Below are 55,780 nucleotides of genomic sequence, written 5' to 3' on the forward strand. Positions count from 1 at the left end.
TCGTGGCGATCTTCCAGTTCATCAGCTTGAGCACCTCGGTTCCCGCGTGCACCCGGGCGAGGTGCTGCTGAACCCACTCCTGGTCGAGGACCCGCCGCCCGTCGGCCAGCCGGGTCCGCGCGGCCCAGTCGCGCACCTCGGTGAGCGCCAGCTGCAGCGGGGCGGCCGAGGTCAGCGCGACCCGTTCGTGGTTGAGCTGGTTGGTGATCAGCGGCCAGCCCTCGTTCTCGGCGCCCACCAGCTCGGAGACGGGCACCCGCACGTCGGAGTAGTAGGTCGCGCTGGTGGTCGGACCGGCCACGGTGCGCACCGGGGTCCAGGAGAAGCCCTCGGCGCCGGTGGGCACCACCAGGACGCTCAGGCCCTCGTGCTTCTTGGCGGCGGGATCGGTGCGGCAGGCCAGCCAGACGTAGTCGGCGTACTGGATCAGGCTGGTCCACATCTTCTGCCCGTTGATCACGTAGTGCTCGCCGTCGCGGACCGCGGTGGTGCGCAGCGAGGCCAGGTCGGTGCCCGCCTCGGGCTCGGAGTAGCCGATGGAGAAGTGGATCTCGCCCGCGGCGATCCTGGGCAGGTAGTGCGCCTTCTGCTCGGGGGTGCCGTAGCGCATGATCGTGGGCGCGATGCTGTTGAGCGTCAGGAACGGCACCGGGGCGCCCGCGATGGCCGCTTCGTCGGTGAAGATCAGCTGATCGAGCATCGAGCGGTTCTGCCCGCCGAACTCCTCCGGCCAGCCCAGCGCGAGCCAACCGTCGGCGCCCATCTGCCGAACCACCTGCTCGTAGGCCTGGCCGTCGCCGTAGTCGCCGCCGGTGGTCAGCTCCGCGCGCAGCTCGGGGGTGATCAGGTCGGCGAAGTAGGCGCGCAACTCCTGCCGCAGCTCCTCCTGCTCGGGCGTGTAGGCGATGCGCATGCGGCCTCCTGGAAGCTGCGCGTGTGAAACACGTTTCTAAAACCTTAGACCGCGACCGCTGGTGTGGTCGAGACTGCGCGGTAGCGGCGATGTGGCATATTCTAGAACGTGTTCTAACAATGTCCAGGCGTTGCCCGAACGGAGTAGTGACCCGGACGGGGAGGGGTCGTTGAGGGGGCGAGCGCGACGACCGGACGAGATGGGCGGGCGTTGCCGAAGCGTCCGCCCATCTAGAACAAGTTTTACACACCGTGCCCATCTTTGTGCCGGTGAACGTTCCTGGTCGATGCGGAATTTCGAGTCGCCTATTGATACTCGATGAGAACTCATTCTACTGTCTGTGGCTAACGTCACGCAGTACAACGCCATCGTCACCTTCGACAGAGGTGAGGCTCAGTGTCGAGTTTGGATGGAAAGGTCGCGATCGTCACCGGCGCCGGAGCTGGTTTGGGGCGCGCGGAAGCCCTCGAACTGGCCCGCAACGGAGCCGACGTGGTGGTCAACGACGTCAGCGAGACCGCGCACGAGGTCGTCGCCGAGATCGAGCGGATCGGCACCAAGGCCGCCGCGGTGGTCGGCGACGTCTCGTCCCGCGAAATCGCCGACGAGATGGTCGAAACCGCCGTGAGCCGGTTCGGCGGCCTGCACGTGCTGGTCAACAACGCGGGCCTGCTGCGCGACCGGATGCTGTTCAAGATGTCCGACGCCGAGTGGGACGAGGTCCTCGCGGTGCACCTGCGCGGGCACTTCCTGCTCTCCCGCAACGCCACCGCGCACTGGCGCGCCCAGCACAAGGAAACCGGCGCGACCTACGGCAGCATCATCAACACCGCCTCCGAGGCGTTCCTGCTCGGCTCGGCAGGCCAACCCAACTACGCCGCCGCCAAGGGCGGCATCGCCGCGCTGACCGTGTCCACCGCGCGCGCGGCGGCGCGAATGGGCGTGCGCGCCAACGCGATCTGCCCGCGCGCCCGCACCGGCATGACCGCCGAGACCTTCGGCGAAGCCCCCACCGGCGGCGTCGACCCGCTGTCGGTCGAGCACGTCGCACCCCTGGTCGCCTACCTGGCCGCGCCCGGGGCGCAGGCCATCAGCGGGCAGATCTTCGTCGTGCACAGCGGAGTCGTCGCGCTGCTCGCACCGCCCACGGTCGAGCAGCGCTTCGAAACCGCAGGTCCGCTGTGGACCCAACAGGAGCTGGAAGAGGGCCTCGGCGGCTACTTCGCCGACCGCGACCCGGACCGCACGTTCGCCGCCACCGACGTGCTGTCGATCCCCTGAACCACCGGGAGGAACCATGAGGCTGGGCACCACGACCGCAGCGGCACCGCGATGACCGCGCCCGCCACCGGTGTCGTGGCCGCCTTCGGCCACGTGGGCAGGATGGCCACCCTGGCGTGGGAGGTGCTGCGCAACCTCCCGCGCAGGCCCTTCGCGGTGCGCGAGTGGATCCAGCAGGCCTGGTTCTTCGCCAGCGTCACCATCCTGCCCACCGCCATGGTCGCCATCCCCTTCGGCGCCGTGATCGCCATGCAGCTGGGGTCGCTGACCCAGCAGATCGGAGCCCAGTCGTTCACCGGCGCGGCCAGCGCCCTGGCCATCCTGCAGCAGGCCAGCCCTCTGATCACCGCGCTGCTGGTCGCCGGAGCCGGCGGATCGGCCGTGTGCGCCGACATCGGCGCGCGCACCATCCGCGAGGAGATCGACGCCCTCGAAGTGCTCGGCGTCTCGCCGATCCACCGGCTCATCGTGCCCCGCGTGTGCGGCGCCGTGCTGATCTCGCTGCTGCTCAACGGACTGGTCAGCGTCGTCGGCGTGCTCGGCGGCTACTTCTTCAACGTCGTCCTGCAAGGCGGCACCCCCGGCGCCTACCTGGCCAGCTTCAACGCGCTGGCCAGCCTGCCCGACATCTGGATCAGCGAGCTCAAGGCCGCCGTCTACGGCTTCGTCGCCGGCGTGGTGGCCGCCTACCGCGGACTCAACCCCTCCGGCGGCCCCAAGGGCGTCGGCGACGCCGTCAACCAGGCCGTGGTCATCACCTTCCTGCTGCTGTTCCTGATCAACCTGCTGCTCACCGGGATCTACCTGCAGCTCGTCCCGCCGAAGGGGTTGTGATGGCCGTCCTGGACACCACCGGCTCGCCGTCGCCGACCACGGCGCAGCGCGAGCTGCTCAAGGCCGCCCGATTACCCGGCAACGCGCTGGAGAACCTCGGCTGGCAGCTGTGGTTCTACCTGCGCGCCCTGCTGCTCATCCCGGTCACCCTGCGCAAGTACCGCAAGGAAACCCTGCGGCTGCTCACCGAAGTCGTCTTCGGCAGCGGAGCGCTGGCCATCATCGGCGGCACCCTCGGCGTCATGGTCGGCATGACCATGGCCACCGGCGCCGTCGTCGGCCTGCAGGGCTACTCCTCCCTCGACCAGCTCGGCACCTCGGCGCTGACCGGGTTCATCGCCGCCTACTTCGACACCCGCGAAGTCGCGCCGCTGTCGGCCGGGCTGGCCCTGTCGGCCACCGTGGGCTGCGGGTTCACCGCGCAACTGGGCTCCATGCGCATCTCCGACGAGATCGACGCCCTGGAGGTCATGGGCGTGCGCAGCGTGCCCTACCTGGTCACCAGCCGAGTGCTGGCCGGAGTGGCCGCGGTCGTCCCGCTGTACGTGGTCGGCCTGCTGGGCTCCTACCTCGCCTCGCGGCAGATCACCGTGTGGGTCTACGGCCAGTCCGCGGGCACCTACGACCACTACTTCCACCTGTTCCTGCCGCCCGAGGACGTGCTGTGGTCCTTCGGCAAGGTCATCGTGTTCAGCGTCGCGGTGATCCTGACCCACTGCTACTACGGCTTCACCGCCCGCGGCGGGCCCGCCGGCGTCGGCATCGCCGTCGGCCGCGCGGTGCGCACCTCGATCGTGCTCGTCACCGTGCTCGACTTCTTCTGCAGCCTGGCGATCTGGGGCTCGACCACGACAGTTCGGATCGCGGGATGAACCGGGCACCGGGCAGGCGGACCTACCAGGCGATGGGCGTGGCCTTCCTCGCCGTCGTCGCGCTGTTCCTCGCGGGCACCATCGGCGCCTACAACAAGGTGTTCACCCGAACCGTGCCGGTCACGCTGGAAACCGACACCGCGGGCAACCAGATGCAGGCGGGCGCCGACGTCAAGGTGCGCGGCGTGGTCGTCGGCGAGGTCGCCGAGATCGACTCCGGGCGCGGGGGAGCGCGACTGCAACTGGCGCTGCAACCGGACAAGGCCGAGATGATCCCGGCCGACGCCCGCGCCCGGCTGCTGCCCAAAACCCTCTTCGGCGAGCGCTACGTGTCCCTGGACATCCCCGACGACGCCTCGGCAGCCACTCTGGCCGCCGGCGACGTGATCCCCCAGGACCGCAGCGAATCGGCCATGGAGGTCGAGAAGGTCCTCGGCGATCTCATGCCCGTGCTGCAAGCCGTGCAGCCCCAGCAGGTCGCCACCACGCTCGACGCGGTCGCCCAGGCGCTGCGCGGCAGGGGAGACCAGCTCGGCGACACCCTCGTGCAGCTGGACGCCTACCTGCGCGAGTTCCACCCGTCGCTGCCCGAGCTGGAATCGGTGATCGGCCGCATCGACGACGTCTCGCGCACCTACGCCGACGCCGCGCCCGACCTGCTGCGCGCCGTGCGGGACCTGTCGGCCACCAGCCGCACCGTCGTCGAGCAGCGCACCCAGCTGCGCCACCTCACCTCGACGCTGACCTCCGCGAGCACCGACGTGGACCGCTTCCTGGAAGCCAACGGCGACAACTTCATCCGCCTGACCGCCACCTCGCGCTCCACCCTGGAGCTGCTCGCCGAGTACTCGCCGCAATACCCCTGCATGCTGCGGCAGTTCGAAGCCGGCTTCGAGAACGCCGAGCGCTCCTTCGGCAAGGGAACCGACACGCCCAACATCGGCCGGTTCACCCTCGAAATCACCGCCAGCCGCGGCAAGTACCTGCCCGGCCGGGACGACCCCGCCAACCTCGACTCCCGCGGACCCCGCTGCTACCCGTTCGTGGAACCCCCCGACACCTTCCCGCAGTACCCGCCGGGCGGGCCCATCCAGGACGGATCCTTCCACCCCGAACCGCCCCGCCCGCGCGACGAGGTCTTCCCGTGGGAGGACGACACCTCCGAACCCGCGGCCACCACCCCGCAATCGGCCACCGCGGGCTCGGTGGCCAACTCCCCGGCCGAGCGCGACCTGATCGACGTGCTGCTGTCCGGGCAGCTCAAGACCCGCCCCGAAGCCGTGCCCAGCTGGAGCTCGCTGCTGGTCGGACCCGTCTACCGCGGCACGGAGGTGACGCTTCGATGAGATCGGCCAGGTCGATCACCGCACCGCTGCTCAAACTCACCGCGTTCGTGACCGTCACCATCGCGCTCACCGGCGTGCTGGTCACCACCATCGCCGCCGACAACGGCGGCGACTCGCAGGCCTACTCCGCGAAGTTCGCCGACGCCTCCGGTCTCGGGGTCGGCGACGACGTGCGCATGGCCGGCGTGCGGGTCGGGCGGATCACCGGGCTGGAAGTCGTCGACGGCAAGCACGCGCTGGTGCGCTTCGACCTCGCCGCCGACCGGAAGCTGCCCCGCGACGTCGAAGCCACCGTGAAGTTCCGCAACATCGCCGGCCAGCGCTACCTCGACCTGGACGCCCCGCTGCGCGACCCGCGCCACGCCCTCGAACCCGGCGCGCAGATCCCGCTGCAGCGCACCCACCCGGCGCTGAACCTCACCGCCCTGTTCAACGGCTTCCAACCGCTGTTCAAGGCGCTCTCGCCCGAGGACGTCAACGAGCTCGCCGGAGAACTCGTCCAGGTGCTGCAGGGCGAAGGGGCCACCGTGGACAGCCTGCTGCAGCACACCGCCTCGCTGACCAGCACGCTGGCCAAGAAGGACCAGGTCATCGGCCAGGTCATCGACAACCTCAACGCCGTGCTGGGCACCGTCAACGCCCGCGGGCCCCAGCTCGAAGAACTCATCGACGCGCTGCAGCAGCTCACCACCGGACTGGCCGAGCAGCGAAAACCCGTCGGCGAAGCCATCGGAGCGCTCGACGAGCTCACCAACACCACCGCCGCGCTCGTGCGCGACGCCCGGCAACCGCTGCAGGACAGCATCACCGCGCTGCGCGACGTCACCGGAATCCTCAACGAGGACCTGCCGATGCTCGAACACACCCTGCAGACCATGCCCAACCGGCTCGACCGGCTGACCCGCACCGTCAGCTACGGCGGCTGGTTCAACTACTACGCCTGCCGCGTCACCGGCCAGGTCCGCGTGGACCAGCTCGGCATCGACGTGCCGATCGTGCCGCCGCCCACCACCGAGATGCCCGAGAGGTGCCGTTGAAACCCCTGCGGCAACGAAACCAGGCCACCGTCGGCGTGCTCACCGTCGTGCTGCTGGTGGCCGGAACCATCGCGGCCTTCTCGGCCAAGGACCTCCCGCTGATCGGCACCGGAACCGGCCACCACGCCTACTTCGCCGAATCCGCCGGGCTCGACTCCGGCGACGAGGTCCAGATCGCCGGGATCAAGGTCGGCGAGGTCGACTCCGTCTCGCTGGCCGGCAACAAGGTCCTCGTCGACTTCACGGTGGACGGACACCGGCTGGGAAACCGCACCAGCGCGGCGATCCAGATCAAGACCCTGCTCGGGGAGAAGTTCGTCGAGCTGCAGCCCGACGGCGCGGGCGAACTCGACGCACCCATCCCGGTGGAGCGCACCACCGCCCCCTACGACATCCCGGAAACCATCGACCAGCTCACCGCCACCACCGGCCGGCTCGACGAGCGCAAGCTCGCCGCGAGCTTCCAGACCATGTCCGAGACCATGCGCGGCGCCCCGCAGCACATGAGCCAAGCCGTCGACGGGTTGGCCAAGCTCTCCGAAGCCGTCGCCGAGCGCGACCAGCAGCTCGCCGAACTCGTGCGCAACGCCAGCGACGTCTCCGGCATCGTGGCCGCCCGCGACCAGCAGGTCGACCAGCTCATCCGGGACGGCAACCTGCTGCTGTCCGAAGTGCAAGCCCGCGAGCAGGCCATCAGCGGACTGCTGGAGGGAACCCGGAAGGTCTCCCAGCAGCTGCGCGGCATGGTCGCCGACAACCAGCAGCAGATCGGGCCCGCGCTGCGCCAGCTCGACGAGCTCACCGCGATGCTGCAGCGCAACCAGGACAGCCTCGACGACGCCATCGGCGCGCTGGCGCCCTACGTGCGCGGGTTCAACAACACCATCGGCAACGGACGCTGGTTCGAAGGCTACTTCTGCGGCCTGTTCCCGCCGCCGATCAACGCCGGCCCCGTGCACACCAACAGCCCCGAATGCTCCCTTCCCGCACCCGCCGGAGGTGCCCGATGAGCAGGCGAACCCGCGTGCTCGCGCTGTGCAGCGCCCTGGTGCTGGTCACCGCGGGCGCCCTGTGGTGGATGTTCAGCCACACCGGAACCCGCATCACCGCCCACTTCGACCGCGCCGTGGGCCTCTACGCCGGATCCAGCGTGCGCGTGCTCGGCGTCGAGGTCGGCCGGATCGAAGCCGTGCGCCCCGAAGGACCCACCGTGCGCGTCGACATGCGCATCGACGACGAGGTGCGCATCCCCGCCAACGCGGGAGCCCTGGTGGTCGCCCCCAGCCTGGTCAGCGACCGCTACGTGCAGCTCACCCCCGCCTACACCGGCGGGCCCGAACTGCCCACCGGAGCCGTGCTCGAACGCGACCGCACCGCCACCCCCGCCGAACTCGACGAGCTGGTCGCCAACGTCAACGCCCTGTCCCAAGCCCTCGGGCCGGACGGCGCCAACCGCCACGGCGCGCTCAGCGACCTGATCAACACCTCCGCGGCGACCATGCGAGGCAACGGCCAAGACCTCAACACCACCATCAAGCGCCTCGGCGAGCTCTCCGCGGTGCTCTCGGACAACCGCGGCGATCTGTTCGCCACCGTCGACCACCTCAACGAGTTCACCGCCACGCTGGCGCGCAGCGACCAGCAGATCCAGGAGTTCCACGGCCGCATGGCCGACACCACCACGTTCCTGGCGGGCGAGCGCGAGCAGCTCGGCGCCTCGCTGCACGAGCTGGCCGGCGCGCTCGGCGAGGTGCAGCGGTTCGTGCACGACAACCGCGAACACGTCTCGTCCAACGTCGAGCAGCTCACCGGCATCACCCAGGCGCTGGTCGATCAGCGCGAGGCGCTGGCCGAGGTCCTCGACCTGATGCCGCTGGCCACCACCAACTTCATCAACGCCTACGACGCGGCCTCCGGATCGGTGACCTCCCGGTGGCAGCCCAACGAGCTCACCGAACCCCCGGTGCTGATGCTGTGCAAGCTCATCGCCAACGTCACCCCCGCACCGCCCGAGGAGGTCCCGCAGGCGCTGCGCGACACCTGCGGCGAGCTCAACGACCTCGTGCAGGGCACCGCACCGCTGCCCTCGGTCGGCGAGGTGCTCGGCAACCTGCAGGTCGGGGCCGGCGAGGTCCCCGACCGGCTGGAGCGCGGCCCCAACCCGATCCCGCTGCCCCTGGTCGACGCGCTGCGGAAGGGGGCGGGGCAGCCGTGAAGCGCATCGCCTGCGCGCTGGCCGCGCTGACGCTGCTGCTGTCCGGGTGCGGCGCGGCCGGCTTCAACGGGCTCTACAACGCGCCGCTGCCCGGCGGCGCCGAACTCGGCGACCGCCCGTATCGGGTCACCGCGCGCTTCGCCGACGTGCTCGACCTCGTGCCGCAGGCCAGCGTGAAGGTCAACGACGTCGCCGTCGGACGCGTCGACCGCATCTCGCTGAGCGCCGACAACACCACCGCGATCGTGACCATGCGGGTCAACGGAGACGTGCGGCTGCCCGCCAACTCCTACGCGCGGCTGCGCCAGTCCAGCCTGCTGGGGGAGAAGTTCGTCGAACTCACCCCGCCCGCCGAGGACCCCGCCGGGCGGCTGCGCGACGGCGCGGTCATCCCGCTGGAGCGCACCAACCGCAACCCGCAGGTCGAAGAGGTGCTCGGCGCGGTCTCGCTGCTGCTCAACGGCGGCGGCATCGACCAGCTGCACACCATCGTCGGGGAGCTCAACAAGGCCATGTCGGGCAACGAGGCCGAGATCCGCTCGCTGCTGGGCAACGTCAACGACCTGGTGACCCGGCTGGACGCCCAGCGCGGGCAGATCACCGAAGCCATCGACGGGCTCAACCACCTCTCGGCCACGCTGCGCGCCCAGACCGGCGACATCCGCACCGGGCTCGACGACCTGTCCCCGGGCCTGCGCGAGCTCGAAGCGCAGCGCGGGCAGCTGGTGGGCATGCTGCAGTCGCTGGACCGGCTGTCCAACACCGCCACGCACACCGTGGAGCGAAGCCGCGAAGACCTGCTGGCCGACCTCAACTCGATGGCACCGATCCTGCGGCAGCTGGCCAACACCGGCCAGCAGCTGCCCCGAGCGCTGTCGTTCCTGTCGACCTACCCGTTCCCGGAGTACGCGATGCGCCCGCTCAAGGGCGACTTCTTCAACGCCGACGTCTACGTCGACCTCAACCTCTCCGGGCTCTACGAGAACTTCACCCGCTCCTCGGGGCCCCCGATCCCGATCCCGGGCGTCTCCGACAGCGGGGAGTCCGGTGCCGACGTGCCCGCCCCGCCCGGCGGCCCGCAGTTGCCACCGCTGCCCATCCCAGCGCCGGGCGGACTGCTCGGAGGTGGCTCGTGACCAGCCGCAAGACGAAGATCCAGCTGGTGCTGTTCCTGGTGATCGCGGTGCTGGGCACCGGCTACGTCGGCGGCCGCTACGCCGGGCTGGACCGCATGTTCGGTTCCAACGGCTACCCGGTCACCGTGGAGATGGCCTCCTCCGGAGGGCTGTTCACCAACTCCGAGGTCACCTACCGCGGCGTGGCGGTCGGCCGGGTCACCGGGATGCGGCTGACCCGCGACGGCATCGCCGTGCGGCTGCACATCAACGACTCCGCACCACCGATCCCGGCCTCGACCCGCGCGGTGGTGGCCAACCGCTCGGCCGTCGGCGAGCAGTACCTCGACCTGCAGCCCCGACACCGCGGCGGGCCGCACCTCACCGAGGGCTCGGTCATCCCCGCCGAGCGCGCCGAAACCCCACCGCCGCCGGAATCGCTGCTGGTCAACGTCGACCGGCTGGTCTCGGACGTGCCCACCGACTCGCTGCGCACCGTGGTCACCGAGGTCGGCACCGCCTTCGACGGCGCAGGCCCGCACCTGCAGCGCCTGCTCGACACCGCGGGCGAATTCACCGCCACCGCCCAGGGGCACCTGCCGCAGACCCGCCAGCTGCTGGACAACTCCGACACCGTGCTGCGCACCCAGCAGGAGCAGGCCCAGCAGCTCACCGAGTTCTCCGGCGGCCTGCGCCAGATCGCCGGGCAGCTGCGCACCTCGGACCCCGACCTGCGGGCGGTGATCGATCGGGCGCCGGGAGCGGCCACCGAGGTCCAGCAGCTCACCCGCGGCGTCGGCGACGACTTCGGCGTGGTGCTGGCCAACCTGCTGACCACGATGCGGCTGACCAGCGTGCGCGGCGACGCCATGGAGCAGACCCTGGTGGCGCTGCCGATGATCTCGGCGTTCACCCACTCGTTGGCACCTGACGGCACCGGGCACCTCGGGCTGGTGCTCAACGTGTTCAACCCGCCCACCTGCACCACGGGGTACGAGGACACCCCGCGCCGCAACGGCAGCGACACCTCCGAGGCGCCCGCCAACACCGACATCGCCTGCGAGGAACCGCCCGGCAGCCCGACCGGGGTGCGCGGCTCGCAGAACGCGGTGCGCTACCCGGTCCCCGACGCGGTCGCGCCGCCGTTGCCGCTGGGCAGGTGAGTTGGACGCGCTGCGGGCTGCTTCCCATACTGGCGGTGAGGCTCGCAGGACCTGCGCAGTCGGCTCGGAGAGGAGCTAGCGATGGGACGCGCGGTCGGCATCGATCTCGGCACGACCAACTCAGTGGTGGCGGTGCTGGAAGGGGGTGAGCCGACGGTCATCGCGAACTCGGAGGGCTCGCGCACCACGCCCTCGGCGGTGGCCTTCGCCAAGAACGGCGAACTGCTGGTCGGCCAGCCCGCCAAGAACCAGGCGGTCACCAACGTCGATCGCACCATCCGGTCGGTCAAGCGCCACATGGGCACCGACTGGACGGTGAGCATCGACGACAAGAACTACACGCCGCAGGAGATCTCCGCGCGCGTGCTGCAGAAGCTCAAGCGCGACGCCGAGGCCTACCTGAGCGAGGACGTCACCGACGCGGTCGTGACCGTGCCGGCCTACTTCGACGACGCCCAGCGCCAGACGACCAAGGAAGCCGGCCAGATCGCCGGGCTGAACGTGCTGCGCATCATCAACGAGCCGACCGCGGCGGCGCTGGCCTACGGCCTGGAGAAGGGCGAGAAGGAGCAGACCATCCTGGTCTTCGACCTCGGTGGCGGCACCTTCGACGTCTCGTTGCTGGACGTCGGCGAGGGGCTGGTGGAGGTCAAGGCGACCTCCGGTGACACCCAGCTCGGCGGTGACGACTGGGACGAGCGCATCGTCGAGTGGCTGGTCGAGAAGTTCCGGGCCTCGTCGGGCATCGACCTGACCAAGGACCGCATGGCCATGCAGCGGATCAAGGAAGCCGCGGAGAAGGCCAAGATCGAGCTGTCGTCGTCCTCGCATACCAGCATCAACCTGCCCTACATCACCGTGGACGCGGACAAGAACCCGCTGTTCCTCGACGAGACGCTCTCCCGCGCGGAGTTCGAGCGCATCACCTCCGACCTGCTGGAGCGCTGCCGCAAACCGTTCGCCAACGCGGTGCGCGACGCCGGGATCTCGGTGGACAAGATCAACCACGTGGTGCTGGTCGGCGGCTCCACCCGGATGCCCGCGGTCACCGATCTGGTGCGCGAGCTCACCGGCGGCAAGGAGCCGAACAAGGGCGTCAACCCCGACGAGGTCGTCGCCGTCGGCGCGGCCCTGCAGGGCGGTGTGCTGCGCGGTGAGGTCAAGGACGTGCTGCTGCTCGACGTCACGCCGCTGTCGCTGGGCATCGAGACCAAGGGCGGCATCATGACCAAGCTGATCGAGCGCAACACCACGATCCCGACCAAGCGCTCGGAGACCTTCACCACGGCCGACGACAACCAGCCCTCGGTGATGATCCAGGTCTTCCAGGGCGAGCGGGAGATGGCGCTGCACAACAAGAAGCTCGGCATGTTCGAGCTGACCGGCTTGCCGCCGGCCCCGCGCGGGGTGCCGCAGATCGAGGTCACCTTCGACATCGACGCCAACGGCATCGTGCACGTGGCGGCGAAGGACCTGGGGACGGGCCGGGAGCAGTCCATCAAGATCAGCGGTGGATCGGCGCTGCCGAAGGAGGACATCGACCGGATGGTCTCCGACGCCGAGGCGCACGCCGAGGAGGACAAGAAGCGCCGCGAGGAGGCCGAGGTCCGCAACCAGGCCGAGTCGCTGGTCTACCAGACCGAGAAGGTCCTGGCCGACAACGCAGACAAGATCGGGGAGGACACCCGCGCACCGGTGCAGGAGGCCATCTCAGAGGCCAAGGAGGCGCTCAAGGGCGAGGACGTCGACCGCATCCGCTCGGCGGTGGAGGACCTGGCGGCCAAGTCGCAGAGCATCGGCCAAGCGATCTACGGGCAGGGCGCCCAGCCCGGTTCGCCGGGTGCGGCCGGCGGCGACTCGGGTGCTTCCGCGGGAGGCGACGGCGAGGACGTCGTCGATGCGGAAGTGGTCGATGAGGACGACAAGAAGAACTGAGACGCGGGCCCGGGGTGACACCGAATTCGGCGACCCCCGAAATACGTCCACCGAACGAGTGAGTGACTCGATTCGGTTCGGCGCCCGCGACAACTCACCGCGAGTGTTGATCCTTCAGATCATACCAGCGGGCGGTTTTGTGTAGCTCGATGTGGTGATGATCGGCGCGTCGCGCTGGTCAATGCGGCACGACCGCCCGCTCGTCGCTGCTTGATCGTGTTGATAACCCCGTGCACGGGCCGGACAGTTACTGCCTACGACGGAACAGCGCTGGTGGCTGGGAGGCCGTTATGCGGGGGGTAGCAGCATGTCAATTGCTCGTCGTCAGTCTGGTCGCGATCGCGGTGACCTCGTGCACCGCGCAACAGGAGGAACCCTCCGCGGCGTCGGTGAACTCCTCGGTCCCCAACGCCGCGCAGCACCAGGCGCCCGGTGAACCGCTGGTGCTCACCGCCCAGAAGGGTCGGCTCACCTCGGTGTCGGTGACCGCCAACGGCAAACCCGTGGCCGGCAAGCTCGACCCCAGCGGGGAGAAGTGGCAGACCACCGACCCGCTGGCCTTCGGCACCGAGTACCAGGTGCAGGCAGCGGCCCGGGACGCCGAAGGCCGCACCTCCAAACCGCTGAACTCGACCTTCAAGACCGCCGTGCCCACCGACACGCTCGCGGTCGAGCGCACCTGGCCCAGCAACGGCGAGACCGTCGGCGTGGCCATGCCGATCTCCATCTACTTCGACAAACCCGTCCAGGACCGCGCCGCGGTCGAGCGCAACCTGTCGGTCGAGGCATCCGTGCCCACCGAAGGCTCCTTCCACTGGATGAGCGACGAACGCGTCAACTGGCGACCCAAGGAGTACTGGAAGTCCGGCACCGAGGTGACCGTCAAGGCCAACCTCTACGGCGTGGACACCGGCGGCGGCGTGATGGCCGACCGCAACTTCGAAAGCCACTTCACCATCGGCCGCGACCAGCGCTCGGTCGGCGACGTCAACGCCCACACCCTGACCGTCTACCAGGACGGCAAGGAGATCCGGACCCTGCCGGCCTCCTACGGGCGCCCCGTCTACCCGACCCAGTACGGCATCCACGTGGCCTCCGAGAAGGCCGAATCCGTGCGGATGCGCTCGGACTCCTGGGGCGGACCCGCCGAGGGCCAGGCCGGCTTCTACGACGAAGTCCTGCACAACAACGTGCGCATCTCCAACAACGGCGAGTACATCCACTCCAACCCCGGTTCGGTGTGGGCCCAGGGCTCGTCCAACGTCTCGCACGGCTGCGTGAACCTCTCCACCGCCGACGGCAACTGGTTCATGAACTTCACGCAGATCGGCGACCCGGTCGACATCCGGGGCTCGTCGCGGCCGCTCACCCCGGCCGACGGCGACATCTCGGACTGGACCATCCCGTGGGAGGAGTACGTGAAGGGCAGCGCCCTCTACGAGAAGCCCTGACGAGCAACACGCGCCAGGTGCTCCGAAACGCGGGGCGCGAAGACCGGGGCCGGGTCTTCGCGCCCCGCCTCACGTGCTTGGATCGCGGTGTGGACCTGCTCCGACACCTGCGATTCTTCGCGGCGGTCGCCGACGAAGGGCACTTCGGGCACGCCGCCGACCGGCTGGGCATGAGCCAGCCGCCCCTCTCCCAAGGACTGCGCAGGCTCGAAGACCAGCTCGGCGTCACCCTGCTCACCCGCGGCTCCCGCGGGGTCCGGCTGACCACCGCAGGAGCCGACCTGCTGCCCAGGGCTCGCGCGCTGCTCGACGGTAGCGAGCAGTTCCTCGAAGCCGCGCGCAGGCAGCGGGAGAACCGCGGAGCCGTGCGCATCGGGGTCATCGCCGCGCTCAGCGACAGTCACCTCGCGGCCCTGACCGCCGCGGTGCGGGCAGCCGCCCCCGACCCGCGGGCGCGCACGGTGATCACCAGCACCGCCTCCACCGCCGAGCTCGTCGACGAGGTCGCCCGCGGCGGCCTGGACTGCGCCGTGGTGCACCATCCCGCGCTGCTCGGCGACCTGCGCGCCGGGCAGGTGCTCAAGATCCCGCGCACCCTGCTGGTCCCCGAGGACCACCCGGCGGCAGGGGAGCGGACGACGCTGCGCGCGCTGCGCGGGCTGGCCTGCGCGACCGCGCCCCGCGCGCACGGCACTCCCGCCTTCGACCTGCTGGTCGACACGCTGCGCGGCAAGGGCCTGGACCCGGACTTCCTGCCCGCCCCGGGCGACCGCGACGCGCTCGGCGCCGTCGCCGCCGGCCGGGCCTTCGCGCTGACCACCGACCCGCAGCTGCGCTCCCCCGGGGTGCGCACCTCGCCGGCCGGCGAGGAACTGGCGCTGCGCGTGCGGGTGATCTGGGCCGAACCCGGGCCGCCACCGGACGTGCGCTCGGCGATCGAGAACGCGTTGGCGGCCGCGTGAGCGCGCGGGAACGGGTGCGCGAGGTGCTCGCCGACGCCGGCGCGCAGGGCTGGGTGCACGCGATCCGGCTCGGCGGCGACGGCGTCCGCCAGCTCGACGCGGGAGCCGACGAGCTCGTCGTCACCGCCTCGGTCTACAAGCTCCCGCTGTTGGTCGCGCTGGGCAGGGCCTTCGACACCGGCGCGCTCGACCCGCGCGAGCGCGTCCTGGTCGACCCGACCTCCTGCACGCCCGGACCGACCGGGGTGTCGACCTTCCAGGACCCCGTGCAGATGTCCTGGCGCGACCTGGCCGCTTCGATGATGGCGGTCTCGGACAACGCGGCCGCCGACGTCATCCTCGGCGCCGTCGGGCTGGAAGCCGTCGCCGACGCGCTCGACGCCGCCGGCCTGCACCGAACCCGCGTGATCGGGGGCACCGCCGACGCGCACGCCGCCCTCGTCGAGGAGATGGGCGCCAGCAACGCCGCCGAGGCGTTCGCGCTGCTGGCCGACAACGACGAAGCCCGCACCGTGCGCGCGTACGACCCGTCGTTCTCCTCGGCGACCACTCCCCGCGAGATGACCCGGCTGATGGAGCTGATCTGGGCCGACGAAGTCGCCTCGCCGGAGCAGTGCGCGTTCATCCGGCGGCTGCTGGGCCAGCAGGCCTGGATGCACCGCGTGCGCGCGGGCTTCCCGTTCCGCGGCGTCGCCGTCGCGGGCAAGACGGGCACGATCGGCGCGATCCGGAACGAGGTCTCGGTCGTCGAGTTCGACGGCGAGGCACCCGTGGCGGTCGCGGTGTTCACCCTGGCCGCGCGCGCCGACCCCGAGCTGCCGCGGGTGGACGCCGCCATCGCCGAGTGCGCCCGGATCGCCGTCACCGACCTGCGCTCGGGGCGGCTGTAGAAAAAACTTCCGCACCGCCCGCGGCGCGCCGCACCCGCCCGAGGCTGGGGTCATATCGAAGCGCTATCGCGCAGCGGGCGTCGACTTATTGGCGCTATCGGGTCGACGGGTGGTCGACTTGCCCCGACAGGAGATTCGGAAGGGGAAGTCTTTGCCGCACAACATCTCTCGTCGATCCGTGCTCGCCGCGCTGCTGGCCGCTCCGGTGACCGCCTGCGCCGCGAAGCCCACGCCCGCGGCCCGATCCGGGCCCGCTGCACCGCAGGCCGAGCTCGATCCCGAACTCGCCGAGCTGGAACGGCGCTACGACGCCCGGCTGGGCCTGCACGCCCGCAACGCGGCCACCGGACGCACCCTGACCAACCGGCCGGACGAACGCTTCGCCATGTGCTCGACCTTCAAGGCCTACGCCGCAGGCGCCCTGCTGCGCTCCCGCGGGCTGGCGGGCGGTTACTTCGACCGCGTCATCCACTACCGGCGCCAGGACCTGGTCGAGTACTCGCCGATCACCGAAACCAGGGTGGACACCGGCATGTCCGTCGCCCAGCTGTGCGCCGCGGCGCTGCAGCACAGCGACAACACCGCGGGCAACCTGATGCTGCGCGAGCTCGGCGGGCCTTCGGCCATCGCGCCGTTCGCCCGCGCGCTGGGCGACGACGAGACCCGGCTCGACCGCTGGGAGACCGAGCTCAACAGCGCCGTCCCCGGCGATCCGCGGGACACCACGACCCCAGCGGCCTTCGCCACCGGGCTGGGAGCGCTGCTGCTCGGCGATGCCCTCGGTGCCCCCGAACGCGCCCGGCTCACCGAGTGGATGCTCGGCAACACCACCGGGGACGAGCGCATCCGCGCCGGCCTGCCACCGGGCTGGCGCACCGCCGACAAGACCGGCGGCGGCAGCGCCTACGGGGTCGCCAACGACGTCGCGGTCACCTGGACACACGCCGGGGTGCCCATCGTGCTGACCGTGTTCTCCCGACGGCCCCGCGCGCACGACGAAGCCGACGACGCCCTGGTGGCCGAGGCCGCCCGCGTCGCCGTCGAACGGCTGACCTGACCGGAGACGTCGTGCGAATCGGGAGCGCCCCGCCGTTGCCCGCGGAGCGCTCCCGATTCGCACGCACGTCCCGATGCCGAGGTCACCCGGCGCGGGCGGCCCGCGCCGCCGCCACGGGTTCGCCGGACGGTCAGCGGTCGAAGCGACCCGTCTTGATCGCCAAGACGAAGCAGCGCCACTGCGTGTGGTCGGTGGTCAGCAGGCCGCCGGAGCGATCCTTGGTGTCGCGCACCGCCGCACCACCCACGACGCGCCCGACCTCGACGCAGTTGGTCTCCTGACTGCTCCGACTCGACTTGCGCCAGCCGACCGGGGACTGCAGCAACGTCACGGTGTTGTCTCCTCTCGGTGGATGGTCTCGGCGATGAGTCGAACCGAGTCGTCGCAGCTCATCGCGAATTGACCCAGGTCCTTCCCGGCCTTGACGAACGCCGTCACGTCGCCGGGATCGCGCAGGAACGCGCTGGACCTGTGATGTTCCAGGTGCACGACCGGGGAGGCCTTGGCGAACTCCAGGAGCACGAAGGGCCCGGCGTGCGCGGGCGTCCATCCCGCGTTCATCGGGATGATGCGTATGTCGACGTTGGCGCGACGGCTGGTCTCGAGCACGTGGCGCAGCTGGTCCAGCAGCACGGCGCGACCGCCGATCGGCTGGTGCAGCACCGACTCCAGCAGGAACGCCGTGTAGCGCACCGGTTCATCGGGTCGGGTGAGCACCTCGCGGCGGCCGCGCCGCACCGCGACCCGGGTGCTGACCTCGTGCTCGGGGATGCCCGTGCCCATGATCGCCCGCGCGTAGGCGGTGGTCTGCAGCAAGCCGGGGATCAGGATGGGGGAGACGTCGGTGATCGCGGTGGCGATCCGCTCGAACTCCAGCAGGGCGGTGAGCTGGTCGGCCTCGCCGACCGAGCCGACCGACACCGAGTTGGGCGGTTCGGCCTGCGCCTCCCGGGTGAGTCGCAGCAGTCGGTCACGAGCGAGGCTGGACAGCCCCAGAACCGCGCAAACCGCTGAAACCGATTCGGTCGAGGGCACGCGCTCACCGCGCTCCCAGCGCACCACCACGGAGTGCGAAACGTCGAGCCTGCCGGCGAGCTGACGCAGCCCGAGACCGGTGCGCGACCGCGCGTCTCGGATTTCCGCACCCAGAACGTAGGCCCGCGGTGCAGGAGTGGTCTCGCTCATGCACCACAGCTTATTAGGTGGGGCGCGCGCCGATTCGGCGGGTCGAACGCAGCGCGATCTTGCAGCTACGCAGCGCGTGGGTTCATCCGAACGGAGTCATGCGAACGGGTACTTGTCGTAGTGGTCCCGAGACCAGCAGCATTGGTCCCGCTCCTGAGCACCGGCCGCGTCGGGTCCAGGGAGGGAACGCGCGCGGCCGCAGGGGAATTCGGTACCGCGCATCCGCGCGGACGAGGCGTTCGGGCGGTCGGCCCGGCCGCCGCCGACGAGGGGGATGAGAATCGATGCATCCGTTCCACTGGGTTCCAGCCGACGGCAAGCGCCACGCCAGCCGGGACAAGCGTCCCTGGGGCAGCGCCTACCCGAGTGGCATGCGGGTGAACACCCTCTGTCGGCAGGAAGTGGTCGCCGAAGCCACCGCGCAGGCCTGGCTGTGGGGCACCTGCCTGGACTGCAACGGCGAAGCGCACAAGCTCGCCGAAACCGCGCGGCAGAAGTCCGCCGGAGTCCGCTAGGAACTGCTGGGCAGTCGGGCCACCCGCGCGCCGGCGCCGCCTCCGCGAGCGGCGGGCAGAGCCCTAAGGATCCCGCTTCGCCCGGCTCGGCGCCACGCGCGTCGGCTCGCCCGGCTGCTTCGGATACACCGGCGGCCACGGAGCGTCCTGCAAACCCGACGCCAGGTCCCGCCGGGAGCGCTCCAGCAGAGGCTCGATCGACTGCGGCTGCCGTCCCGCCCACGGATCACCGCGCTCGGCCAGCCGATCCGGCACCGTGGTCATGGTCAGCTCGGCGGGATCGATCCCGGGCAACTCGTCCCACGAGATCGGCGCCGACACCCGCGCGTCCGGTCGGGCGCGCACGCACCAAGCCCCGAAGACCGTCTTGTGCGGAGCGTTCTGGTTGAAATCCACGAACACCCGGCTGCCGCGCTCCTCCTTCCACCACTGCGCCGTGATCAGCTCCGGATGCCTGCGCTCCAGCTCCCGCGCCAGCGCGACCGCCGCCGCGCGCACCTGGTAGCTGTCCCACTCCGGCAGCAGCAGCGCGTAAAGGTGCAAGCCGCGCGAACCCGAGGTCTTGACCCGCACGTCGATGCCGTGCTCGTCGAGCAGCTCCCGGCTGCGCAGCGCCGCCTCGCGCAGCTGGTCGAAGCTCACCCCCGGTGACGGGTCCAGGTCGATGCGCAGCTCATCGGCCGCCCGCGGATCGTCGGCCTGATACGGCCAGACGTGGAAGCCCAGGCAACCCAGGTTCACCGCCCACAGCAGATGCGCCAAGTCCGCGGCCACCAGCGCCGCGCTCGTCGTGCCGTTGGGCGTGGCCACCACCGTGGTCCGCAGCCACTCCGGTGCCGACTTGGGAACCCGCTTCTGGAAGAACGACTTGCCGCCCGCACCGTCGGGATAGCGCTCCATCAGCAGCGGACGACCACCCAACGTGCTCAGCAGCGGGCCCGCGACCGACCGGTAGTAGTCGACCAGGTCGAGCTTCGTCTGCCCGGTGCCCGGGAAGAAGACCTTGTCCGGGTGCGACACCTCGACCTCGGTGCCCCCGACCTCGACCGCGACGGACTCGCTCACCACCCCAGAGTAGGAGCGCACGCCGACAACGGCGAGAGCGCGACCGCGAACCCGCACTGGAGCTCGCGGCCGCCAGCGCTCACCAGCCGCGCTCGTGCCACTCGGGCAGCTTCGGACGCTCAGCGCCCAGCGTGGAGTCATCGCCGTGACCCGGGTAGAACCAGGTCTCGTCCGGCAGCTCGCCGAAGATCCGGTTCTCCACGTCGTCGATCAGCGAACGGAAGTCCGCGGGCGAACCCGTCTTGCCGACCCCGCCGGGGAACAGCGAGTCCCCGGTGAACACGTGCGGGTGACCGCTCGGGTCGTGGTAGACCAGCGCCACCGACCCCGGGGTGTGGCCGCGCAGGTGGATCACCGACAGCTCGCAGTCGCCCACCGCGATCGTGTCGCCGTGCTCGACCAAGCGGTCCGGCGGGACCGGGAGCTGCTCGGCGTCCGCCGGGTGCGCCACCGTGAAGCAGCCGGTCTGACCCGCGACCGCGCCCAGCGCCTGCCAGTGGTCCGGGTGCTGGTGGGTGGTCACGATGGTGCGCAGCCGCGGCCGCTGGTCGTCGTGCCCGAGCAGGTCGGTGAGCCGCTCCGAGTCGTCGGCGGCATCGACCAGCAGCGCATCCCCGGTGTTGCGGCACACCAGCAGGTAGGCGTTGTTGTCCATCGGGCCGACCGAGATCTTGGTGATGGTCAGCGCTTCGAGCACGCGACGTGCCGCGGCCCCGCCCGGCTCGACGTGTCCGGTGTACTCCTCAACAATCTGCACCCCGCGAGCGTATCGCTCCCCGCCGCGACGTGTTCCAGGGTCGCACCGGCTCCGGGGAAGCCGCGCCCGCTCCCGCAACCCCACCGATCATCCGATCGGGTGACGCACCAGGCGCAGCGCGATCAGCGGGAAGATCAGCACGCTGAGCATGCCCGCGCCGACCAGCGCCGAGGCGGTGCTCGCCGGCAGCTGGTGGGTCCGGGTGCCGATCGTGGTGATCACCACGACCATCGGCAGGGCCGACGAGCCCAGCAGGGCCAGCGAGAAACGAGGCCGCACCGGCAGGTCGCGGCGGTGCACCAGCAGCACCGGGAACCCGCGCACCAGCAGGAACAGCACCAGGAACAGCGGAAGCAGCGCCAGCGCGCTCGGCTCGGCCAGCAGCGAGCGCAGGTCGAAGCGCATCCCGCTGACCACGAAGAAGATCGGCACCAGCAGCCCGAAACCGATGGCCTCGATCTTGCTCTCCACCACCTCGCCCTCACCGGGCTCGCCGGCGTCGATGAACAACCGCACCACCAGGCCCGCCACGAACGCGCCGAGCAGCATGTCCAGCCCCAACCCGCTGGCGAGCCACACCAGCAGCACCACCACCAGCACGCACAGCCGCACCGCGAACTGCACGCTGGTGCCCAGCGTGGTGCGGACCAACCGGACGATGCGCTCCGAGCGCCGGTTCGCCGCCGCCCACAAGACCCTGGCCGCGACCACCCCGAACGCGGCGAGGAACAGCACGGTCCGAGCCGGGTTCTGGTCGTTGAGCAGCAGGGCCACCGCCACGATCGGGCCGAACTCGCCCAGCGCACCGACCGCCAGCACCCGCGCCCCCAGCGGGGAACCCAGCAGACCCGCGTCGCGCACCATCGGCAGCGTCGTGCCCAGCGCCGTCGTGGTCAGCGCCAGCCCGATGATCAGCGACGGGAACGACAGCCCGTGCACCGCCGCCCCGAACCCCAGGCCCAGCACCAGCGAGATCAACCAGCCGAGCGCGGCCAGGCGCATCGGTCTGCCGCGCACCTCGTCGAGCTGCAGCTCGTAGCCGGCCAGGAACATCAGCATCGCCAGGCCGAAGTCGGCGAGGAAACCGATGACCTCGTCCTCGTGGGCCAACCCCAGCACCTGCTGGCCGATGAGCACGCCCAGCAGCAGTTCGAAGACGACCGCGGGGATCACGACCCAGCGCCTGAGCCGGTCGGCGAGCATCGGCGCCACCGTCATCGCCACGACGATGAACGCCAAGCTCGCCAGGCTGTGCATCGTCCCCACCCCCGCCGGATGAACCGATCCCGAACCTAAGGGGCCCGGGCGCGGCCCGCAGCTCGGCGGGCGAGAGCTAGGGATTGTTCAGGGATTGCTCTGCTTGGCGGTGCGGGTGGCAGAACCTCCAGCGGCTCCGTGGCTGCGTAGGCCGCTCCTTGCGTAGCGGCCTACGCGGCGTCGTGGCCGTCCTCACCACGAAGCCGCTGGAGAACCTGCGGCGGTGCGGGCTGGGTCCCACACCTGAAACAGCGGCTCCGCCGCATTCCCGAACAGCCCCTAGAGCCACTCCGGCAGGTCCGGCGCGTCGCCGGCGAGCTCCTCGGCGTCGGTGCGGCCCAGCAGCCAGCCCAGCATCGGACCGGGCTCCCCGCTCACGCGGCTGGGGCGTTCGGTGGTGCCGCGCAGCTCCCAGTTGCGTCGGTGCGTGCCGAAGTCGACCTCCAGGCTCAGCGCGGGCACGTCCGGGCGGCCGCCGAAGAACTGCACGACGTCCTCCAGCAGCTGCTCGGCGTGGGCGGCCGGGATGTCGGCGAAGTCCAGGTCGTGGTCCAGGTCGACGGTGTGCACCCACACCTCCAGCAGCCGGATCCGGAGCGCGTGGTGGGCCGGCATCGGGTCGCCGATCGCGTCGTAGATCTCGGCGGCCCACGCCGCGGCGGGCAGCGACCTGGCCGAGGTGGCGAACCGGTCGCAGGCGGCCGCGAGGTCCTCCAGCAGCAGCCGGTGGCCGCGCACCGCGCCCTCCTCGACGGCCTCGTCGCGGTCGTCGCCGCTGGCGTACATCGGGTGCTCGATGCCGGTGCGGGCCCAGATCAGCAGGTTGGTGCAGCCGTCGGCGTTGCGGGCCAGGTGCGTGATCACGTGCGCGCGGCTCCACCCGGCGAGCAGGCTGGGCTGCCGGATGGAGAGGTCGTCGAGGTTCTCGACGGTGGTCAGCATCGCCTCGGTGGCGTGCTCGATCGCGGCCAGCTGTCGCGTGACCTCCTGGTCCAGGGCGGCGATGTCGGTGGCTCGCCGGGGGCCGAGAGCGGTGTCGGACATGGCGCTACCTCGCGCGGTCGGGAGGCGGTGAGCTTAGAGAGTAATTGCGCAGGCCACACCGACAACAGTGCTGAAGGCCAGCGGATTTGCGTATCGTCGGGAGAGCAGCGGGCGCACTCGGCCCAAACTCGTTCGTTCGGGTGACGGGCGGGGGCTCGTGCCCGGCGGCGGACGCCGTCCGTCCGAGCCTGTCGGTGGCCGGGAATACCATGGACCCCGCAACGTCGCGACCCGATCCGCTCGCGGTAGGCGCCCCGCTCCGGTGCGCTCGCAGCCGGCCGCGCGTCCACGCAACGCCAGAACATTTTCGAAGGGATCACCGTGGCTGACCGCCTCGTCGTTCGCGGCGCCCGTGAACACAACCTGCGCGGGATCGACCTCGACCTGCCCCGCAACAGCCTCATCGTGTTCACCGGGCTGTCCGGCTCCGGCAAGTCCAGCCTGGCCTTCGACACCATCTTCGCGGAGGGGCAGCGCCGCTACGTCGAGTCGCTGTCCGCCTACGCCCGGCAGTTCCTCGGACAGATGGACAAGCCGGATGTGGACTTCATCGAGGGACTGTCCCCGGCGGTGTCGATCGACCAGAAATCCACCAGCCGCAACCCGCGGTCCACCGTGGGCACCATCACCGAGGTCTACGACTACCTGCGGCTGCTGTTCGCCCGCGCGGGCAAACCGCACTGCCCGACCTGCGGCGAGGCCATCGAGAAGCAGACCCCGCAGCAGATCGTCGACCAGGTCCTGGAGATGCCCGAGCGGGCCAAGTTCCAGGTGCTGGCCCCGGTCGTGCGCGGACGCAAGGGCGAATACCTCGACCTCTTCGAACAGCTGCGCTCCACCGGCTACGCGCGCGCCCGCGTCGACGGCGAGGTCTACCCGCTCGACGAGCCGCCCAAGCTCAAGAAGCAGGAGAAGCACGACATCGCGGTGGTCGTGGACCGGCTCACCGTCAAGGCCGGTGCCAAGCAGCGGCTCACCGACTCCGTGGAGACCGCCCTGCGGCTGGCCGACGGGCTCGTGCTCGTCGAGTTCATCGAGCTCGACGAGAAGGACCCGAACCGGGAGCGCAAGTTCTCCGAGAACCTGGCCTGCCCGAACGGGCACGCGCTCGGCGTAGACGAGCTCGAACCGCGCTCGTTCTCGTTCAACTCGCCCTACGGCGCCTGCCCCGAGTGCGCCGGCCTCGGCATCCGCAAGGAGGTCGACCCCGAGCTAGTCGTGCCCGACGAGGACCTCTCGCTCGGTGAGGGCGCCATCGCGCCCTGGGCCGGCGGGCACACCGCCGAGTACTTCACCCGCCTGCTCACCTCGCTGTCCGAAGCCATCGGCTTCCGGATGGACACCCCCTGGCGGCAGCTGCCCACCAAGGTCAAGAAGGCGGTGCTGCACGGCACCAGCGACCAGGTGCACGTGCGCTACCGCAACCGCTACGGCCGCACCCGCTCCTACTACGCCTCCTACGAAGGCGTCATCCCGTTCCTGGAACGGCGCCTGGAGCAGACCGAGTCGGACTACGCGCGCGAGAAGTACGAGGGGTACATGCGCGACGTGCCCTGCCCGGCCTGCGACGGCACCCGGCTCAAGCCCGAGATCCTCGCTGTGACCATGGCCAACGAGGAGTTCGGCGAGCTGTCCATCGCCGAGACCAGCGCGCTCAGCGTCAGCGAGTGCGCCGAGTTCCTCGACGGGCTCGTGCTCGGATCGCGCGAGCAGATGATCGCCGGGCGGGTGCTCAAGGAGGTGCAGGCGCGGCTGGGCTTCCTGCTCGACGTCGGCCTGGACTACCTGTCGCTGGACCGCGCCGCGGGCACCCTCTCCGGCGGGGAAGCGCAGCGCATCCGACTGGCCACGCAGATCGGCTCCGGGTTGGTCGGCGTGCTCTACGTGCTCGACGAGCCCTCCATCGGGCTGCACCAGCGCGACAACCACCGGCTGCTCGAGACCCTCAGCAGGCTGCGCGACCTCGGCAACACCCTCATCGTGGTCGAGCACGACGAGGACACCGTGCGCAGCGCCGACTGGGTCGTCGACATCGGGCCCGGTGCCGGCGAGCACGGCGGCGAGGTGGTGCACAGCGGGCCCTACGAGGAACTCGAGCAGAACCCGGACTCGCTGACCGGCGCCTACCTGGCCCGGCGCAAGGAGATCCCGGTCCCCGCCGAGCGCCGGCTGCCCGACCGCAAGCGCCAGCTCACCGTCGTCGGCGCGCGCGAGCACAACCTGCGCGGCATCGACGTCTCGTTCCCGCTGGGCACCCTGCTGGCGGTCACCGGCGTGTCCGGCTCCGGCAAGTCCACCCTGGTCAACGACATCCTCGCCTCGGTGCTGGCGAACAAGCTCAACGGCGCGCGGCAGGTGCCCGGCAGGCACACCCGGGTCAAGGGACTCGATCACGTCGACAAGCTCGTGCAGGTCGACCAGTCGCCGATCGGCCGGACCCCGCGGTCCAACCCGGCCACCTACACCGGCGTGTTCGACCACATCCGCAAGCTGTTCGCCGCCACCACCGAGGCCAAGGTGCGCGGCTACCAGCCCGGTCGGTTCTCGTTCAACATCAAGGGCGGCCGCTGCGAGGCGTGCGCGGGCGACGGCACGCTCAAGATCGAGATGAACTTCCTGCCCGACGTCTACGTGCCCTGCGAGGTGTGCAAGGGCGCCCGGTACAACCGGGAAACCCTCGAAGTGCACTACAAGGGCAAGACCATCGCCGAGGTCCTCGACATGCCCATCGAGGAGGCGGCGGAGTTCTTCGAGCCGATCAAGGCCATCCACCGGCACCTCAAGACGCTCGTCGACGTCGGCCTGGGCTACGTGCGGCTCGGCCAGCCCGCGCCCACCCTCTCCGGTGGTGAGGCGCAGCGCGTCAAGCTGGCCAGCGAGCTGCAGAAGCGCTCCACCGGCAAGACCGTCTACATCCTCGACGAGCCCACCACGGGACTGCACTTCGAGGACATCCGCAAGCTGCTCGGCGTGATCAACGGTCTGGTCGACAAGGGCAACACGGTGATCGTCATCGAGCACAACCTCGACGTCATCAAGACCGCCGACTGGATCCTGGACATGGGGCCCGAGGGCGGCAACGGCGGCGGCCAGCTGATCGCCGAGGGAACCCCGGAGGACCTCGCCGAAATCGAGGAGAGTCACACCGGCAGGTTCTTGACGGAGGTCCTGAAGTGACATTTCGGGAGCGCAGCCACGCCTGAGCACCTACCCGTCGGTAGCCAGCTGCAACGGGCTTTGTAGCCTGTCGTTCGCGACGCGGGTCGCCACCGGAACACGGTGGCGACCCGCTGTCTACGACAGCGAGCGGTGAACGTCGCAGGCGCCCGACCCGAGCGCCGGGCGACACCTGATTCCCGCACCACCCGATGCGGAAAGGAACGCCTGTGGAAGCGCTCAACGACGCGATCGTCGCGCTGAACGACACGTTCTGGCTCTACCTGATCATCCCCGTGCTGGCCCTGCTGAGCGTGTACTTCACGATCCGCTCCAAGGCCGTGCAGATCCGGATGATCCCGGAGATGGTGCGCGCCATCACCGGCTCGGCCGAGACGGCCGAGGACGGCGGCAAAGCGGTCTCGTCGTTCCAGGCGTTCGCCATCTCGGCGGCTGCCCGCATCGGCACCGGCAACATCGCCGGCGTCGCCACCGCGGTCGCCCTGGGCGGCCCCGGTGCGGTGTTCTGGATGTGGGTGATGGGCCTGGTCGTCGGCTCGGCGAGCTTCGTGGAGTCGACCCTGGCGCAGCTGTACAAGGTGCGCGACCGGACCGGCTTCCGCGGCGGCCCCGCCTACTACATGCTGCACGGTCTGCGGGCCCGCTGGATGGGCGTGCTGTTCGCCGTGGTCATCACCGTGACCTTCGGGCTGGTGTTCACCGCCGTGCAGAGCAACACCATCGTCGACGCCATCGTCACCTCCGCCGACACCGCCGGGATCAACGCCGACGGCTGGCTGCCGCCGGTGCTGGGCCTGGCCATCGTCGCGCTGACCGCGACCATCATCTTCGGCGGCGTCCGCCGGATCGCGCACACCGCGCAGCTGCTGGTGCCGTTCATGGCTTGCCTGTACATGGTGCTCGGCCTGATCATCGTGGTGCTCAACATCTCCGCGGTCCCCGGCGTCATCGCCGAGATCTTCAGCCACGCCTTCGGCTTCGAAGCCATCGCGGGCGGCGGCCTCGGCGCCGCGATCGTGCAGGGCGTGCGGCGCGGCATGTTCTCCAACGAGGCCGGCCTGGGCTCGGCGCCGAACGCCGGCGCGACCGCTTCGGTGAGCCACCCGGTCAAGCAGGGCCTGGTGCAGACCCTCGGGGTCTACGTCGACACCCTGCTGGTGTGCTCGACCACCGCGTTCATCGTGTTGCTGTCCAACCCGACCTACGGCGAGGACGCCGGCGCGAGCATGACCCAGAACGCGATGATGGCCAACCTCGGTGGCTGGTCGCTGCACCTGCTCACGCTGATCATCATGCTGGTCGCGTTCACCTCGGTGCTCGGCAACTACTACTACGGCGAGTCCAACGTCGGATTCCTGACCCAGAACCGGGGTGTGCTCACCGGCTACAAGTGGGCCGTGCTGGTCGTGACCTTCCTCGGCGCGGTCGGTTCCTCGGACCTGGTCTGGAACTTGGCCGACACCACGATGGGCGTGATGGCCGTGGTCAACCTGCTGGCCATCGCTCCGCTGAGCACGATCGCCTTCAAGCTGCTGCGCGACTACAACGCGCAGCGCAAGCAGGGCCTCGACCCGGTGTTCACCAGGGACCGGCTGCCCGAGCTCACCGGTGTGGAGTGCTGGGAGCCGACGCAGCGGGCCACGCGCTGACGCGCGACACCAGGACGATGCGGGCGCCCGCCGGAGAGGGCGCCCGCGTCGTCGTTTCTCGGGCCGTCGTTTTCCGAACGTGATCTCGTTCCGCTAGCTTCGCGGGCATGGCGCAGGAGGAGTCCTCGGTTTCGCACAGCGTGCTGGTCGGTGCTTCCCCGCAGGAGGTGTTCGATCTGCTGGCCGACCCCCGCAAGCACCCGATCATCGACGGTTCCGGCACCGTGCGGGGCGAGCTCCGCGCGCCGGACCGGTTGTCGGAGGGCGCGAAGTTCGGGATGCGGATGAAGCGCGGTGTCCCGTACCGGATCACCAACCGGGTCGTGGAGTGGGAAGAGAACCGCCGGATCGCCTGGCGCAACCTCCTGCCGCACCGCTGGCGCTACGAGCTGGAGCCGGAAGGCGCCGGCACCCTGGTCATCGAGACCTACGACTACAGCCGCGTGCTGCCCGGCGTGCTCTCCCGCACCCGGGTGCCGACCGAGAACCTGAACTCGATCAAGGCGACCTTGCATCGGCTGAAGGCCCACTTCGAGCGGGGTTGAGCAGGGGGCACCGACCCACCGGCCTCCCGGACGGCGAGGCCGGTCGGTGCCCTAGGTGCTTCCTCCTTCGACGGCCTGCGGATCGCGCGGTGGTGGTATCGGCCCGGCCTGCGCGCGCACCAGCTCGCGCAGGCAGTCGCGGTACACCAGGTGCTCGCCCCGCCGTCCTGGTCGCGGCACCTGATCCGGGTCGATCCGCACCGGTGGGATGAACACCGGCCGCCCGTCGCGGATCCGCACCTCCCAGCCGTCGTGGTGCACCTGCCGGTGGTGCCTGCCGCAGAGCATGACCAGGTTGTCGCGGTCTGTGGCGCCGCCGTCGACCCAGTGCACCACGTGGTGCGCGTGCGAGGTCCCTGGCGGCTGCTCGCAGCTGGGGAACGCGCACGCGCCGTCGCGGCGCTCCAGCGCCACGCGCAGGTGCGCGGGCGCGGACCGCTCGGTGCGCCCGAGGTCCAGCGGCAGACCGTCGCTGCCGAGCACCAGCGGAATGATCCCCGCGTCGCAGGAGAGTCGCCGCACCGTCTCGGGTGTGACGGTTTCACCGGTCCGGCGCAGCACCCCGGAGCGCAGCGCGTTGGCGAGCGGTTCGTAGTCCACCGCGATCTGCAGCTGCGGCCGCTGGCCGCCGGTGATCGGCAGCCCGTCGGATTCCAGCGCGATGTCCACCAGCGTCTCGAGCGCGTCGGCGTGCCGCTGCGCGGCGGTGCGCGGGTCGAGCTGCCCGTCGTCGGCGGGCTGCGGTCTGGCCAGCGGGTCGAGCGCGGTCATCAGCTTGGCACCGGCTTCCTTGCCCAGCAGGGCTTTGACGACCAGCATGCCGTCCCGGTTGGTGCTGCAGCGCAGCGCGCGGGCTGCGTGCTGCTCGTGCTCGTCCAGCGCTGCGCGCTGCTGGTCGAGTTCGGCGACCAGGTGCGCGGCCAGCTTGCGCACTCCGCTCGGGGAGGTGCGCCTGGCTTCGCGGGCCAGCCGGGTTTCGAAGTCGGCGATGTAGGCGGGGGTGGCGCACGAGGCCGGGAGCTTGCGCACCCACGAGGTGATGACGTCGGCGTGGTCGACGTTGATCGCCCCGTCGGCGAGGGCTCGTCTGGTCGTGCTCAGCGGGTCGTCGCCGTCGGCGGACAGCGCGCGGGCGACTTGGACGCGTCCGTTGGCTTCGCCGGGGTCCAGCCGGCACAGCTCCTGCAGCCAGGTCTGGGTGCGGCGCGCTCCTTGCTGCTGGGCGAGTTCGCGCCGGTCGGCGGTGGCGATGCACTCGCTCTGCAGCGCGTGGGCGGTGGCGACGTGCGCTTGGAGGTCGGCGATGGCCGCGGTGATGGTGGCGTCGTCGGCCGAGTCCGGCGGGGTCGCGGCCGCGAGCGCCGCCTGCGCGACCGCGACGGCCTCGGTGAGCGGCAACGGTTCGAAGGCCCAGCCGTTCCCGGTGTCTCGCGCGGTGGGGGCTGCGTGCATCGGTGTCGCTTTCGGCTCGCCGGGTGCTTCGCGAACCGCGGCGCGGCTCGCCTGGTGATGAGTACCAGGTTCGCGGCCGGGAGCACTCGTCGACTCACCACCGGTGTGTTGGCCCGGAATCCGTGCACCCGGCTCGCGAGCCGCGGAAATCGGCTGTGCGGGCGGGTTTCGGTTCAGCCGGTCGTGGTGCTGGGTCAGGCGCCGGGGCGGCATCCCGTCTCGCACATCCAGACCACGTCCGGTTCATCGCTGCCTCCGGTCAGTCGCAGGACGGAGATGGCCTTGTCCTGCGGGACCTGACCGGAACGACCGGTGTAGCTGATGTTGCCGGTGATTCCGGGAACGGGCGTGTAGCCGCTGCTGGCGATGCCGTGCCACACCGCCAGCCCGCTGAGCGGGACCGGGTTCTGGCCGTCGGTGGCGACCCTCCCACCGGTCACGTTCATCACCGCGTAGCGCAGGACCTCCACGGCGTCGCTGGCCAGGGTGGCGCGCCCGCGCAGGTCGGATTCGGGTTCGGTGTGCCCGTAGAACGAGGTGTACTCGAGCGTCACACCGGTGGGCAGCTCGCGGTCGAGCATGAACTTGTTGACGTCGTCGCCCGCCATCAGCAGTGGCGGTTCCTGATCGCGGGACCTGCAGGCTCCCGCGACGTCGTTGAGGAACTTGCCCAGCCGGTCGGCGCGGCCGGCGAAGAACAGCAGGTCGTCGCGGCCGCACGGGATGTCCTGGTCCCAGGAGTTCAGGTCGTTGGGGTCCAGCTGCGCGGGGAGAAGCTCGTCGAGGTCGTGCGCGAGGTTCTTGCTGTAGAGGTCGTTCTCGGCGTAGAAGATCTTGATCTTGGGCAGCGGTTGGTGGCGGGCGCGCAGGTACTGGGCCACCACGTCGGCCTGCCGCTGGTTGTTCGGCGCGACCTGGTGGTACAGCGGGGTGGCCTCGACCAGGCCGTCGGCCGATGTCGTGGTGCCGATCGAGGGCAGTCCGGCCGTGCCCAGTTCGGCGATGGCGGTCTTGGTGCTCGACCAGCTGCCGCCGAGGCCGACCACGCCGACCACGGGTGCGTCGGAGTCGGCGCGGCGCTGGGCGAGCGCGTCGATGCGTTCGGCCACCTCGGGTGCGTGCGCCATCTCGTTGCCGCCGTTGGCGAACACCACGCGCAGCAGCACCGGGCTGTCCCGCCAGGCCTTCTCCTGCGCATGCCGGATGCCGCGGAGCTCTTCCAGCGCGGCGTTGAGCGTCGAGGAGTTCGGGTCGGGCGCGGTCAGCGTGCCGAAGTACACCACGGTCACGTACGGCCGCGATCGCACGCGTCGGTGGTCGGCTGCGATGTCCTCGTTGAGCGCGACGATGTCGGTCTGGACTTGCTGCAGCTGGTCGCGCAGGGCGCGGGTTTCGTGCGCGTCGGAGGCCGGGATGTCCGGGGCGAAGCTGAAGCCGCCGTCGGAGATCCCCACGCATTCGCCGCCTTCGGCCCACACCTCGGTGTCCGAGCCCCACGGTCCGATCTGGTGCACGGGTTGCAGCTGCCCGCACGGGCCGAAGTACTGGTGGAGGTACAACCCGCCCGCGGCCAGCAGCGCCAGGACGGCCGCGGTGGCCGGAACTCGGCGCCACGCGAGCGAGTGGTGCAGCGGCAGCTCGCGTCCCATGGGAGGCAACCCGTCCTCGCCGTCGGGAGCGCCGGTGACCGCGGCCGGGCGGTACCAGGCGGTGGGGGAGCGCTGCCTGCGCGCCGTCTGCAGGTGCACGGGCCACTCCTCGAGCGTCCCGCCGTCGGGTTCCGGCTCGTGCGGCAGCTGGCGGGTGCCGCTGCCGACGACGAGCAGCGGGTCGCGGATGACGGTCTCGTTGCGCACGTCGTTGACCAGTCGTACCAGCGTCTCGCCGATGGTGCCCGGTTCGAGGCCGCGCAGCAGCAGCACGGGATAGGAGTCCTTCGGGATCCACCGCCACCGGGGGCCGCGGGCGTAGGCGTCGGCCAGGTCGGCGAGGAAGGCGTGCACCAGGAGTTTGCGCACTTGCTCGGCGTTCTCGCGCTTCGACGGGGTGGTGATGAGTCGTTGTGCGAATGCCGGGAAGTCCTCGGAGTCGCCGGGGGAGAGGTAGCGCTGCCGCATGAACCAGCGCGGGATCGCGCCGAAGCGGATGCGCCACGCGTAGTAGAGCGGGTAGGTCAGCAGCGCGCCGATGAACAGGTACCAGGGCAGCTGCTGCTCGGCGGCTGCCCACGCGGAGGACTCGGACTGCTCGGGCTGCTTCTTGCGCGGACCGAAGTAGTCCTTGAGCAGTCGCCGGGTTTGCGGGTTGGGGCGGTTGGCCAGCTCGTCGTTGGGTTGCACGTTCTGGTTGAGCAGCCAGCTCAGCAGGGCGTAGCGGCGGAACCGGAGCCGTCCGATGCGCTTGGCCGAGCTGTGGTCGAGGTAGGTCCGGGCCGCTTCGTCGAGGTTCTCGCGAATGCGGCGCGATAACAGGCGTTCCGGTTCCTCCGGGCCCCGGCCGTTGCCCGCGGGGCGGGTGACCGGGGACCGTTCGGCGACGTCCAGCACGGCGTTGGGCACGACCTGGTGCAGGTGACCGGCCAGTTCGTCGATGAGGCGGTCGGGCTCGGCGTCCGGCAGCAGGTGCACGATCGGTTGGTCGGGAATCCGCCGCCACCGGCGCTTGCGGATCCACCAGCGCTGCAGCAGCTCGTGCACTTTGCTGCGGGGATAGCCCTGCACGATCGGCTCCGACACGAACACCCCCAGTGTGCTGGATCACCCGACGTTACCGAAGCGGACACCGCGGGTGCACGGGTTTTGCGTCAATTCGCCGAAGCGATTGCGCGAACTGGCCGCAGCGATCACGCCGCGAAAGCCGACAGCAGCGCGGCCATCGCGAAGGCCACCACCGAGAGGATCGTCTCCAGCACCATCCAGCTCTTGAGCATCTCGGCGACCGGGATCCCGAAGTACCGCGAGATGATCCAGAAGCCGCCGTCGTTGACGTGCGAGGCGATGATCGAGCCGGCCGCGATGGCCACCGCGATCAGCGCCAGCTGCGCCTGCGAGTGCTCGCCGGAGGCCAGCAGCGGCGCCACGATCCCACCGGTGGTCACGATCGCCACCGTCGCCGAGCCCTGCGCGATGCGCAGCCCGCTGCTGATCACGTACGCCGAAACCAGCATCGGCAATCCAGTGGCCTGCAACGACCCTGCCAGGGCGTCACCCACCCCGGTCTCGGCCAGCACCTTGCCGAAGAACCCGCCGGCGCCCACGACCAGCAGCAGCATGCCCAGCGGCCGCAGCGCTCCTGCGGTCAGCTCGGACAGCTGCGCGCCGGTCATCCCGCGCCGGGTTCCCAGCGCCCAGAACGCCAGCAGCACCGCGATGGTCAGCGCCACCGTCGGGTTGCCCAGGAACGTCAGCGCGCTCAGCAATCGGCCCTCGGGCAGCGCGATGCTGCCGAACGTGCCGCCGAGGATGAGCACCATCGGCAGCCCGATGATCACCGCCACCGCACCCAGCCCCGGGGTCGGGCGGTCGTTCTCGGCGCGCTCGCGCGCCATCTCGTCGGCGGTGGCCAGCATCTCCTCGGGCACCGGCAGGTGGATCCGGTTGCCGATCCACACCGGGTACAGCAGCCCGGCGACGACGAACGCGGGCAGACCGCAGGCCAGGCCCATCAGGATGATCCAGCCCAGGTCCACCCCCAGCAGTCCCGCGGCCACCACCGGGCCGGGGTGCGGTGGCAGGAACGCGTGCGTCATCGACAGCCCGGCCACGAGCGGGAGGCAGTACCGCAGGATCGAGCGCCCGCCCTGCCGCGCCACCACGTGCACCAGCGGGGCCAGCACGAAGATGCCGATGTCGAAGAACACCGGGACGCCGAAGACCAGCCCGGCCAGCCCCATCGCCAGCGGCGCGCGGCGTTCCCCGACCGCGGCCAGCAGCCTGCTGGTCAGCAGCTGCGCGCCGCCGGAGGCCTCCAGCATCGCGCCGAGGATCGCGCCCAACCCGATGATCGCGGTGATGTGCCCCAGGATCGAGGCGAAGCCGTCCTCCAGCAGCGACTCCCCGCTGGACTGCGCGGTCCCGACGATCTCGGCGGGGGACAGGCCCGCGGCCAGCGCGATCAGCAGCCCGGTCACCAGCAGCGCGATGAACGGTTCGACCCGGAACCTGATGATCATCACCAGCAGCGCCGCGATGCCCGCCGCGCACAGGACCAGCAATCCGGACGTCTCGTGCTGCAACCAGTGCAGTAACGCGGCCAAGCGTGGCTCCTAGCTGTTGGCGCGCAGCGCGCGGCCGGGCAGGGCGTCGGTTCGGCGACCGTCCTCGATCACGGCCGCGCCGTTGACGAACACGTGCGGGATCCCGGCGGCCTGCTGCCGGGGGTTCTCGAAAGTCGCGGTGTCGGACACGGTTTCCGGATCGAACAGCACCAGATCGGCCGCGTTGCCCTCGCGGATCCGGCCCCGGTCGGCCAGCCCGAGGCGGTCGGCGGGGCGCGAGGTCAGGTGCGCCACGCACTCCTCGAGCCCCAGCACGCCGGTCTCGCGCGCGTAGTGCCCCAGGTAGCGCGGGAAGGTGCCCCAGGCGCGCGGGTGCGGTCGCGCGCCCACCAGCAGCCCGTCGCTGCCCCCGGTGTGCACCCGGTGCCGCATGATCGCGCGCACGTTGTCCTCGTGGCCCACGTGCATCAGGCAGGACGCGCCCAGCCGTTCGGAGACCAGCACGTCCAAGTAGAACTCGGTCGGCTGGGTGCCGACCGCCCGCGCGGCCTCGGCGACGCTGCGCCCCACCAGGTGCTCGTTGCCGGCCTCGCGCACCCCGCTGACCACGATGGTCTCCCACTCCACCGGAACGCCGTGGCAGCCGTCCGAACCGGTCACCTCCAGCTCGTGGCGAATCCGGCCGCGCAGCACCGGATCCCGCAGGCGCTCCAAGGTGGGCTGCATCCCGCCCGCCATCGACCAGCTCGGCAGCAGCGCGTGCAGCGAGGTGCTGCCCGGCAGGTATGGGTAGCTGTCCAGGGTGACGTCGCAGCCCTCGTCCAGCGCCCGATCCAGCATGGCCAGCAGCTCGCCGGCACGACCCCGGTTCACCCGGAAGTTCATCGTCGCGTGCGCCAGGTGCAGCGGACATGCCGAACGCCTGCTGACCTCGAGCATCTCCGCGTAGGCGGCCAGCGCGCCCGCGCCGTAGCTGCGGTGGTGGGTGCTGTGGAAACCTCCGTGCGCGGCCACCACCTCGCACAGCGCGGTCAGCTCGGCGGTGTCGGCGTACATCCCCGGCGTGTAGGTCAGCCCCGAGGACAGCCCGAACGCGCCCTGCCGCAGCGACTCGGCCAGCACCGCGCGCATCCGGTCGAGCTCGTCCGCTGTCACCGGCCGGTCCTCGTAGCCCGCGCACAGCAACCGCAGTGTGCCGTGCGGGACGAGGTAGGCGGCGTTGGTGGCGATGCCCCGGTCGAGCCGGTCGAGGTATTCGGCGACGGTGCGCCAGTCCCAGTCGAAACCCGGCGGATCGTCGTTCCAGCCGGCGATCTGCCCGCGCAGCGTCTCCAGCGCGGCGTCGTCGACCGGGGCGTAGGAGAGCCCGTCCTGGCCGATGACTTCCAGGGTCACGCCCTGCGAGACCTTCGCGGTGTGGTCGGGCTCGGCCAGCAGCTGCAGGTCGGAGTGCGCGTGCATGTCCACGAAACCCGGTGCCAGCACCAGCCCGTCGGCGTCGATGCTGCGCCTGCCGCTGAGCTGCCCGCCGATCGCGGCGATGCGCCCCTCGGCGAGGCCGACGTCGGCCCGGTAGCGCGGACCGCCGTCGCCGTCGACGACCTGCGCGCCGCGGATGATGAGATCCACCGTCGTCCTTCCGAACCCGGATTGGTCTGCACCAGACCGGGCGATCGTAGGTACGATCGACCGCGAAAAGCAATGGCGCGCCCGCGGTGTCCGAAACCGCCGGGTTCCGCGGGAGCGGCGCCGAGAACCGCCGGGAGGAATTCGCTCGATGAGCAGGACCGTGGTCAGCACCGACAACGCCCCCGCGCCGCCTGCGCACATCCCGCTGTCGCAGGGCGTGCGCAAGGGCAACATCCTGCAGGTCTCCGGGCAGACCGCGGTCGATCCCGCGACCGGGAAGCTGGTCGAAGGCGGCGTGGCCGACCAGACCGAGCAGTGCCTGCGCAACGTCATCGCCGTCGTCGAGGCCGCCGGCGGTTCCCTCGCCGACGTGCTGATGCTGCGCGTCTACCTGACCGACACCGCGCAGTTCGCCGAGATGAACGAGACCTACGCGCGCGTGGTGGGCGAGCCGTTCCCGGCCCGCACCACCGTCTACGTCGGACTGCCCGAGGGCATGCTCTGCGAGATCGACGCGCTGGCCGTCCTGGACTGAGCCCGCGCCGGCGCTCCCGGGGAGCTGCTGCGCTCCCCGGGAGGGTCGCCTCAGAAGAAGGTGCGGACCAGCTCGGTGACCTCGTCGCCGTCGGTGACCGGGATGAGGTTCCACTTGTCGAAGACCGTGCACGGGTGCGACAAGCCGAAGCCGATCCAGTCGCCCACCTGCGGATCCGCCCCTGTGAGCTCCAGGAACGCGTGCTGGTCGGCCAGGCCTCGAACGCGGCACGAGCCGGCGGGAAGGGGTTGCTGGTCGCCGCCTGCGGGGCGCAGCACCTGCGGCTCCGGCAGGCCCTGGTCGAACGAGACGTCGCGGCGGCCCATGGTCAGCAGCGCCAGGTCCGGTTCGGGGCGCGAGACGACCTGCGCCCAGATGCGCATCGCCGGGCGGAACGGCGGCTCCTGCCCGGCCAGCCGGTGCTCGCGGCCGAACGGGGAGCGGATCCGGTAGAAGCCGTCGTCGTGCAGCAGGTAACCACCGCTGCGCAGCACCGGAACCACCGGCAGGCCGTCCGGCCAGGGTTGGGTGAGCGCCTCGGCGACCTGGTCGAAGAAGGCGCTGCCGCCGGCGCTGACGATCACCTCGTCCAGTCCGGCGAAGTGCCCGGCCTCGGCCAGTTCGCCCACCAGCGACCGCAGCTCGCGCAGGTAGCCGTCCACGGCGGCCAGCGAGGACGCCGCGACGTCGTGCGCGACCTCGCCCTCGTAGCCGGCCACGCCCACCAGCCGCAGCCTCGGCTGCGCGCGCACCGCCTCGGCGAGCTCGCGCGCCTGCGCGGCCGTGCGCGCACCCGTGCGCCCGCCCTCGTTGCCGAGCTCGACGAGCACGTCCACCGGGCGCGTGCCGCCGTGCTCGGTCAGCGCGGCGGCCATCAGCTCCACCCCGCGCGGTGAGTCCGCGTAGCAGCAGAACGCGAAGTCGGCGTCGGCGTCGAGCTCGTCGGCCAGCCAGGCCAGGCCGCAGGGGTCGACCAGCTCGTTGGCGAACAGGATCCGGCGCACCCCGAAGGCCCGGTAGACCCGCAGCTGGCTGACGTTGGCCGCGGTGATGCCCCAGGCCCCGTGCGCCAACTGCCGTTCGAACAGCCGTGGCGCCATCGTGGTCTTGCCGTGCGGGGCGAGCTCGAGGCCGTGCGCGGCGCACCAGCCGGCCATCGTGGTGAGGTTGTGCTCCAGCGCAGCTGCGTCGAGCGCGAGCAGCGGTCCGACGAATCCGGATTCGAACAGCTTCGGGCGGGTGTCGAGGAACTCGCCGACGGTGGATCCGAACGAGTCGGCGGGCATGCCCTTGAACCGCCAGTCGATCCGCTCCTCGCGCAAGGCCCGCACCGCGCCGGCGCCGATTCCCGCTGCGCTGCTCCCGGACACCGACACGACGCCTCCCATTGCGTATCGTGCAACATGCGTTGCACACTCCGGCGAACAGGTATGTACCACTGCGCGCTTCGGCGCGTCAACGCTGATCGGAGGGGCCGGTGAGCCAGAGCCTGGAACGCGGCCTGGCGGTGCTCGGGGCGCTGGCCGACGGTCCGCGCACGTTGGATGAGCTCGCCGAGCGCCTCGGCGTGCACAAGACCACCGCGATGCGGCTCCTGCGCACCCTGGAGGCGGGGCGCTTCGTGCGCCGCGAGGACGTGCACCGCTACCGGATCGGCAGCGCGCTGTTCGACCTCGCCCACCGCGCGCTGGAGGATCTCGACGCCCGCGACGTGGCGCGCCCGCACCTGCGGCGGCTGGGGGAGCGCAGCGGGCACACCGTGCACCTGGCGATGCTCGACGAGGACCAGGTCGTCTACATCGACAAGGTCGACAGCGTCCACCCGGTGCGCATGTACTCCCGGATCGGCCGGCGCGCCCCGGTGCACTGCACCGCGGTCGGCAAGGTCCTGGTCGCCGACCTGCCCGCGACCGGCAGGCAGCGGCTCGCGCAGCGCATCGGCTACCCGAAGCTGACCGATCGCACCATCGACTCGCCGGAGCGCTTCCGCGCCGAGCTGGAGCGGGTCGCGCGGCAGGGCTACGCGGTCGACCGCAGCGAGCACGAGGACTTCACCCACTGCGTGGCCGCGCCCGTCCGCGACCACCGGGGCGAGGCGGTCGCCGCGCTGTCGATGTCGGTGCCGAAGGTGATCCTGCCGCTCGACGGCCTGCTCGGTTGGCTCGACGAGCTCCGCGCGACCGCGGACGCGATCTCGGCCGACCTGGGTCGCCGCGGCTGAGGCCGCGCGCCGCGCAGCTCGGCGGTCGTTCCCGCGTGGCGCCGCCACCAGCGCCGCCGCGCGGGCCGGGTCGAGCTCAGTAGACCGGGCCGGTGTACTTCTCGCCGGGGCCCTGTCCCGGGGCGTCCGGGTGGGCCGAGGCCTCGCGGAAGGCGCGCTGCAGGGTCTGCAGGCCGTCGCGGATCGGGCCCGCGTGCGGCCCGAGGTACTCCACCGATGCGGTCACCAGGCCGGCCAGCGCGGTGATCAGCCTGCGGGCTTCGTCGAGGTCGCGCGCGGGCGCGTCGTCCGGGTCCTCCTCGGCGAGCCCGAGCTTCTCGGCGGCCGAGGACATCAGCATCACCGCGGCCCTGCTGATCACCTCGACGCTGGGAACATCGGAGAGCTCGCGTACGTTGAAATCCCCGTCCGCGTCGTGCGCCTGCTCACCACGGGAATCGGTGGAGGTCGCGGTGTCGGGGGGAGTTGGTTGCGGTTCGCTCACGCCTGCTACCCTGACACGCACGACCAGCCCCCGCCGAGCCGGGGGCGGCAAAGTGGAGCCCCGCTCCCACCCGAGTGGCCGCCGAGGCCGCCGGGTTCCGGTCCTGCCGGACTCCGCGTTGAGTCCGGTGGTGCGAACGGTGTCGTGAGATGCCGGTTCGATCGGTTTGGAGTCGGGTCCCGCGGTTCCGCGCAGGCGGAGTCGGCGGGACTTTTGCATTCCGGGGTGAGCTCTACACGCCGCGGTGCAGTTACAGCAGCCATCGAACCGAGGAGGCCCCATCAGCTCCGAGACGCGCATCAATGACCGCATCCGGGTACCGGAGGTCCGACTGGTCGGACCCAACGGAGAGCAGGTCGGGATCGTCCGCATCGAGGACGCGCTCCGGCTGGCCCAGGAAGCGGATCTGGACCTTGTCGAGGTCGCCCCGCAGGCGCGCCCGCCGGTCTGCAAGCTCATGGACTACGGCAAGTTCAAGTACGAGAGCGCGCAGAAGGCTCGCGAATCGCGTCGCAACCAGCAGCAGACCGTCATCAAGGAGCAGAAGCTCCGGCCGAAGATCGACCCGCACGACTACGAGACGAAGAAGGGCCACGTGTCCCGCTTCCTCGGCCAGGGGCACAAGGTCAAGGTGACGATCATGTTCCGCGGTCGCGAGCAGTCGCGTCCCGAGTTGGGCTTCCGCCTGCTGCAGCGACTGGCCGATGACGTTGCCGACCTCGGGTTCATCGAGTCGAACCCGAAGCAGGACGGTCGCAACATGATCATGGTCCTTGCGCCGCACAAGACGAACAAGACCAAGCCCAAGGCGAACGCGTCGTAAGACGTCCCGCCAGGGCTCGTGATGTGACGCCGGGTCGGACGCGGCTTCCGCGCCCACCCGGCCTCTGTACGAAACGAGGACGAGAGCATGCCGAAGAACAAGACCCACAAGGGCACCGCGAAGCGCTTCAAGGTGACCGGTAAGGGCAAGCTGCGGCGCGAGCAGGCCGGTCGCCGGCACATCCTGGAGAAGAAGTCAAGCCGTGTGACCCGTCGCCTCGAGGGCACCGAAGCGGTGGCCAAGAACGACGTTCAGCGCATCAACAAGCTGCTGGGTCGCTGACGACGCTGCCGTCCCCGACGGACAGCGCCCATCGAAAGCCATCCAGCCACCCGCCAGGGCGGTCACCCCGCCCCCGATGAGATAACAGGACGGACCCCGTGGCACGCGTCAAGCGGGCAGTCAACGCCCAGAAGAAGCGCCGCACGATTCTCGAGTCGACCCGCGGCTACCGTGGTCAGCGCTCCCGGCTGTACCGCAAGGCCAAGGAGCAGATGCTCCACTCCTTCACCTACTCCTACCGGGACCGCCGCGCCCGCAAGGGTGAGTTCCGCAAGCTGTGGATCACCCGCATCAACGCCGCGACCCGGCAGCACGGCATGAGCTACAACAAGTTCGTGCAGGGCCTCAAGGCCGCCGAGGTCGAGGTCGACCGCAAGATCCTGGCGGAGCTCGCCGTCAACGACCCGCAGGCCTTCGAGGCCCTGGTCGACGTGGCGCGCAAGAACCTGCCGGAGAGTGCGGCCTGATCGCCGAGCACACTTCCGATCCGCGACCCGGGACGGCGCTCACCGAGCGGTCGTCCCGGGTCGCGGTCGCTCGTAAGCTCACCCGCCGCGCCGGCCGGGACAAGGCCGGGGCGTTCCTCGCCGAGGGCGCCCAGGCGGTGGGCGAGGCGCTGGCCGCGCACGAGGACGGTGGGCTGCGCGTCCGCGAGGTCTTCGCGACCGACGCGCCCCGGCACGTCGAGCACGCCGAGCGCGCACGCGCGGCCGGGATCCCGGTGCACCAGGTCACCGAGCGGGCCGCGGCATCGCTGTCGGAGACGGTCACCCCGCAGGGCCTGATCGCGGTCTGCGACCTGCCCGGCACCACGCCGGCCGAGGCGCTCGCGCAGCGACCGCGCCTGGTCACCGTGCTGGTCGGCATCTCCGATCCGGGCAACGCGGGAACCGTGGTGCGCGTGTCCGACGCCGCCGGCGCCGGGGCGGTGCTGTTCGCCGGGGACACCGTCGACGCCTACAACGGCAAGGCGGTGCGGGCCTCCACCGGCAGCCTGTTCCACCTTCCGGTCGCCAGGGACCGCGACGTCACCGCCGTGCTCCAGGCCTGCCGCGCCGCGGGCCTGCGCCTGGTGGGTGCCGATGGTCACGCCACCGGCGACCTGGACGCGGCCGACGCCTCCGGCGAGCTGGCCGAGCCCACCGCGTGGGTGTTCGGCAGCGAAGCGCACGGCCTGTCCGAGCAGGTCGTGGACCAGCTGGACAGCACGCTGCGGGTGCCCGTGCACGGCCGCGCGGAGAGTCTCAACCTGGCCACCGCCGCCGCCGTGTGCCTCTACGCCTCGGCCCGGGCGCAGCGCCGCTGAGCCCCGCGGGAGATCTCCGCGTAATGCGCTGGGGACCGTCGCCTAGAATTGAAGGCCGAGCTCGCGGCTTCGAGTCGGACGCCCCCGCGCGAGGTGGGGGCGCGGGCGGCAGTCGTACGCGATCCAAGTCGGACGCAACGCAAGCAGGTTCGGCCGGGCCCGGTCCGCCGGGCGCTGCTGCCTGTGGGATCAACGGGAGTCACGCACTAACGATGTCTGGAGCCAACGACTCGTACGACCCGAAAGAGGTCGCCGCGCTGTCGCCGGAGACGCTGGACCGAGCGGTCGCCGAGGCGACCAAGGCCTTCGCGGAGGCCGCCGACCTGGATGAGCTGGCCGCGGCCAAGCCCGCGCACCTCGGTGAGAAGTCCCCGCTGCTGACCGCCCGCCGCGAGATCGGTGCGCTGCCTCCCAAGGCGCGCTCCGATGCGGGCAAGCGCGTCAACCAGGCCCGCGAGGCCATCCAGGGCGCCTATGACGAGCGCCGCGCGGTGCTGCAGGCCGAGCGTGACGAGAAGGTGCTGCGTGAGGAGACCGTCGACGTGACCCTCCCCTGGGACCGCGTCGCGGCCGGTGCCCGGCACCCGATCACCCAGCTCGCCGAGCAGATCGAGGACACCTTCGTGGCCATGGGCTGGGAGGTCGCCGAGGGCCCCGAGCTGGAAGCGGAGTGGTTCAACTTCGACGCGCTCAACTTCGGCAAGGACCACCCGGCGCGCACCATGCAGGACACCTTCTACGTCGCGCCGGAGAGCTCCGGCCTGGTGCTGCGCACGCACACCTCGCCCTCGCAGGTGCGCGCGCTGCTGGAGCGCGATCTGCCGGTCTACGTGGTCTGCCCGGGTCGCACCTACCGCACCGATGAGCTCGACGCCACGCACACCCCGGTGTTCTCGCAGGTCGAGGGCCTGGCGGTGGACAAGGGTCTGACCATGGCGCACCTGAAGGGCACCCTGGACGCCTTCGCGCGCTCGATGTTCGGCCCGGACTCGACCACGCGGCTGCGCCCGTCGTACTTCCCGTTCACCGAGCCGTCGGCCGAGATGGACATCTGGTTCCCGGAGAAGAAGGGCGGCGCGGGCTGGGTCGAGTGGGGCGGCTGCGGCATGGTCAACCCGAACGTGCTGCGCGCCAGCGGCATCGACCCCGACGTCTACACCGGCTTCGCCTTCGGCATGGGGCTGGAGCGCACCCTGATGTTCCGCAACGGCATCCCGGACATGCGCGACATGGTCGAAGGCGACGTGCGCTTCACCCGCCCGTTCGGCATCTGATGCCGGTCCGAACCACCACCCACCTGAACGAGAGAAGGGCCTGACCAAGTGCGGATTCCGGTTTCCTGGCTGGCCGAGCACCTCGAGCTGCCCGAGGAGACGACTGCGGAGACGCTGGCTGAGGCGTTCATCCGGATCGGGTTGGAGGTCGAGGAGGTCGAGCACCTCGAGCAGGTGCGCGGCCCGCTCGTGGCCGGTCGCGTCGTCGAGATCGAAGAGCTCACCGAATTCAAGAAGCCGATCCGGTTCTGCCAGGTCGAGGTCGGCAAGACCGAGGACGACGAGCCGAAGCTGCAGAGCATCATCTGCGGCGCGAGCAACTTCGCCGAGGGCGACCTGGTCGTGGTCGCGCTGCCCGGCGCGGTGCTGCCCGGTGAGTTCGAGATCACCTCGCGCAAGACCTACGGCCGGATGAGCGAGGGCATGATCTGCTCGGCCAAGGAGCTCGGCCTGGGCGAGGACCACGACGGCATCCTGGTGCTGCCGCCCGGTTCGGCCGACCCCGGTGCCGACGCGGTCGAGCTGGTCGGCCTGGACGACGCGGTCATCGAGCTTGCCGTCACCCCCGACCGCGGCTACTGCTTCTCGGTGCGCGGGCTGGCCCGCGAGCTGTCCAACGCGCTGGAGGTCCCCTTCGGCGATCCGGGCGCCCGCCCGGTTCCCGAGGAGGAGCGCCCGTCCTGGGGCGTGACCCTGCAGGACGAGACGGCTGCCTCCCGGTTCGTGGTGCGCCGGGTGACCGGTGTGGATCCCACGGCGCCGAGCCCGTGGTGGATGCGCCGCCGCCTGGCGCTGGCCGGCATCCGCTCGATCTCGCTGTCGGTGGACATCACCAACTACGTGATGCTCGAGCTGGGCCAGCCGCTGCACGCCTTCGACACCACGAAGGTCACCGGTGACCTGGTGGTGCGTCGCGCCGAGACCGGCGAGAAGCTGACCACCCTCGACGGGCAGGTCCGCGAGCTCGACACCGACGACATCGTGATCGCCGACGACACCGGCGTGGTGTCGCTGGCCGGTGTGATGGGCGGCCAGAGCACCGAGATCGGCCAGGGCACCCACGACGTGCTGCTGGAGGGCGCGAACTGGGACCCGGCGAGCATCGCCCGCGCGATCCGCCGCCACAAGCTGCCCAGCGAGGCGGGCAAGCGCTTCGAGCGCACCGTGGACCCGGCGGTGGCGCCGGTGGCGGTGGAGCTGGCCGCCCAGCTGCTGGTGCGCTACGGCGAGGGCACCATCGCGCCGGGCCGCACCGACGTCGGCGAGCCGAAGTCCCCGGCCCCGGTGACGATGCCGCTGGCGCTGCCGGACAAGGTCGCGGGTGTGGCCTACGAGCGCGGCGTGACCGCGCGGCGGCTCACCCAGGTCGGCTGCAAGATCGACCTGAGCACCTCCGACGACGGCGTCGGTCAGATCACCGCGACCCCGCCGTCCTGGCGGCCGGACCTGACCCAGCCCTTCGACCTGGTCGAGGAGGTTCTGCGGCTGGAGGGCTACCACACGATCCCGTCGGTGCTGCCCGCCGCGCCGCCCGGCCGGGGCCTGACCGGTGCGCAGCGCCGCAAGCGGGACGTCTCCCGCGCCATGGCCGGTGCCGGGTTCGTCGAGGTGCTTCCCTTCCCGTTCACCGGCGCGGACGCCCTGGACGCCTTCGGCCTGGCCGAGGACGACCCGCGCAGGCACACCATGTCGGTGCTCAACGGGTTGGAGGCCGACAAGTCGCAGCTGACCACCACGCTGCTGACCGGGCTGCTGGACACCCTGCAGCGCAACGTCTCCCGCGGCCAGCGGGACCTGTCGCTGTTCCACATCGGGCAGGTCGTGCTGCCGGGCGAAGACCTGCCGGAGGTTCCCGAGGTCGGGGTGGACGGTCGTCCCAGCGACGAGCAGCTGGCCGCGCTGCGCGCCGCGCTGCCGGAGCAGCCGCTGCACGTGGCCGCGGTGCTGGCCGGTCAGCGCGAGCAGGCCGGCTGGTGGGGCAAGGGCCGCTCCGCGGATTGGGCGGACGCGATCCAGGCCGCCCGCGTGGTGGCCGACGCCGCGGACGTGGAGCTGTCGGTGCAGGCCGCCGAGCACGCGCCGTGGCACCCGGGTCGCTGCGCTGCGCTCAAGGTCGGCGAGACCGTCGTGGGCCACGCCGGTGAGCTGCACCCGAAGGTCGTCGAGGCGCTGGGCCTGCCCAAGCGCACCTGCGCGATGGAGCTGGACCTCGACGCGCTGCCGCTGACCGAGAGGCGCACGGCCCCGGACATCTCGGCCTACCCGCCGGTGCTGATGGACGTGGCGCTGGTGGTCGACCGGGGCGTGCCGGCCGCCGAGCTGATCGAGGTCGTCCGGAACGGCGGCGGTGAGCTGCTCGAGGACGTCCGGCTCTTCGACGTCTACGCCGGTGAGCAGCTCGGGGAGGGCAAGAAGTCCGTGGCGCTGGCGCTGCGGTTCCGCGCTCCCGACCGCACGCTCAAGCAGGAGGAGGCCACCGAGGCGCGGGACGAGGCGGTCGAGGCCGCCGCCGAGCGCTTCGGGGCGACGCTGCGCGCCTGACCGCGAAGCACGACGGCCCTGCCCGGGAGTTCTCGGGCGGGGCCGTTCGCGTGTTGGCGGTCAGTCGCGGCGCGGCAGGTGGCGGGTGGTGAACTCGCGCGCGGTGATGCCCATGAGGATCAGCTCGTGCACCCCGTCCGAGAGCGAATCCGGTTCGGTGGCGCGGTCTTCCACGCGGAAGCCGAGCTTGTCGTGCAGCGCGAGCGAGGCGGCGTTGTCGGCGTAGATGCCGACCTGGCACTTGCGGTAGCCGCGCTGGGTGAACATCAGGGCCAGCAGCGTGACTATGGCGTCGTCGGCGTACCCGCACCTGCGGTGCTGGGGTCCGATGCCGACGCCGTATCCGAAGGAGTCGGGTTCGTCGCCTTGGCTGGTGCACATCGAGCCGACGAGCTGCTGGTCGCGGCGGGTTTCGATGGCCAGTTGGAAGTCGTCGGCCGAATCCGGTTGCTGCGCGCGGTGCGCGGCCCAGTGCCGGTAGCCCTCGGCTTGGGCCAGTCCGCGGGTCGAGGACCGGTCGAAGCGGATGAGCGTGCGGCGGTCCGCGGGCTCGATGCCGCGCAACCTGATTCGCCGCCCCACCCAGCTGGACGTGGTGATCGGCGCCGCTGTGTGGCGGGCCCCCAGTTGCGGGTGCGGCGGGATCATCGTCATTGCCACGATGATGCCCGTTGGACTGCTGCGGTTACCAGGGGGGTGGACAACCTGTGATGTTGTCCGAACACTGTGAAACCTTCATTTCCACCGAGTTTCCGCACATCAACGCGATGGGGGTTTTGCGAGGTTCCCGGTGGGGCGGCGCTGAGCTGCGGCTCGCGCGGGTCGGCTAAGACCGGAGTCACACCCGATATCACCCGTTCGAAGACGATCGGTGGGCGCGCGGGCTCTCCGCCGGGATCCGCTGAGGATCACGTCGCGCGCGGCGGCGACGGGCGGCCGCGGGATGGGAGCATTTGACCGAGGCCACTCCAAAATCGTTTGATTGATATTGCATAGCAGTGCATACTTATCCGTATGACGGTTCGTGTGGCTGTGGCCGGCGCCAGTGGATACGCGGGCGGGGAGTTGCTCCGCCTGCTCGTGGCGCACCCGGAAGTGGAGATCGGTGCGTTGACCGCGGGTGGCAACGCGGGCAGCCTGCTCGGGCAGCACCACCCCAACCTGCTGCCGCTGGCCGAGCGCGAGCTCGTCGAGACCACCGCTGATCAGCTGCGCGGGCACGACGTGGTCTTCCTCGCGCTGCCGCACGGCCACTCCGCGGCCATCGCCGCCGAGCTCGGCGAGCAGACCGTGGTCATCGACTGCGGCGCGGACCACCGCCTCGACGACCCCGCCGACTGGGAGCGCTGGTACGGCGGCGAGCACCCGGGCACCTGGCCCTACGGCGTCCCCGAGCTGCCGGGCGCGCGCGAGCGGCTGCGCGGGAGCAACCGGGTCGCGGTGGCCGGCTGCTTCCCGACGGTGTCCTCGCTGGCCCTGGTCCCGGCCGTGGCCTCCGGCCTGGTCGACCCCGAGGTCGTGGTCACCGCGGTCACCGGCACCTCCGGCGCGGGGCGCGCGCTCAAGCCGCACCTGCTGTCGGCCGAGGTCATGGGCTCGGCCAGCGTCTACGGCGTGGGCGGAGCGCACCGGCACACCCCGGAGATGATCCAGAACCTCAGCGCGGCCGCGGGCCAGCCGGTGAAGGTCAACTTCACCCCGGTGCTCGCGCCGATGGCGCGCGGCATCCTGGCCACCTGCTCGGCCCCGCTGCGCAAGGGCACCGACGCCGCGGCGGCCCGGAAGGTCTACCTCGACGCCTACGACGGCGAACCGTTCGTGCACGTGCTGCCCGAGGGAACCTGGCCGCAGACCTCGGCCACCCTCGGCGCCAACACCGTGCACCTGCAGGTCGCCGTCGACGCCGACGCGGGCAGGATGATCGTCGTCGGCGCCGAGGACAACCTCACCAAGGGCACCGCGGGCGGCGCCGTGCAATGCATGAACCTCGCAGCGGGCCTGCCCGAGACCACCGGCCTGCCCACCGCGGGCATCGCCCCGTGACCACCGCGCAGCCAGGAGGAGCAACGATGAGCGTGACCGGTCCAGCCGGTTTCCGGGCGGCCGGGGTGGCCGCGGGCATCAAGGACGCGGGGGCCAAGGACCTCGCGCTGGTGGTCAACGACGGCCCGCGGCAGACCGCCGCCGGGGTGTTCACCACCAACAAGGTCAAGGCCGCGCCGGTGCTGTGGTCCCAGCAGGTGCTGCAGGAGCGCAAGCTGCGCGCCGTGGTGCTCAACTCCGGTTGCGCCAACGCCTGCACCGGGCCCGGCGGCTTCCAGGACACCCACGCCACCGCCGAGAAGGTCGCCGAGGTGCTCGGCGTCGGCGCGATCGAGGTGGCGGTGTGCTCCACCGGCCTGATCGGCGAGCGGCTGCCGATGGACGCGCTGCTGCCCGGCGTCGACGCCGCTGCGGCATCCCTTGAGGCCACCGAGCAGCACGGCCTGGACGCCGCGACCGCGGTGCTGACCACCGACAGCCGGGCCAAGCAGGCCCACCGCGGGCACGACGAGGGCTGGTCGATCGGCGGGTTCGCCAAGGGCGCCGGGATGCTCGCGCCGAACATGGCCACCATGCTCAGCGTGCTGACCACCGACGCCGAGATCAGCGGCGAGGACCTCGACGAGGCGCTGCGCGCCGCGACGAAGGTGACCTTCGACCGGCTCGACGTCGACGGCGGCACGTCCACCAACGACACGGTGCTGGTGCTGGCCTCCGGCGCCTCCGGCGTGCGGGTCGACCCCGCCGAGTTCACCCGGCTGCTCACCGAGACGTGCCAGGACCTGGTGCGCCAGCTGCAGGACGACTCCGAGGGGGCCACCAAGACCATCGACATCACCGTGCGCGGCGCGGTGAGCGAGGCCGACGCGGTGGCCATCGGGCGGATCGTCGCCGAGGACAACCTGGTCAAGACCGCGATGTTCGGCTCCGACCCGAACTGGGGCCGGATCGCCATGGCGCTGGGGCGCGCGCCCGCCGAGATCGACGTGGACGAGGTCGCCATCGCCACCAACGGCGTGACCCTCTACGCCGACGGGGCCACCGCCAGCGACCGCGGCGAGGCCGACCTGTCCGGGCGGCACATCGAGATCGTCATCGATCTCCAGCTCGGCGAGCACGCCGCCACGATCCTCAGCACCGACCTGTCGCACGGGTACGTCGAAGAGAACAGCGCCTATTCCTCATGAGTGACGAAACCGATGACCGGCTGGCCACCGCCGCCGAGAAGGCCAGCGTCCTGGTCGAAGCGCTGCCCTGGCTGCAGCGCTTCAACGGGGCCACCGTGGTGATCAAGTACGGCGGCAACGCCATGATCGACGACGAGCTCAAGCGCGCCTTCGCCGAGGACATGGTGTTCCTGCGGCTGGCGGGCCTGCGCCCGGTCGTGGTGCACGGCGGCGGGCCGCAGATCACCTCGATGCTCGACCGGCTCGGCATGCAGGGCGAGTTCCGCGGCGGTCTGCGCGTGACCACCCCGGAGACCATGGACGTGGTGCGCATGGTGCTGGTCGGCCAGGTCGGGCGCGAGCTCGTCGGGCTGATCAACCAGAACGGTCCCTACGCGGTGGGCATGTCCGGCGAGGACGCGCGGCTGTTCACCGCTGCCCGCCGCACCGCCACGGTCGACGGCGAAGCGGTCGACGTGGGTCTGGTCGGCGACGTCGTGGACGTCAACCCGGAAGCGGTGCAGGACCTGATCAACGCCGGCCGCATCCCGGTGGTCTCCACCGTCGCGCCCGACGAGGACGGCGTGGTGCACAACGTCAACGCCGACACCGCCGCCGGTGCGCTGGCCGAGGCGCTGGGCGCCGAGAAGCTCGTGGTGCTCACCGACGTCGAGGGCCTCTACACCGACTGGCCCGACCGCTCCTCGCTGGTCAGCCGCCTCGACGCCGATCAGCTCGCCGAGCTGCTGCCCCAGCTGGCCTCCGGCATGGTCCCGAAGATGGAGGCCTGCCTGCGCGCGGTGCGCGGCGGGGTTCCCCGCGCGCACGTCATCGACGGGCGCCTGGCGCACTCGGTGCTGCTGGAAGTGTTCACCAAGGCCGGCGTGGGAACCATGGTCTTCCCCGCCGGAACCGACTCGGAGGATGGGCGATGAGCGGCAACCAGGACGCCACCCGGCGCTGGCAGGCGTCGATGATGGACAACTACGGCACGCCGAAGCTGGACTTCGTCAGCGGTTCCGGGGCCGAGCTCACCGACGCCGACGGCAACACCTACCTGGACTTCGTCAGCGGTATCGCGGTCAACGCGCTGGGCCACGCCCACCCGGCCATCGTGCGGGCGGTCTCCGAGCAGGTCGGCAAGCTCGGCCACGTCTCCAACCTCTACGCGCACGAGCTCGGCCTCACCCTGGCCGAGCGGCTGCTGGAGCTCGCCGGGGCGTCCGGCCGCGTGCTGTTCTGCAACTCCGGAGCCGAGGCCAACGAGGCCGCGTTCAAGATCGCCCGGCTCACCGGCCGGAGCAAGATCATCTCCACCGAGGGCGGCTTCCACGGCCGCACCATGGGATCGCTCGCGCTCACCGGCCAGCCCGCCAAGCAGGAACCGTTCGCCCCGATGCCCGCGGGCGTGCAGCACATCGCCTACGGCGACGTCGCCGCGCTGGAAGCGGCCGCGGACGCCGACACCGCGGCGATCTTCCTCGAACCCATCCAGGGCGAGAACGGAGTCGTCGTCCCGCCCGAGGGCTACCTGCGCGCCGCCCGCGAGATCGCCACCCGCAACGGGGCGCTGCTGGTGCTCGACGAGGTGCAGACCGGCATCGGCCGCACCGGCAACTGGTTCGCCTTCCAGCGCGAGGGCATCACCCCGGACGTGATCACGCTCGCCAAGGGCCTCGGCGGCGGGCTGCCCATCGGCGCCTGCATCGGCGTCGGCGCGGCGGGGGACCTGCTCCGCCCCGGTCAGCACGGCACCACCTTCGGCGGCAACCCCGTGGTGTGCGCCGCGGCGCTGGCGGTGCTCGACACCATCACCGACGAGGGGCTGCTCGAACACGTCGAGCAGGTCGGCAAGGACCTGCGCGCCGGCGTCGAAGCCCTCCAGCACCCGCTGGTCCGCGAAGTGCGCGGCGCCGGGCTGCTGGTGGCCATCGGGCTCGCCGAACCCGCCTCGCAGAAGATCGCGGCCGCCGCGCAGGACCGCGGCCACCTGATCAACCCCATCCAGCCGGACGCCATCCGGCTGTGCCCGCCCCTGATCGTGCGCGCCGAGCAGGTGCGGCGACTGCTCGACGACCTGCCCGCACTGCTCGACGCCGCCAAGGAGAACTGACATGCCCCGGCACTTCCTCCGCGATGACGACCTCACCCCGGCCGAGCAGGCCGAGGTCCTCGACCTGGCCGACGAGCTCAAGGCCGACAAGCTCGGCAACCGCGAGCTGGCCGGCCAGTCCGTCGCGGTGATCTTCGAGAAGAACTCCACCCGCACCCGGCTGTCCTTCGAGGTCGGCATCCAGCAGCTCGGCGCGCAGCCGATCGTGGTGGACGGGCGGATGATGCAGCTCGGCCGCGAGGAGACCATCGAGGACACCTCCCGGGTGCTGTCCCGCTACGTCGACGCCGTGGTGTGGCGGACCTTCGCCCAGGCGCGGATCGACGCGATGGCCTCGGTGGCCCGCGGCCCGGTGATCAACGCGCTCACCGACGAGTTCCACCCCTGCCAGGTGCTCGCCGACCTGCAGACCATCCGGGAGCGCCACGGCGCCCTCGAAGGGCTGACCCTGACCTACCTCGGCGACGGCGCCAACAACATGGCCCACTCGCTGCTGGTCGGCGGTGCCACCGCGGGCATGCACGTGCGCATCGGCGCCCCCGACGGCTTCCGCCCGGTCGAGTGGGTGCTGGAGGCAGCCCGCAAGCGCGCCGCCGAGACCGGCGGATCCGTCGAGCTGTTCAACTCGCCGACCGGCGCGGTCGACGGCTCGGACGTGCTGGTCACCGACTCCTGGACCTCGATGGGCCAGGAGAACGACGGCAAGGACCGGGTCAGCCCGTTCCGGCCCTTCCAGGTCAACCCCGAGCTGCTGGCCGCCACCGGCAAGCCGGACACCAGCGTGCTGCACTGCCTGCCCGCGCACCGCGGCATGGAGATCACCGACGAGGTCCTCGACGGGCCCGCCAGCGCCGTCTTCGACGAGGCCGAGAACCGGCTGCACGCGCAGAAGGCCCTGCTGACCTGGCTGGTGCGACGAGCATGAGCACGACCCGGGTAGCCCGCCAAGCGCGCATCGTCGAGCTGGTGTCCTCGATGGACATCCGCAGCCAGACCGAGCTGGCCAAGCTGCTGGCCGACGACGGCATCGACGTCACCCAGGCGACCCTGTCCCGCGACCTCGACGAGCTCGGCGCGGTCAAGCTGCGCGGGCCCGACGGCGGGGCCGCGGTCTACGTGATCCCGGAGGACGGCAGCCCGGTGCGCGGCGTGCAGGGCGGCACCTCCCGCCTGAGCAGGCTGCTCGGCGAGCTGCTCGCCGGCGCCGACGGCTCGGGAAACCTCACGGTGCTGCGCACCCCTCCGGGCGCCGCGCAGTTCCTGGCCTCCGCGATCGACCGCGCCTCGATGCCCGAGGTCGTCGGGTCAATCGCCGGCGACGACACCGTCATGATCGTCGCCCGCGAACCGCTGACCGGCATGGAGCTGGCTGAGCGGTTCAGCACCATGGCCGCGGGCGGGCGGGAGGCCGCCGAGGACGACCCGCAGACCCGGGCCATCCGCGAAGAAGCACAGTCCCGGCTCAGCTGAGCGCGGGAACCGACGAACCGAGGAAGCACCGTGACCGAGCAAGGTAGCGAGCACACGAAGCTGTGGGGCGGCCGCTTCGCCTCCGGCCCGGCCGAGGCGATGGCCAAGCTGAGCCTGTCCACGCACTTCGACTGGCGGCTGGCGCCCTACGACATCGCCGGATCCCGCGCCCACGCGCGGGTGCTGCACCGAGCGGGTCTGCTCACCGCTGACGAGCTCGAGCGCATGCACGCCGGGCTCGACGAGCTGGCCGCCGACGTCGAATCCGGCGCGTTCGCCCCGGTTCTCGAGGACGAGGACGTGCACACCGCCCTGGAGCGCGGTCTGCTGGAGCGGGTCGGCCAGGAGCTCGGCGGCAAGCTGCGCGCCGGGCGCTCGCGCAACGACCAGGTCGCCACCCTGTTCCGGATGTGGCTGCGCGACGCCAACCGCCGCATCGCCGAGGGCGTGCTCGACGTGGTCGACGCGCTGGTCGCCCAGGCCGTCGACCACCCCGAGGCCGTGCTGCCCGGTCGCACGCACCTGCAGCACGCCCAGCCGGTGCTGCTCGCGCACCACCTGCTGGCGCACTGCCAGGCGCTGCTGCGCGACGTGGACCGGATCCGCGACTGGGACGCGCGCACCGCGTTCTCGCCCTACGGCGCCGGTGCGCTGGCCGGGTCCTCGCTGGGGCTGGACCCGCAGGCGGTGGCGGCCGAGCTCGGCTTCGACGGGGCCACCGACAACTCCATCGACGGAACCTCGTCGCGGGACTTCGCGGCCGAGGCCGCGTTCTGCCTGGCGATGCTGGGCGTCAACCTCTCCCGGGTCGCCGAGGAGGTGATCGTCTGGAACACAGCGGAGTTCGGCTACGTGACCCTCGACGACGCCTGGGCCACCGGCAGCTCGATCATGCCGCAGAAGAAGAACCCGGACGTCGCCGAGCTCGCCCGCGGCAAGTCGGGACGGATGCTGGGCAACCTCAGCGGGCTGCTGGCCACGCTCAAGGCCCAGCCGCTGGCCTACAACCGGGACCTGCAGGAGGACAAGGAGCCGGTGTTCGACTCGGTCGAGCACCTGGAACTCCTGCTGCCCGCGATGGCGGGGATGCTCGGCACGCTTACCTTCCACACCGACCGGATGGCCGAGCTCGCGCCGGCCGGGTTCACGCTGGCCACCGACATCGCCGAGTGGCTGGTGCGCCAGGGCGTTCCGTTCCGGGTGGCGCACGAGGCCTCGGGGGAGTGCGTGCGCGTCGCCGAGGCGCGCGGGGTGGGCCTGGAGGAGCTCACCGACGCCGAGCTGGCCGGGGTGAACCCCGCGCTGACCCCGCAGGTCCGGGAGGTGCTCACGGTGACCGGTTCGATCGCGTCGCGCGACGCCCACGGCGGAACTGCACCCGACCGAGTGAGGGAGCAGCGCGAACGGGTGAAGGCTTCGGTCGAGGAATATCGCTCCTGGCTGTCGAAGTGATCACGATCGAGGAGCACCCGGTAGGGTCTGGGACGTGAACCAGCTGACCCGCGACGAACTCGCCAGGGACCCGCTGTGGGTGGCGCGGCGCCTGCTCGGCTGCGAGCTGCGTTCCGACGGCCCCGACGGCGCGGTCGCGGTGCGCCTCGTGGAGGTCGAGGCCTACCGGGGAACCGACGATCCGGCCTCGCACTGCTACCGCGGTCGCACCGAGCGCAACGCGGTCATGTTCGGGCCCGCCGGTCACCTCTACGTCTACTTCGTCTACGGGATGCACTTCTGCATCAACGTGGTCTGCCTGCAAGACGGCGTCCCCGGCGCGGTGCTGCTGCGCGCCGGGGAGGTCGTCGAGGGCGCCGATCTCGCCCGCTCCCGCCGGCCGGCCGCCCGCAAGGACGCCCAGCTGGCCAGCGGCCCGGCCAGGCTGGCGGGCGTGCTGGGCATCACCCGCGAGCACAACGGCGTCGACCTCACCAGCCCGGATTCGCCGATCCGGCTCTGCGCGGGCGATCAGGTCGCCGAGGACGACATCCGCAGCGGCCCGCGCGTGGGCGTGTCCACCGCGATGGACCTGCCGTGGCGGTCCTGGGTGGACGGGTCGGAATCGGTCAGCGCTTACCGGCGTGGCGGACGCCGCCGGATCAGGGCCCGGGCGTAAACCGGGTTGCCGCGATGCGCGAAACTGACGTGCGTGAGCGAGCACATCCTTGACGACCTGACCTGGCGCGGACTGATCGCGCAATCGACCGACCTCGACGCCCTGCGGCGGGATCTCGACAGCGGCCCGCTCACTCTCTACGCCGGCTTCGACCCGACCGCGCCGAGCCTGCACGCCGGCCACCTGGTGCCGATGCTGATGCTGCGGCGCTTCCAGCGCGCGGGGCACCGCCCGGTGGTGCTCGCCGGCGGGGCGACCGGTCTCATCGGTGACCCCCGCGACGTCGGCGAGCGCAACCTGCACGACGCCGAGACCGTCGAGCTGTGGACCGAGAAGATCCGCGCGCAGCTGTCCACCTTCGTCGACTTCGACGACTCGCCGACGGGTGCGATCGCGGAGAACAACGCGCGCTGGACCGCCGACATGCCAGTGACGACCTACCTGCGCGACATCGGCAAGCACTTCTCGATCAACACGATGCTCTCGCGGGAGACCGTCAAGCGGCGATTGGAGACCGACGGCATCTCCTACACCGAGTTCAGCTACATGCTGCTGCAGGCCAACGACTACGTGGAGCTCAACCGGCGCTACGGCACCAAGCTGCAGATCGGCGGCTCGGACCAGTGGGGCAACATCGTCGCGGGCGTCGACCTGGTCCGAAAGCAGGAGGGCGCCGTCGCGCACGCGCTGACCTTGCCGCTGGTCACCGACTCCGAGGGTCGCAAGTTCGGCAAGTCCACCGGTGGCGGCAACGTGTGGCTGGATCCCGAGCTGACCACGCCGTACGCCTGGTACCAGTACTTCGTGAACACCGCCGATGCCGACGTGTCGAACTACCTGCGGCTGTTCACCTTCCTGGACCGCGAGGAGATCGAGGAGCTGGAGCGGACCACGGCCGAGCGCCCGCAGCTGCGCGCCGGGCAGAAGCGGCTCGCCGAGGAGCTGACCACGCTGGTGCACGGCGCCGACGAGACGCGCAAGGTGATCGAGGCGAGCCAGGCGCTGTTCGGCCGCGGGGAGCTCGCCGAGCTCGACGAGGCCACCCTCGACGCCGCGATGGCGGCGGTGCCGACCGCGGAGGTGCGGCTGTCCGACGGGCCGTCCGCGGTGGACCTGCTGGTCGAGACCGGCCTGGTGAACGGCAAGGGTGCCGCGCGCCGCACCATCAAGGAGGGCGGCGCGTACGTGAACAACTGCAAGATCGCCGACGAGGAGTGGGTGCCGGCCGACGAGGACCTGTTGCACGGTCGTTGGCTCGTCGTGCGCCGTGGCAAGCGCCACACCGCCGGCGTCGAGGTGCTGCGCTGATCGCGATCCCGGATCCCGGCAGGGGTGCTGACCTGCGAGTTCGCCCCTCTGCCGGGAAAGGGGACCCCCGGTTTGACGCGCCTGGGAGCACCGTGTAGATTATTTCGAGTCAGCGCGAGACGGGCCGGGAAAACCGGGCCGAGCCTGACGGGGGTTGCGAACCAAGCTCACACCACGGTGTTAGAGTGGGCACCCCAACCGGGAAATTGGGAAAGCACTCGGCGGGCATTGCTCCGCGGGATGCCGACGCGATTTTCCCTCGATGTTTGAATAACTTGAGCGCCTTGCTGTGCCTGACTGAATGGCGAGTTCCGGGTTTTCGGTGCCGCACCGGAAAGGGGGCACCCCCCCGGTGAAAGCCGAAAAAGCGGCTTGCTAGAGTGGGTAACAGCGAAAGCGCGAGAGAAGAAAACGACTCCCCGGAGTTTCCAGCTGTTTGTTGGGGCGATGGTGTGGGTGTGTTCTTTGAGAACTCAACAGCGGACTGATTTGGTTAGTGTTCTTTGTATGCCCCTGACCAGATGACATTGTGATGTTGTGTG

At 70.9% G+C, this 55,780-nt stretch carries 49 protein-coding genes (1 of these 49 running past the window's edge); 35 read left to right on the forward strand and 14 right to left on the reverse strand.

Annotation, left to right across the window (positions count from 1 at the left end; translation table 11 throughout):
- Positions 1 to 913: the 5' portion of an acyl-CoA dehydrogenase family protein gene (locus ACFQRI_RS18455; RefSeq protein WP_380670219.1), read on the reverse strand. Its footprint begins 266 nt before the window's first position; only the first 913 of its 1,179 coding nucleotides appear in the window; it begins with the start codon at positions 911 to 913; the stop codon falls past the left edge of the window.
- Between the two features lie 396 nt (positions 914 to 1,309).
- Here ACFQRI_RS18455 and ACFQRI_RS18460 point away from each other — a divergent pair, with 396 nt between their 5' ends.
- The 14 genes from ACFQRI_RS18460 to bla all read left to right on the forward strand — a co-directional run bounded on the left by ACFQRI_RS18460 (position 1,310) and on the right by bla (position 17,071).
- The gene (locus tag ACFQRI_RS18460; RefSeq protein ID WP_380670221.1) at positions 1,310 to 2,194 is read left to right on the forward strand and encodes a 3-oxoacyl-ACP reductase; all 885 of its coding nucleotides are present in this window, start codon (positions 1,310 to 1,312) and stop codon (positions 2,192 to 2,194) included.
- A gap of 51 nt (positions 2,195 to 2,245) precedes the next feature.
- Entirely contained in the window at positions 2,246 to 3,028 is a 783-nt protein-coding gene (locus tag ACFQRI_RS18465; RefSeq protein ID WP_380670223.1) for an MlaE family ABC transporter permease, read from the forward strand.
- Complete coding sequence (locus tag ACFQRI_RS18470; protein WP_380670225.1) at positions 3,028 to 3,900, forward strand: MlaE family ABC transporter permease; 873 nt, start codon at positions 3,028 to 3,030, stop codon at positions 3,898 to 3,900. The genes ACFQRI_RS18465 and ACFQRI_RS18470 overlap by 1 nt, the downstream gene beginning before the upstream one ends.
- The gene (locus tag ACFQRI_RS18475; RefSeq protein WP_380670227.1) at positions 3,897 to 5,246 is read left to right on the forward strand and encodes an MCE family protein; all 1,350 of its coding nucleotides are present in this window, start codon (positions 3,897 to 3,899) and stop codon (positions 5,244 to 5,246) included. Before ACFQRI_RS18470 ends, ACFQRI_RS18475 begins: the two co-directional genes overlap by 4 nt.
- Positions 5,243 to 6,283, forward strand: a complete 1,041-nt coding sequence (locus tag ACFQRI_RS18480; RefSeq protein WP_380670229.1) for an MCE family protein — start codon at positions 5,243 to 5,245, stop codon at positions 6,281 to 6,283. Before ACFQRI_RS18475 ends, ACFQRI_RS18480 begins: the two co-directional genes overlap by 4 nt.
- Positions 6,274 to 7,293: an MCE family protein gene (locus tag ACFQRI_RS18485; protein WP_380670231.1), complete on the forward strand. Its 1,020-nt coding sequence runs from the start codon at positions 6,274 to 6,276 to the stop codon at positions 7,291 to 7,293. Before ACFQRI_RS18480 ends, ACFQRI_RS18485 begins: the two co-directional genes overlap by 10 nt.
- Complete coding sequence (locus ACFQRI_RS18490) at positions 7,290 to 8,498, forward strand: MCE family protein (protein ID WP_380670233.1); 1,209 nt, start codon at positions 7,290 to 7,292, stop codon at positions 8,496 to 8,498. Before ACFQRI_RS18485 ends, ACFQRI_RS18490 begins: the two co-directional genes overlap by 4 nt.
- Positions 8,495 to 9,634, forward strand: a complete 1,140-nt coding sequence (locus ACFQRI_RS18495; protein ID WP_380670234.1) for an MCE family protein — start codon at positions 8,495 to 8,497, stop codon at positions 9,632 to 9,634. The genes ACFQRI_RS18490 and ACFQRI_RS18495 overlap by 4 nt, the downstream gene beginning before the upstream one ends.
- On the forward strand, positions 9,631 to 10,776 hold the full coding sequence (locus ACFQRI_RS18500; protein WP_380670236.1) for an MCE family protein: 1,146 nt from the start codon (positions 9,631 to 9,633) through the stop codon (positions 10,774 to 10,776). The genes ACFQRI_RS18495 and ACFQRI_RS18500 overlap by 4 nt, the downstream gene beginning before the upstream one ends.
- Before the next feature lie 81 nt (positions 10,777 to 10,857).
- Positions 10,858 to 12,711 carry a molecular chaperone DnaK gene (gene dnaK, locus ACFQRI_RS18505; RefSeq protein WP_380670238.1) on the forward strand — a complete coding sequence of 618 codons (1,854 nt, stop codon included), beginning with the start codon at positions 10,858 to 10,860 and terminating at the stop codon, positions 12,709 to 12,711.
- Between the two features lie 314 nt (positions 12,712 to 13,025).
- Positions 13,026 to 14,162 carry a L,D-transpeptidase gene (locus ACFQRI_RS18510; protein WP_380670240.1) on the forward strand — a complete coding sequence of 379 codons (1,137 nt, stop codon included), beginning with the start codon at positions 13,026 to 13,028 and terminating at the stop codon, positions 14,160 to 14,162.
- 89 nt (positions 14,163 to 14,251) lie between these two features.
- Positions 14,252 to 15,124, forward strand: a complete 873-nt coding sequence (locus ACFQRI_RS18515; protein WP_380670242.1) for a LysR family transcriptional regulator — start codon at positions 14,252 to 14,254, stop codon at positions 15,122 to 15,124.
- Positions 15,121 to 16,014, forward strand: a complete 894-nt coding sequence (locus ACFQRI_RS18520; RefSeq protein ID WP_380670244.1) for a serine hydrolase — start codon at positions 15,121 to 15,123, stop codon at positions 16,012 to 16,014. The genes ACFQRI_RS18515 and ACFQRI_RS18520 overlap by 4 nt, the downstream gene beginning before the upstream one ends.
- 151 nt (positions 16,015 to 16,165) lie before the next feature.
- Complete coding sequence (gene bla, locus ACFQRI_RS18525; protein ID WP_380670246.1) at positions 16,166 to 17,071, forward strand: class A beta-lactamase; 906 nt, start codon at positions 16,166 to 16,168, stop codon at positions 17,069 to 17,071.
- A 130-nt stretch (positions 17,072 to 17,201) separates the two neighbouring features.
- Here the strand turns inward: bla and ACFQRI_RS18530 are convergent, their stop codons facing one another.
- Together ACFQRI_RS18530 and ACFQRI_RS18535 are read right to left on the reverse strand one after the other, a co-directional pair.
- The gene (locus tag ACFQRI_RS18530; protein ID WP_380670327.1) at positions 17,202 to 17,396 is read right to left on the reverse strand and encodes a DUF397 domain-containing protein; all 195 of its coding nucleotides are present in this window, start codon (positions 17,394 to 17,396) and stop codon (positions 17,202 to 17,204) included.
- Positions 17,397 to 17,398: 2 nt separating this feature from the next.
- Entirely contained in the window at positions 17,399 to 18,256 is an 858-nt protein-coding gene (locus ACFQRI_RS18535) for a helix-turn-helix domain-containing protein (protein ID WP_380670248.1), read from the reverse strand.
- 284 nt (positions 18,257 to 18,540) lie between these two features.
- Here ACFQRI_RS18535 and ACFQRI_RS18540 point away from each other — a divergent pair, with 284 nt between their 5' ends.
- Positions 18,541 to 18,771, forward strand: coding sequence for an HC3 family zinc finger protein (locus ACFQRI_RS18540; RefSeq protein ID WP_380670250.1), 231 nt, complete (start codon positions 18,541 to 18,543; stop codon positions 18,769 to 18,771).
- Between the two features lie 63 nt (positions 18,772 to 18,834).
- Here ACFQRI_RS18540 and ligD read toward each other — a convergent pair whose 3' ends face one another.
- The 4 genes from ligD to ACFQRI_RS18560 form a co-directional block, all read right to left on the reverse strand.
- Positions 18,835 to 19,836 carry a non-homologous end-joining DNA ligase gene (gene ligD, locus ACFQRI_RS18545; RefSeq protein ID WP_380670252.1) on the reverse strand — a complete coding sequence of 334 codons (1,002 nt, stop codon included), beginning with the start codon at positions 19,834 to 19,836 and terminating at the stop codon, positions 18,835 to 18,837.
- A gap of 79 nt (positions 19,837 to 19,915) precedes the next feature.
- The gene (locus ACFQRI_RS18550; RefSeq protein WP_380670254.1) at positions 19,916 to 20,593 is read right to left on the reverse strand and encodes an MBL fold metallo-hydrolase; all 678 of its coding nucleotides are present in this window, start codon (positions 20,591 to 20,593) and stop codon (positions 19,916 to 19,918) included.
- 87 nt (positions 20,594 to 20,680) lie between these two features.
- The gene (locus ACFQRI_RS18555) at positions 20,681 to 21,850 is read right to left on the reverse strand and encodes a cation:proton antiporter (RefSeq protein WP_380670256.1); all 1,170 of its coding nucleotides are present in this window, start codon (positions 21,848 to 21,850) and stop codon (positions 20,681 to 20,683) included.
- Between the two features lie 279 nt (positions 21,851 to 22,129).
- On the reverse strand, positions 22,130 to 22,894 hold the full coding sequence (locus ACFQRI_RS18560) for a maleylpyruvate isomerase N-terminal domain-containing protein (protein WP_380670258.1): 765 nt from the start codon (positions 22,892 to 22,894) through the stop codon (positions 22,130 to 22,132).
- Between the two features lie 321 nt (positions 22,895 to 23,215).
- Between ACFQRI_RS18560 and uvrA the strand changes: the two genes are divergently transcribed.
- The 3 genes from uvrA to ACFQRI_RS18575 all read left to right on the forward strand — a co-directional run bounded on the left by uvrA (position 23,216) and on the right by ACFQRI_RS18575 (position 28,265).
- Positions 23,216 to 26,071 carry an excinuclease ABC subunit UvrA gene (gene uvrA / locus ACFQRI_RS18565; RefSeq protein WP_380670260.1) on the forward strand — a complete coding sequence of 952 codons (2,856 nt, stop codon included), beginning with the start codon at positions 23,216 to 23,218 and terminating at the stop codon, positions 26,069 to 26,071.
- A gap of 209 nt (positions 26,072 to 26,280) precedes the next feature.
- Positions 26,281 to 27,720: an alanine/glycine:cation symporter family protein gene (locus ACFQRI_RS18570; RefSeq protein ID WP_380670262.1), complete on the forward strand. Its 1,440-nt coding sequence runs from the start codon at positions 26,281 to 26,283 to the stop codon at positions 27,718 to 27,720.
- A gap of 107 nt (positions 27,721 to 27,827) precedes the next feature.
- Positions 27,828 to 28,265, forward strand: coding sequence for an SRPBCC family protein (locus tag ACFQRI_RS18575; protein ID WP_380670264.1), 438 nt, complete (start codon positions 27,828 to 27,830; stop codon positions 28,263 to 28,265).
- Positions 28,266 to 28,316: 51 nt separating this feature from the next.
- On the opposite strand, the gene ACFQRI_RS18580 is transcribed toward ACFQRI_RS18575, so the two are convergent.
- From ACFQRI_RS18580 to ACFQRI_RS18595, 4 genes are all read right to left on the reverse strand, one after another.
- Complete coding sequence (locus ACFQRI_RS18580) at positions 28,317 to 29,717, reverse strand: HNH endonuclease signature motif containing protein (protein WP_380670266.1); 1,401 nt, start codon at positions 29,715 to 29,717, stop codon at positions 28,317 to 28,319.
- A 194-nt stretch (positions 29,718 to 29,911) separates the two neighbouring features.
- Entirely contained in the window at positions 29,912 to 32,452 is a 2,541-nt protein-coding gene (locus tag ACFQRI_RS18585) for a type 1 periplasmic-binding domain-containing protein (protein WP_380670268.1), read from the reverse strand.
- A gap of 107 nt (positions 32,453 to 32,559) precedes the next feature.
- Positions 32,560 to 33,972: a GntP family permease gene (locus ACFQRI_RS18590; protein ID WP_380670270.1), complete on the reverse strand. Its 1,413-nt coding sequence runs from the start codon at positions 33,970 to 33,972 to the stop codon at positions 32,560 to 32,562.
- A gap of 9 nt (positions 33,973 to 33,981) precedes the next feature.
- Positions 33,982 to 35,562: an N-acyl-D-amino-acid deacylase family protein gene (locus ACFQRI_RS18595; RefSeq protein WP_380670272.1), complete on the reverse strand. Its 1,581-nt coding sequence runs from the start codon at positions 35,560 to 35,562 to the stop codon at positions 33,982 to 33,984.
- A 148-nt stretch (positions 35,563 to 35,710) separates the two neighbouring features.
- Here ACFQRI_RS18595 and ACFQRI_RS18600 point away from each other — a divergent pair, with 148 nt between their 5' ends.
- The gene (locus tag ACFQRI_RS18600; RefSeq protein ID WP_380670274.1) at positions 35,711 to 36,097 is read left to right on the forward strand and encodes a RidA family protein; all 387 of its coding nucleotides are present in this window, start codon (positions 35,711 to 35,713) and stop codon (positions 36,095 to 36,097) included.
- Positions 36,098 to 36,147: 50 nt separating this feature from the next.
- Here ACFQRI_RS18600 and ACFQRI_RS18605 read toward each other — a convergent pair whose 3' ends face one another.
- The gene (locus ACFQRI_RS18605; RefSeq protein WP_380670329.1) at positions 36,148 to 37,383 is read right to left on the reverse strand and encodes an amino acid deaminase; all 1,236 of its coding nucleotides are present in this window, start codon (positions 37,381 to 37,383) and stop codon (positions 36,148 to 36,150) included.
- A gap of 191 nt (positions 37,384 to 37,574) precedes the next feature.
- Here ACFQRI_RS18605 and ACFQRI_RS18610 point away from each other — a divergent pair, with 191 nt between their 5' ends.
- On the forward strand, positions 37,575 to 38,318 hold the full coding sequence (locus ACFQRI_RS18610) for an IclR family transcriptional regulator (protein WP_380670276.1): 744 nt from the start codon (positions 37,575 to 37,577) through the stop codon (positions 38,316 to 38,318).
- Positions 38,319 to 38,394: 76 nt separating this feature from the next.
- Here the strand turns inward: ACFQRI_RS18610 and ACFQRI_RS18615 are convergent, their stop codons facing one another.
- Complete coding sequence (locus ACFQRI_RS18615; protein ID WP_380670331.1) at positions 38,395 to 38,679, reverse strand: DUF1844 domain-containing protein; 285 nt, start codon at positions 38,677 to 38,679, stop codon at positions 38,395 to 38,397.
- Positions 38,680 to 39,046: 367 nt separating this feature from the next.
- On the opposite strand from ACFQRI_RS18615, the gene infC reads away from it, so the two are divergent.
- The 6 genes from infC to pheT all read left to right on the forward strand — a co-directional run bounded on the left by infC (position 39,047) and on the right by pheT (position 45,028).
- A complete protein-coding gene (gene infC, locus ACFQRI_RS18620; RefSeq protein WP_380670278.1) occupies positions 39,047 to 39,625 on the forward strand; it encodes a translation initiation factor IF-3 in 579 nt (192 codons plus the stop codon).
- A gap of 87 nt (positions 39,626 to 39,712) precedes the next feature.
- Complete coding sequence (gene rpmI, locus ACFQRI_RS18625; RefSeq protein ID WP_380670280.1) at positions 39,713 to 39,907, forward strand: 50S ribosomal protein L35; 195 nt, start codon at positions 39,713 to 39,715, stop codon at positions 39,905 to 39,907.
- A gap of 98 nt (positions 39,908 to 40,005) precedes the next feature.
- Positions 40,006 to 40,374 (forward strand): 50S ribosomal protein L20, encoded by a 369-nt coding sequence (gene rplT, locus ACFQRI_RS18630; RefSeq protein ID WP_380670282.1) that lies wholly within the window; start codon positions 40,006 to 40,008, stop codon positions 40,372 to 40,374.
- Entirely contained in the window at positions 40,374 to 41,213 is an 840-nt protein-coding gene (locus tag ACFQRI_RS18635; RefSeq protein WP_380670333.1) for a TrmH family RNA methyltransferase, read from the forward strand. The genes rplT and ACFQRI_RS18635 overlap by 1 nt, the downstream gene beginning before the upstream one ends.
- Positions 41,214 to 41,425: 212 nt before the next feature.
- The gene (gene pheS / locus ACFQRI_RS18640) at positions 41,426 to 42,487 is read left to right on the forward strand and encodes a phenylalanine--tRNA ligase subunit alpha (RefSeq protein WP_380670284.1); all 1,062 of its coding nucleotides are present in this window, start codon (positions 41,426 to 41,428) and stop codon (positions 42,485 to 42,487) included.
- 48 nt (positions 42,488 to 42,535) lie between these two features.
- On the forward strand, positions 42,536 to 45,028 hold the full coding sequence (gene pheT, locus ACFQRI_RS18645) for a phenylalanine--tRNA ligase subunit beta (protein ID WP_380670286.1): 2,493 nt from the start codon (positions 42,536 to 42,538) through the stop codon (positions 45,026 to 45,028).
- A 60-nt stretch (positions 45,029 to 45,088) separates the two neighbouring features.
- On the opposite strand, the gene ACFQRI_RS18650 is transcribed toward pheT, so the two are convergent.
- On the reverse strand, positions 45,089 to 45,682 hold the full coding sequence (locus ACFQRI_RS18650) for a GNAT family N-acetyltransferase (RefSeq protein ID WP_380670288.1): 594 nt from the start codon (positions 45,680 to 45,682) through the stop codon (positions 45,089 to 45,091).
- Positions 45,683 to 46,042: 360 nt separating this feature from the next.
- Here ACFQRI_RS18650 and argC point away from each other — a divergent pair, with 360 nt between their 5' ends.
- The 9 genes from argC to tyrS are packed head-to-tail and all read left to right on the forward strand — an operon-like array spanning position 46,043 to position 55,238.
- The gene (gene argC, locus ACFQRI_RS18655) at positions 46,043 to 47,071 is read left to right on the forward strand and encodes an N-acetyl-gamma-glutamyl-phosphate reductase (protein WP_380670290.1); all 1,029 of its coding nucleotides are present in this window, start codon (positions 46,043 to 46,045) and stop codon (positions 47,069 to 47,071) included.
- Positions 47,072 to 47,097: 26 nt separating this feature from the next.
- Positions 47,098 to 48,258 carry a bifunctional glutamate N-acetyltransferase/amino-acid acetyltransferase ArgJ gene (gene argJ, locus ACFQRI_RS18660; RefSeq protein WP_380670292.1) on the forward strand — a complete coding sequence of 387 codons (1,161 nt, stop codon included), beginning with the start codon at positions 47,098 to 47,100 and terminating at the stop codon, positions 48,256 to 48,258.
- On the forward strand, positions 48,255 to 49,172 hold the full coding sequence (argB, locus tag ACFQRI_RS18665; RefSeq protein ID WP_380670294.1) for an acetylglutamate kinase: 918 nt from the start codon (positions 48,255 to 48,257) through the stop codon (positions 49,170 to 49,172). Before argJ ends, argB begins: the two co-directional genes overlap by 4 nt.
- The gene (locus tag ACFQRI_RS18670; protein WP_380670296.1) at positions 49,169 to 50,350 is read left to right on the forward strand and encodes an acetylornithine transaminase; all 1,182 of its coding nucleotides are present in this window, start codon (positions 49,169 to 49,171) and stop codon (positions 50,348 to 50,350) included. The genes argB and ACFQRI_RS18670 overlap by 4 nt, the downstream gene beginning before the upstream one ends.
- A gap of 1 nt (position 50,351) precedes the next feature.
- Positions 50,352 to 51,275, forward strand: a complete 924-nt coding sequence (gene argF / locus ACFQRI_RS18675) for an ornithine carbamoyltransferase (protein ID WP_380670298.1) — start codon at positions 50,352 to 50,354, stop codon at positions 51,273 to 51,275.
- Entirely contained in the window at positions 51,272 to 51,820 is a 549-nt protein-coding gene (locus ACFQRI_RS18680; protein WP_380670300.1) for an arginine repressor, read from the forward strand. Before argF ends, ACFQRI_RS18680 begins: the two co-directional genes overlap by 4 nt.
- Before the next feature lie 30 nt (positions 51,821 to 51,850).
- Entirely contained in the window at positions 51,851 to 53,272 is a 1,422-nt protein-coding gene (gene argH, locus ACFQRI_RS18685; protein WP_380670301.1) for an argininosuccinate lyase, read from the forward strand.
- Between the two features lie 34 nt (positions 53,273 to 53,306).
- Positions 53,307 to 53,930, forward strand: a complete 624-nt coding sequence (locus tag ACFQRI_RS18690; protein ID WP_380670303.1) for a DNA-3-methyladenine glycosylase — start codon at positions 53,307 to 53,309, stop codon at positions 53,928 to 53,930.
- 33 nt (positions 53,931 to 53,963) lie between these two features.
- Positions 53,964 to 55,238, forward strand: a complete 1,275-nt coding sequence (tyrS, locus tag ACFQRI_RS18695) for a tyrosine--tRNA ligase (RefSeq protein WP_380670305.1) — start codon at positions 53,964 to 53,966, stop codon at positions 55,236 to 55,238.
- Positions 55,239 to 55,780: the final 542 nt, after the last annotated feature.

The organism is Saccharopolyspora griseoalba, from assembly GCF_042665275.1.
Lineage (GTDB): Bacteria > Actinomycetota > Actinomycetes > Mycobacteriales > Pseudonocardiaceae > Saccharopolyspora > Saccharopolyspora griseoalba.

Bases quoted from the DNA above. Each gene is read 5' to 3' on its own strand.
- ACFQRI_RS18680 (WP_380670300.1), top strand. From the start codon at position 51,272: ATGAGCACGACCCGGGTAGCCCGCCAAGCGCGCATCGTCGAGCTGGTG.
- ACFQRI_RS18575 (WP_380670264.1), top strand. From the start codon at position 27,828: ATGGCGCAGGAGGAGTCCTCGGTTTCGCACAGCGTGCTGGTCGGTGCT.
- ACFQRI_RS18470 (WP_380670225.1), top strand. From the start codon at position 3,028: ATGGCCGTCCTGGACACCACCGGCTCGCCGTCGCCGACCACGGCGCAG.
- ACFQRI_RS18580 (WP_380670266.1), bottom strand. From the start codon at position 29,717: ATGCACGCAGCCCCCACCGCGCGAGACACCGGGAACGGCTGGGCCTTC.
- argJ (WP_380670292.1), top strand. From the start codon at position 47,098: ATGAGCGTGACCGGTCCAGCCGGTTTCCGGGCGGCCGGGGTGGCCGCG.
- argB (WP_380670294.1), top strand. From the start codon at position 48,255: ATGAGTGACGAAACCGATGACCGGCTGGCCACCGCCGCCGAGAAGGCC.
- rpmI (WP_380670280.1), top strand. From the start codon at position 39,713: ATGCCGAAGAACAAGACCCACAAGGGCACCGCGAAGCGCTTCAAGGTG.
- ACFQRI_RS18600 (WP_380670274.1), top strand. From the start codon at position 35,711: ATGAGCAGGACCGTGGTCAGCACCGACAACGCCCCCGCGCCGCCTGCG.
- argF (WP_380670298.1), top strand. From the start codon at position 50,352: ATGCCCCGGCACTTCCTCCGCGATGACGACCTCACCCCGGCCGAGCAG.
- pheS (WP_380670284.1), top strand. From the start codon at position 41,426: ATGTCTGGAGCCAACGACTCGTACGACCCGAAAGAGGTCGCCGCGCTG.
- ACFQRI_RS18490 (WP_380670233.1), top strand. From the start codon at position 7,290: ATGAGCAGGCGAACCCGCGTGCTCGCGCTGTGCAGCGCCCTGGTGCTG.
- ACFQRI_RS18605 (WP_380670329.1), bottom strand. From the start codon at position 37,383: ATGCCCGCCGACTCGTTCGGATCCACCGTCGGCGAGTTCCTCGACACC.
- ACFQRI_RS18670 (WP_380670296.1), top strand. From the start codon at position 49,169: ATGAGCGGCAACCAGGACGCCACCCGGCGCTGGCAGGCGTCGATGATG.
- ACFQRI_RS18475 (WP_380670227.1), top strand. From the start codon at position 3,897: ATGAACCGGGCACCGGGCAGGCGGACCTACCAGGCGATGGGCGTGGCC.
- argC (WP_380670290.1), top strand. From the start codon at position 46,043: ATGACGGTTCGTGTGGCTGTGGCCGGCGCCAGTGGATACGCGGGCGGG.
- ACFQRI_RS18555 (WP_380670256.1), bottom strand. From the start codon at position 21,850: ATGCACAGCCTGGCGAGCTTGGCGTTCATCGTCGTGGCGATGACGGTG.
- ACFQRI_RS18650 (WP_380670288.1), bottom strand. From the start codon at position 45,682: ATGACGATGATCCCGCCGCACCCGCAACTGGGGGCCCGCCACACAGCG.
- ACFQRI_RS18480 (WP_380670229.1), top strand. From the start codon at position 5,243: ATGAGATCGGCCAGGTCGATCACCGCACCGCTGCTCAAACTCACCGCG.
- ACFQRI_RS18540 (WP_380670250.1), top strand. From the start codon at position 18,541: ATGCATCCGTTCCACTGGGTTCCAGCCGACGGCAAGCGCCACGCCAGC.
- ACFQRI_RS18465 (WP_380670223.1), top strand. From the start codon at position 2,246: ATGACCGCGCCCGCCACCGGTGTCGTGGCCGCCTTCGGCCACGTGGGC.
- dnaK (WP_380670238.1), top strand. From the start codon at position 10,858: ATGGGACGCGCGGTCGGCATCGATCTCGGCACGACCAACTCAGTGGTG.
- ACFQRI_RS18535 (WP_380670248.1), bottom strand. From the start codon at position 18,256: ATGAGCGAGACCACTCCTGCACCGCGGGCCTACGTTCTGGGTGCGGAA.
- ACFQRI_RS18560 (WP_380670258.1), bottom strand. From the start codon at position 22,894: ATGTCCGACACCGCTCTCGGCCCCCGGCGAGCCACCGACATCGCCGCC.